The sequence below is a fragment of the Raoultibacter timonensis genome, assembly GCF_900240215.1.
Lineage (GTDB): Bacteria > Actinomycetota > Coriobacteriia > Coriobacteriales > Eggerthellaceae > Raoultibacter > Raoultibacter timonensis.
Genome location: NZ_LT964679.1, coordinates 2,114,268 through 2,171,938, shown reverse-complemented (window position 1 = coordinate 2,171,938; position 57,671 = coordinate 2,114,268). Strand labels below are relative to the sequence as shown.

Below are 57,671 nucleotides of genomic sequence, written 5' to 3'. Positions count from 1 at the left end.
CGTCGTGGATGCGCACGATGCCGGTTTTCTGATCCTTGTCGATGGCGCCCGAAGGGCATGCGCCCATGCAGGCGGGCATGTCGCAGTGGTTGCAGGCGAGCGACACGTGGTAGGCGTAGGCGTCGGTGGTGTACGATCCGTCGTCGGCCGCAGTCCACGTTCCGCCCTCGTAGTCGTACACCTTGCGAAACGCGACCGTCTGGGAGAGGTCTTTGTAATCCTTGCAGGCCATCTCGCAGGTCTTGCATCCGGTGCAGCGCGAGCTGTCGAAGTAGAATCCGTATTGAGTCATCGTGATACCCCCTTACGCCTTCGCCACTTGGACGATGATGGAATGAACGCCGTTGCCTTTGGCAAGCGGGGATGGCCGATACGTTGTCAGCGTGTTGATGCAGCCCCCGTTGTCGATGCGGTCTCCCGTCATGTCAGCGTCATGCCATGCGCCTTGCGGAATGCCTACGGTGCCAGGAATGATGCGTGGGGTCACGCGTGCTTCGATGCGAATCGTTCCTGCGGGGCTCGTAACGGCGCACATGTCTCCGTTCTCGATATTGCGAGATTCGGCGTCGGCGGGATTGATCCACATTTGCTGGCGGCAGACTTGCTTCAACTCGTCGACTCCACCGTAAGACGAATGGGTCCTGCCTTTGAAATGGAAGCTCGAACAGTAGAGCGGATACTCGTCGGTCACGCTTCCGTATCCCTGAAATCCTGGATCAAATACAGGAATAGGTGTTACGATCTCGTCTTCTTCGAGCTCCATTTGCATTGCTGCTTCAGCAAGGCTTTCGGAGTAGATCTCTAGTTTCCCTGATGGTGTTTCAAGGGGGTTGCTCTCGGGATCATCGCGAAAATCCTTAAGGCCTATTACGGGGTTCAATTCTCTTTTGAAAATGCCCTGCTCTTGCATTTCCTCCCAAGAAGGCATGTTTCCGTCGGCGTCCGCTGCTTTCTTATAGAGTTCCTCGATCCATTCTTCCTGGGTTTTACCTTCGGTGAATTCATCTTTCTTTCCAAGCTTTTCTGCTAAGTTGGATACGATGTCGTATTCGCGCATTGCTTCGCCCGGTGCTTCCTGAGCTTGAGCGCCGAGAATAACGCCGTCATAGTATTCGGCATATCCGTTTCCCGCCATGTGGGGCTGTTCGGCGCGCATGGCGTCGGGGAGAAGAATATCTGCATAGCGGGCCGAGTCGGTAAGTACGGTGTCGATAACTACGATGAATTCGCATTTGGTCTCGTCTTGCAGAATCTCGTGAACCTTGTTTATGTCGCCGTGCTGGTTCGTGATGGTATTGCCCGCATAATTCCAGATGAACTTGATCCCTGTCTTGAGCTTGTCGGTGCCGCGAACCCCGTCTTTCGCAGCGGTCATTTTCTCGCCGTGGTCTACCGCGTTCAGCCATTGGTAGCAGTTGATGGATGTTTTTACGGGATTGTCACCCTTCGGCATGCCTCCTACGATACCGTCCGGATTGGCTTCTCGAGAGCCCGTATTTGTTCCAGGGAGGCCAATTTGCCCGATGAGCATGGGGATCATGCATATGGCACGTGAGGTGTTCTCTCCGTTGCTGTGCCTTTGAGGACCCCATCCTTGTGCGATGAATGGCGCTTTCGCGTTCGCGATATCGGATGCGAGGCTGCGGATGCGATCCGCTGGGATTTGTGTGATGGGCGCAGCCCACTCAGGGGTTTTCTCGGTCATGTCGTAGCCGGTACCCATGATATAGTCTTTGTACGATTTATTCTGCCCTTTGGCTGACTCGGGCATCGTGTCTTCGTCGTATCCGATGCAGTAGGTATCGAGAAACTCTTTATCTACCTGATCGTTGACAATGAACTCATGGGCGATGGCGTTGACGAGAGCCGCGTCGGTACCCGGCCTAATCGGAACCCACTCATCGACTTGCCCCGACGAGGATTCGTTAAGCCGGTAGTCTACGCTGATGATTCGTGGCCCCGACTCCCTCACCTGGGTGTAGTCGTATACGATGTTCGCTCCGCCCATTCTCGTTTCCGCTGGGCTGTTGCCGAACAATACGATAAGATCGGAGTTCTTGGCTTCCGACATCGAAGATGAGAATTTGCTTCCTCCGTCGGTCCAATCCTCCCCAAATGTATAGGGCATTCCCGCTTGCATCATGTTGGTGGAGTAGTCGTAATAGTATTTGAGATATCCGCCCATCAGATTCATCAGTCGGGGAAACACCCTGCTGGTTACAGAACCGACGCCGCTGCCGTAGTTTATGTAGACGGCTTCGTTACCGTATTTCTCAATGGTTTCGGTAAGTTTGCTTGCGATTTCATCAAGCGCTTCATCCCAAGAAATCTGTTCGAACATGCCTTCGCCTCGTTTGCCGGAGCGTTTCATGGGATGCATGAGCCGATCGGGGGAATTGACCCATCGCCGTAACGATCTGCCTCGTAAACAGGCACGCACCTGGAGTTTTTCGGCATCTCCAGTGTTGTCGGTCTCGGCGTACAGGAGCTTTCCGTCTTTGGTGTGCCATCTGAGCGCGCAAGCGCCGCCGCAGTTAACAACGCATTGGCTCCACACGATCTGATCGGCTTCTTCGGCCGGTGCGCCTTCGCCGCTCTGCTCTTTCTCTTCAGCGGGAGTGCAGCCGTAGAGCGCCGCCGATCCCGCTGCTCCTGCAAGCGCGAGGCCTGCCAGCGAACCTTTGACGAAGGTTCGGCGTGATAGGGTTGTCTCGTCTTTGAAATCCATAGTCCCTCCTTCTTTGCGGATTGCTCGTCATGCTCAACCCTAATGGAACGAGCTGGTGGATTAATCACATGGCGCATGTGATTTAAGCATCATGTGATTAATCCACCTGCGGCTTTAACCGATCATTCGGTATAGTGAGCATATCGCATAGCGGGGCGCGTGCAAAGCTTGAGGGAGGAGGCCGCCGCATGGCTTTCAAGCCGCATGTATCGAGTTGGGGCTATGCCTTTTTCCTTACCGTAAATGCTACGTCCACGTGGGCGGGCATCTTTCCGTTTCTTCCCCTTGAATTTCAAACCGCCGAAGTCACCCTGACTTTTTTCCTTGCTCAATCGCTCGCGTTTTGGGGAGCGTTTCTTGCAAGCGTGTTCGGATCGTATTGGTTTCCGCACGAAGCGCGCCGCATGCTCGTATCGCTTTCGGCCATCATGGTGTTCACCGGGTCGGCGTGCCTCATCGGCGCGATGTACCTGGCTGATTTTACGCTTGTGCTCGTAGGCGGGGGAGGCGTCCTGCTCGGTGTCGGCTGCGCTGGGCTGTTCATGCTCTGGCAGCGCTACTTCGCCTCGTTGCCATCGGAGGAAGGCAACTTGCGGCTGATGGTCGGAACTGCGCTTGCGCCGTTTATATATTTCGCGCTCTACCTCGTCCCCATTGCACTCACCGCATTTCTCATTCCGCTCGTATTCGTACCGCTATGCGGATTGTGCGTAGCGCTGAGCGTACGAGAAATGAAAGTCGATCAGCCGATGTTCGAGGATGTGCCGCGCCAGCATCCGCGTGTGTATCGACAGGTTATGAGCGACTTTTGGCGAAGTGCCCTCTGTGTGGGCGCGCTTGCGTTCGCAAGCGGTGTAATCCGCGGCATCGCGCTGCTTCATCAGGAGGTCAGCACCGTTGTCAACGTAGCCTCGATGCTCGGCTCGTTCATTTCGGCTGCGGTGCTGTTGGTGCTGTGGTATCGGGCGAGTTTTCGGTTTGGCCTCACCACGGTGTTTCGCGTCGTGTATCCGCTCATCATCACGGGGTTTCTGCTCCTGCCGTTTCTCGGCGCATTCTACCTGAACCTGTTTGCCGCGCTTACGTACATGGTGTTTTCTCTGGTGCTTATGCTTATGATGATGCAGTGCGCGCAGGTTTCGCGCGATCGCGGCATCAACCCCGTGTTCATCTACGCGTTTTTCGGCAGTGTGGTCTACCTCATGCAGAGCCTCGGCTTTCTCCTTGGATGGCTCTCCGATTCGGTATCGTCGATGGGGTCTGAATGGTTGTTCGTGGTGGCAATGATTTCCAGCTACGTGCTCGGGCTCACGCTTTTGGCGGCAAGCGGTACCCTGTTCAAGAACCTAACGGGGAGGGCTGCCGTCCAGGCCGATCCTATCGAATTTCTGCCCCTTCGACGCGAGCCCGTGCGGATTTCGCAGGATTCTCCGGGCGATCAAGATGCGAGTGGAATAAGGGCCGAGGACGCCGATAGCCTCCGAGGGGATAAGCCGGGGAAGAAGCGTCGCTCCGATACCGCGAAACGTCGCTCCGTGGAGAAAAAGCGGCGTAATCGGCCGTCTCCCTCCGAGGACTTCGGCACGATTCGCGACCGCCTCTCGAAGCAGTGCTTCGACCTCAAGGACGCATACGGTCTTTCTTCGCGGGAAACCGAGGTCATGGAGCTCATCGCGCGCGGTCACAGCGTTGCGGTCATCGCCGAAAAGCTCGTCATTTCCGAGAACACGGTGCGTACGCACAGCAAGCATATCTACACGAAGCTCGATATCCACAGCCGCCAAGAACTGCTCGAGTTGCTGGAAACGCTGAACGGATAAACGCAACGCTCGTCGTCTTCGGGCATCGCCTATGCTCGGTTCGCCTGTGCGGGAGACCGAGCTGCACCCATCGACCGGCAAGAAGGTTGGCGGATGGGTTTGCGCGCGACTGCAGACGATGCTGCAAGCGCGATATCGGCCCTGCGACCTGGGCTGTGGCACGAATTTTGAGGCCTGTCAAAAGGTAATGCAGTAATAAACTATGATCGAAGCAAAGCCATCTCGTTGATCAGGCGCTATGCCGAACCCCAAGCTGGTAAGAAGATAAATTTATTGATAATAATTGCCACAGGTCCAATTTCGTGCCCGATTCCGACATCTCGGGAACGTGCTGGGAATTCGATAGCGCATCGAAAGTCGCTGATGCGTTCTCCTCGTTCCGCGTACCCAAACACCGTTTGAGGGCGGACGAAATCTTCATGCAGTCGAACCGAACGCTGCCGTGTTCATATTCGGTGCGCTATACTAAGACCGAGCTGAGAGAAAGGCATTTTTCGTGAGCGAGCAACGCAGCGATTATTCGAGCATGTATTCCCAGAAGAACGCTAAAAGGCCGATCGACTTTGCGCGCGATGTCATATCGCCTTCGGGTAAGCTCGCCTTCGACCCCGAGAAGCTGGCGACCATCCCGGCCCGTGACCGCAGGTGGGCGTGGGTCGAAATCGATCTTGCCGCAATCAGGCACAACGTCGGCGTAGCTCGGCAGTGCATCGGGCGCGGCAAGAAGCTTATGGCCGTCGTAAAAGCGGACGCATACGGGCACGGAGCGGTCAAGGTTGCGAAGACCGCGCTCAACTCGGGTGCCGAGTACCTTGGGGTGGCAACGGTCGACGAGGCCATCGAACTTCGTGAAGCGCTCATCAACGCGCCTGTTCTTGTGTTGGCCGAGCCTCCGATAACGTCGATCCCGCTTTTGCTCGCCTACAAAGTGATGCCGACGATCTACACGCCCGAATTCGCCATCCAGTACGGCGAGGCGGCCGATGCCTTCGGCGTGAGGGCTCCGTACCACCTGAAGATAAACACCGGCATGAACCGCATCGGCATACGCCACGACGAGGTCGTCGAGTTCATGACGCAGGTCAGCTTTCATCGAGCGCTCGATCTGGTGGGCACGTTCACACATTTTGCGACGGCTGATTGCGCCGAAACCCTCGACTTCCAAATACAGGCCAAACGGTTCCTCGAGGCCATCAACGCCATGCGCGCGGCGGGAATCAACCCCGGTATCGTGCATACCGCCAATTCGGCGGCCATCATCCGCTATCCCGATGTGCACTTCGACATGGCGCGTCTCGGCATATCCCTCTACGGGTTCCATCCCTGCCAGGAAACACGTCGCATGGTCGAGCTTCGCCCTGCGATGAGCGTGCATGCGCGCATCACCGAAGTGAAGCTCGTGCCCATGAGCGAGGGCGTCAGCTACGGGATGCAGTACCGCAGCCCTGGCAGCGTGAAGATATGCACCCTGCCACTCGGCTATGCCGACGGGTTTCGCCGTGAGCTTTCGGGCAGAACCGATGTGATCCTCGACGGGCAGCGCTGCCGCCAGGTGGGCAACATCTGTATGGATCAGTGCATGTTCGAGGTCGATATGCGCGTGTACGGCAACCGCCGCAGGCTTGACCCGCAGATCGGCGACGAGGTGATCGTCGTGGGCCGTCAGGGCGATTCGGTGGTGACGGTGGACGATATGGCGAACATGCTCGGCACGGTGCAGCACGAAATAGTCATCGGCTTCTCGCATCGTATGCCGCGCGTATACGTATGAGCGGCGAAGCGAACATGCGCCGCGTCGAAGCTCATCGGCGCGTGGCGGCAACGGGTGGCGTCAGTGTTCGGCAAGGCGGCGAGGCAGGAACGGAACGGACAGCTATGAAGAAACCGCATATCCCTTTGGGGCAGATCAGATCGGAAGTCGAGGCGTGCAAGAAATGCGCGCTGTGCGAGGGCCGCACGCAGATCGTATTCGGGGTGGGAAACCCTCATGCTCGCGTTATGATCGTCGGCGAAGCGCCGGGCAAGAACGAAGACCTTCAAGGAGAGCCGTTCGTCGGTGCGGCGGGGCAATATCTCAACGAGCTCCTCGCGTTTGCGGGACTCGTGCGCGAAGACATTTACATAGCGAACGTGCTCAAGTGCCGGCCTCCCGGAAACCGCGACCCTCAACCCGATGAGATCACGCTGTGCACGCCGTACCTGCGCGAACAGACGCGCACGATCGATCCGGAGTTCATCGTAACGCTCGGCAACTTCTCGACGAAGTTCATCCTGAAAACCGACGTGGGGATAACGAGGTTACACGGGAAGTTGCAGCAGGCGGGTAAGTTCAAGGTGTTCCCGATCTTCCATCCCGCCGCAGCCATCTACGACCGCAGCAAGCGCGACATCATGGAAGCCGATTTCCGTACGCTCGGCGCGCTGCTGGCCGAATCCCCCGATCCGAAATTCGTGAGATCCGAGGCCGACGATGCCCCCGCCGATCCTGCGAAAGCTGCGTCGCCGGCGCAAGACGCATCTTTCGCCGGCGCCTCCGAAGATCCCCAGAAGGCCGAGCCGGTTGTGCCGGGCGACCTCCTGACGGCAGATGCGAGCGCCCCTGCGGCCGAACGGCTTCCCTTGGGCGGTGATCCGCGTTAGAGCCACTTCTTCTTCTTGAAGAAGCCGAGCTCCACGACGATAAGCGCAACGCATACGACGATGATGATCGGATACGCGTAGGGCGAAGCGAGCTCGGGCATGTTCTGGAAATTCATGCCGTACCAGCTTGTAATCAACGTCAGCGGTACGAAGATGGTGGTGATCACGGTGAACCAACGCATGATCTCGTTCTGCTGCGTATCGATCTGCATCTGGTAGAGCTCGCGCAGCTGCAGGCTGTAATCCTTGAGGGATTGCGCGCGCTGCATGAGCCGATCGGCTTGCTGCGAGAACAGATGGAACAGGCGCCGCTCCTCTTTGGCGAGCATGTGGTGCTCGTCTTCGCTCATGATGCTGCTCATATCGGATAGCTGCTGGTAGTAATTGTCGAGCTTGAGGATCTTTCTCCTGACCTGCAGCATATGATGGTTCGTTACGTGTCGTTTTCTGTCGAGGATGTTCTCCTCGGTGTCGCCGAGCTTGTCTTCGACGTCTGCGAGAAACAGCGTATCGTCTTTGACGGTGAACTTGAGGAACTCGTACAGTACGCGGGCGACAGTGAGGTTGCACGCAGGGCGGGCTTTGGCGATGCTGTTGAGAATCGATTCGCAGATGTTTCCGTCGTCGACGAATATCAGGCGCATCTGATCGAGGTAGAAGCCGAAGCACGAGGGTTCGTCGAGCAAGTCGTTCTTGTTGGGAATCGAAAGCGATCCGATCATGCAGTCGGGGAAGGCATCGACGTAGGAGCTCTGCGACGAGGCGAGGCTGCGCAGCGATTCGAGCGCGTCGATATCCCCGATGCCGATCGAATCGAGCTCATCGGTTCGCAGCACTTCGATGACGGGCTGCGCGGGGTCGGTCCCTTGCTCTGGGTCGAGGGCTTCGAGGCGGTCGGTTAGGCGATAAAGCGCTGGCATGGCGATACTCCTTCAAGCTGTCGCACGACCGCTTCCCGGCTGCTCTGCTTCAATGCGGCGTCTTCATGCGATGCCCCCGATTATACGGAAGAACGAGCTGCGTCGCGGTTGTCGTGTGCGCTCGGTTATCGATCTGTTGCCCGTGCCGCCCGGTTCGCTATTCGCCTTCTTCGTCTGAGGGGATAACCTGCGCGATGGTTTGCGCGGTGCTTGTTGCCGAAGCGTGATTGTTGTGCGCGGCCGCGAGGTTGCAGAACGCCGCAAAAGCGGGGGAGCTTTTCCTTGCTGGGCCGATAATGTACAGGGGAACGTAGAGGCCCTCATCGGGATGGAACGATACGGGCGTGGTTTGCAGGATGTCCACGTCGAGCGCTGCAATGCGCGGGAGCAGAACGGCGCTGCCGACTGCGTACAGTTTGATGAGGCTTCTGATCGATCGATCGGCCGGATGCGGAGTGAACGGCGCGTTCTTCTCGATGAGCAGCCGTTGGATGGTGTCGTTGAAAAAATCGTAGTTAGGCCAGAGCGCGACTCTCGTATCGGCGAGATCGGCAAGCCTGATGTAGGGCTGTTGCGAAAGGGGGCTGCGCTTGGTTATCTGCACGCCACAAGGAAGCTTGCCGACCGGCAGACATTCGTATCCGGGCACTTCGGCCTCGCCGATGGCGATTACCGCATCGGCATCTCCGCTGTCGAGCGCGGCAAGGCATTCGCTTTTCGAACCGAACGAAACCTCCGCTTCGACACCGAGGTTCGCCCTGACGAACTTGGCAACGTTGACGCTGACCTTCTCCTTCGAGCCGAATGCGGGAATGCAGATGTAGACGTTGAACACCTGCGATCCCTCGGCGCGGTGCTTGTAGCCGCGCGCGAACGATTCGAGGTCTTCGTAGCAGCTCATAACCAGCTTGGCGCGTTCGTAGAACTCGAAGCCGAAATCGGTGGGAGAGACGCCGCGGTTCTTTCGGGTCAGCAGCTGGGCGCCGACTTCGGCTTCGAGATCGGCGATCGCCTTCGACATGCCCTGTGCCGTGATGAACTGCTCGGAAGCAGCCGATGAGAAGCTGCCGCATTCAACGACCGAGATGAAGTATTTGACTTGGTTGATATTCAAAGCGTTCCCTTGCGAAGCGAGTGCGGTTTTGCCTTTGGAAAACGCATGGAGCAAAAAGGCGGCACCGCTTATTATGGGTGCCCTCGGACGGGTGTCAACAAAGTGCAACGATAAGTTGAAGCGCGACGATTATAGCAGATAAATAATGTATTACCTAGTATTTGAAACGTGCTGGACTTGGGTGAGGATTTCGGAAGCCTGCGATTCGGAAATGAATCGTTTTGCCGCCTTGAAGAAGCGCTTCAGTGCGATGACTTTCGGCGCGGGATTCAGCGATCTGTTGGAGAGGCACAGCGGCGTGGCTATTCCCTCGCTTCGATCGAAGGGGATGGAGACGGATTGGATTCCTCCCTCGTCGATGGCGGAGATGTAGGGTACGACCAAAGCTCCCCCCGATCCGAGAAACTCGGTGAAGTCCCGAACGTCCGCTTCGATCGGGGCGGGACCGATGGCTGCCCCCTTTTGATCCAAGCGCTTCAGGGCGGCGGCGTTGAAAAAATCGTGATCGGGCCACAATGCGATGCTCAGATTGTCGAGATCGGCTACGCGGATGCTTTTCATCGCGGCGAACGGGTGGCTTTTCGCTATCAAGATGCCGCAGGGGATCATCCCGATGGGGTCGCAGTCGATGCCGGGAACCGTGATTTCGCCAAGCGATATTGCAGCATCGGCGGACCCGCTCTTCAGGGCTGTTAGGCATTGGCTAGGCGACCCGTACGAAACGGTGGTGTTGATGCCGAGGTTCTTGCGTACGAAAGCCGCAACGTTGGTGCTCACTCTGCCCATCCCGATGAAACTCGGGGCGCAGATCAGCAAATCGAGGGTCGGGGTTCCGTCGGGGGCTTCGACGTAATTGCGTGCGAACTGTTCGAGGCTGTCGAAGCTGAGCTCCGTCACTCTCGCCTGCTTGTAGAACTCCTTGCCGAATGCGGTCGGTTCGACGCCGCGGTTTTTCCGCACGAGCAACTGCAAACCGAATTCGTGCTCGAGATCGGCGATCGCCTTCGACACGCCCTGTGCGGTGATGTAGTGCTCCGCTGCCGCGGCGGAAAAGCTCCCGCAATCGACGGCGGAGATATAGTATTTCACTTGATTTATGTTCACGGGCTGTTCCTGTGCGTTCGGGCGGTGATCGTCTGCGCTTTCGACATATGCCCTCATGATATGGATACGTAAAAAGGCATGTCAACAAACGCAACGAGAAGTTGAACCGACGAAAAACAAGACCCGGTTTTTCTGCGCGGTGCTACCCTAGGAACGGTCTTGCCGCAGATGCGGCTGCGCCTTGTCGGGGCAGTGCGCAAGCGCGATGCGCGCTGTGCGGCGAATCGTAAGGCTGGGATGAAAGGAAAACGAATGTCAGGTTCTCAGAAAGCGTTGAAGGTTGTATCCATCATCGTGATCATCTACGCGATCCTCATGATTCTGCTCGGCGCGTTTCTGTGCTTCGGGGCATCGCTTCCCGGCATCGCCGGCCAGGCGATCGACGTGGACGGGTCGGCGTTGGACGCGGCGGCGGTCTCGGTGATTTTGGGCGTGGGCTCCCTCGTTTCGGGCGTCGTCTATCTGATCCTCGGATTGCTCGGCAAGCGCGGCGCGAAGAACCCCCAGAAGATCGGACCGTTTTTCGTGCTGTCGATCATCGGCGTCATCCTGTCCATCGCGAGCGCAGTGCTCGGCATTATGCAGGGGTCGTTCCCCCTGTCCCAGTTCGTCGGTCTGCTCATCGTCATCCTGTGCGCGGTTTTGGCGTTCAACATCAAGAAGCAGCAGGCGTAAACACCGCTTCGGAGGTTCGTCGGGCGCAGATGCTTTTAGGCATCTGCGCCCGTTTTTACGCAAGGCGGCATGCGGGCGGGCATCGGCGTCCGCTCGCATGCAGTATGCGGTGTTTAGGCTCCTTTAACCGTTTAGAAACATTTCCCGTGTAGGGAAGTTGCTATAATCGTTCGTCGACACCGATTAGTTAAGCGGCACCGTGCCCGTACAAGCGCGGTGCTGTTTTGCATCTAAGACGAGAAGGACGAGACCGCCGTGTATCCCATCAAAGAAGTCGAAGCACTCAACGACGAAGTTACGCGCATGGTTATCGAGGCGCCCGCAATCGCCAAGAAGATCAAGCCCGGGCAGTTCATCATGCTCCGTATAGACGAGAGCGGCGAGCGCATTCCGCTCACGATGAACGATTGCGATCCTCAAGCCGGAACCGTGACCATCATCTTCCAGGCCGTGGGCGCCACCACCGGCAAGCTCGCAACGCTGAAGGCGGGAGAAGCGCTTCTGGATTTCGCCGGGCCGCTCGGTAACCCCACCGAACTCGAAGGCGCCAAACGGGCGTGCGTCATCGGCGGCGGCTTGGGAACGGCGATCGCGTTTCCCCAGGCGAAGTGGCTTCACGAGCACGGCGTTGAGGTAGACGTGATCACCGGGTTCAGGAACAAGGATCTCATACTGCTCGAAAAGGAGATCGACGAGAACTCCACCCGTCAGATCATCATGACCGACGATGGCTCCAACGGCAACAAAGGCCTCGTTACCCAAGCTCTGCAACAGCGCATCGACGAGGGTGCCGACTACGATTTGGTGCTGGCCGTCGGCCCCGTCATCATGATGAAGTTCGTGGCCGCCACCACGAAGCCCTACGGTATCAAAACGCTTGTGTCCATGAACCCGCTCATGATCGACGGTACGGGCATGTGCGGCGGCTGCCGTGTGAAGGTGGGCGACGAGTACCTTCACGCCTGCGTCGACGGCCCCGATTTCGACGGTCATCTCGTCGATTTTGACGACGCGATGCGCCGCGGCGTCATGTACCGCTCGTTCGAAGGCGCGGCTCGCGAGGCGCACGAGGGTCGAGATTGCATGAACGGGAAAGGGGAGTAGCCATGGCCGAAGAGAAGAAGCTTCAGGTGAACAGGCAAAAGGAAAAGACTCCCATGCCCGAGCTCGATCCGACGATTCGCTCGCAGACGTTCGACGAGGTCGCGCAGGGCTACAGCGCCGAAGACGCCGTCAACGAGGCGCTCCGCTGCATCCATTGTCCGAACAAACCGTGCGTGAGCGGTTGTCCGGTCGGCGTGCCGATTCCCGATTTCATCCGCGAGGTGGGCGAGGGCAACTTCGGCCGTGCGTACGCGGTCGTGAAGGATACCAACACGCTGCCGGCGATCTGCGGGCGCGTGTGCCCCCAGGAGAACCAGTGCGAGGGCGTGTGCACCCGCGGCAAGAACGGCGAGCCGGTGGGCATCGGCCGCCTTGAGCGGTTCGTAGCCGATTGGGCGTTCGCCCATCCCGAAGAGGCGGCTGCGGCGCTTGCGGAATACCGCAGCGGTTCCGCCTGCGCGACGGGCCACGATCTTGCCGGCAAGCGCGTGGCGGTTGTGGGATCGGGTCCCGCATCGCTCACCTGCGCGGGCGAGCTCGCGAAGTGCGGCGCCGATGTGACCGTGTTCGAAGCGCTCCACAAGGTGGGCGGCGTGCTCACCTACGGCATCCCCGAGTTCCGTCTCCCGAAGGACCTCGTGGCCAAAGAGGTGTCGGCCATCGCCGATCTGGGCGTATCGTTCGAAGTGAACGCGCTTGTGGGCAAGCTCTACGACATCGACGAGCTCATGGGCGACATGGGTTTCGACGCGGTGTTCGTGGGAACGGGCGCGGGCCTTCCGTCGTATCTGGGCATCGAGGGCGAAGGCCTCAACGGATCGATGGTGGCAAGCGAGCTTCTGACCCGCGTGAACCTCATGAAGGCGTACAAGTTCCCCGAGTACGCCACGCCGGTGTACGCGGGCAAGAGATGCGTGGTCGTCGGCGGCGGAAACGTTGCGATGGACGCCGCTCGCACCGCCCGCCGTCTCGGTGCCGAAGTGACGATCGTGTACCGTCGCGGTAAGGAAGAAATGCCCGCCCGCAACGAGGAGATACACCATGCGGAGCAGGAGGGCATCGAGTTTCAGATGCTTACGAACCCTGTTCGCGTGCTCGGAACCGATGAAGGTTGGGTGAGCGGTCTCGAATGCGTGAAGATGGAGCTCGGCGAGCCCGATGCGAGCGGGCGTCGTCGTCCGATCGAGGTCGAGGGCAGCAACTTCGTGATCGATATCGATATGCTCGTCATCGCCGTGGGCTCGAAGACCAACCCCCTTATCGCCGATACGACGCCCGGCTTGGAAACCACTCCGCGCCACCTCATCGTAGCCGACGAGGAAACGTGTGCAACCTCGGTTCCTGGCGTGTTCGCGGGCGGCGATGCGGTTATCGGTGCAGCGACGGTCATTCTCGCCATGGGCGCGGGTAAGCGTGCAGCCAAGGGCATCGCGAATTACCTGAGCGCAGTATAATGGGGTGACTGACCGCGCGTTAGCAAGGAGTGCCGCTATGGATCTCATATCCGGAGAGCACCGGGCATCCGAGGCGGCTTCGGCATACGTTGTTCTGGCGGGGCATGGAGCCGTGCTCGTCTCGGCCCCGCATCGGGTCGAGCACGCTCGCAACGGCGCGGTGAAGTGCGCCGAGCCCGATGCGGGCCGGCTCGCCCTGCTGCTTCACGATCGCATGGGCTGCCCGGCCATCTACCGGTGCGGGGCGTCCCTGGAGGATCCGAACTACGACGAAGCGAGCGACTATCGCGACGAGATCGTGCGTCTCGTGCGCGACGGAGGCGTGCGGGCGGTGCTCGACCTGCACGAGATGGGCGATCGCCATCAGTCGATGGTGGAGATCGGTACGGGACACGGGCGTAACGTCGACGGGCGGTTCGAGCTGACGGACGAGATCGTGCGGGCCTTCGAGTCTCGCGGGATCGAGCCGGTGACGGTGGATGCGATTTTCCCTGCTGCAGGCCCCCGAACCGTATCCGCCGACGTCGCCCGAAGATCGCCTGCGCTCTGCTTTCAGATCGAAATGAACGTGAGACTGTTTCTCGAAGAGGGGGAGCGCTCGGATTTTTCGGTCGTGTGCGATGCCCTCGAAGAAGCGGTGGGGCGATTGAACGAGGTGCTGCGATGAGGGGCTGGCTCGTTGTCAACGGGTTTTTGCGAAGCGATCGTTTCAGGGCAACCTATGCCCATCTCGTCGACGCCGCCCGCGAAGCGGCTATCGGCCTTTCCGTGAAAACGAACGTCGAGTTGGCTCCCGTCGACTTTTCGACCGTACCGCCCGACGAACGACCCGATTTCGTTTTGTTTTGGGACAAGGACGTCAATCTGGCAAAGCGCCTCGAGATGGGCGGTTTTCGCGTATGCAACAGCGCGCATGCCATCGAGGTGTGCGACAGCAAGGCTCTGACCTATCTTGCGCTTGCGGCCCGCGGCATCGAGATGCCCGATACCATCGTGGTTCCCCTCTCCTTCCAGCCTCCTTCGTGGGGCAGGGAGGACTTTCCCGATCAGGCGATCGAGCGGCTCGGTTTGCCGTTGGTGGCGAAGGAGAGCAGCGGCTCGTTCGGCGAACAGGTGCATCTGGTGCACGCGCGCGAAGAACTCGTTGCCGTCCTCGATTCGTTCGGAACCCGTCCTGCCGTCTTGCAGCGCTTCGTCGCATCGAGCGTCGGGCGCGATGCGCGGCTGCAGGTGGTTGGCAATCGCGTGGTTGCGGGCATGCTCAGATCGTCGGGTGGTAAAGATTTTCGTGCGAATATCGTGCGCGGGGCGTCGGCCGAGGCGTTCGATGCTCCGGAATCGTTTAAGGCTATGGCTCTTGCGGTTTGCCGCACGGTAGGGCTCGATTTCGCCGGCGTCGACATTCTGTTCGGCGAAGGAGGTCGGCCGGTTTTCTGCGAGGTCAATTCGAACGCCCAGTTCGAAGGGATACGGGCATGCTGCGGCGTGAACGTGGCAGAGGAGATCATCGCGCATATCGCTTCGATAGCGGGAGGTGGAAGCGATGGCGGGCGCTGATGCGGAGCGCGCGGTTGCCACGGGCGTCGGCGAGGCGTCGGCATCGGTTGTCATAGCGGGTAAAGCCGATTCCTTCGTGCCCTCCAACAGGATTGATGTGAGCGCCGCGTGGGCGCGCGAGCACGGGTTTATCAATCGCGAGCTCGTGCGCGTTGCGCGAAAGGGTGATTCCCGATCGGCCGAATGCTGTCTTGTCATCGCAGCTTCGGACGAGGACGACGATTTCGCTTCCGATGCTGGCTGCAATACGGCGAAAACGACGCTGCGGGTTATGGAAGTCCTCGGCATAGACGCGCAGGACCGCGTATGCGTATCGGTGCGCAAGCACACGAGCACCTTATTGGTGGAACACGTGGCCGTCCAGCGGATCGACAAGGTGAGGGAGGGCTGCATCGCCCTGTCCGAAGACCTCTATCGGGAGTTGGGGGCCATCGAGGACGGCCTTTCCTCGAAGCGTCGGCATTACTACCGGTTGAACCATCTGGCGACGGGCGCCCTGTGCTACATTCCGTTTGACAAGATTGAGGTCGACGAAAGCCTTGCCCCGAAAACCATGCGGTTGAGCCGGTACCAGCGAACGCTGCTCAATCTGAGCGTGCCCCCATGCACGCTCGATGAGGTGATGCGCAGGTTGGTTGACGAAGCGGGTGTCGATGCCGAAACGAAGCAGCGCATAATCGCCTGTTACGAGCGCGCACCCCAGTTCGTCCCCGAGTCCTACGAAGAACAGAAGACGATCAGGCGGGATCTGCGGCAATGCGGTTACGACGCCGTGCAGATAACCGCTTCGGCGTTCGACGAATCAGCGCACTTCCTCTCGGGGGTGCCGAAGGCGATTTCGGGTTTCGTGGTGGGGAACAGTTCGATTCTTCTCAAAAGCTGCCGTCCGTACGACAACGACGAGGGGCGCGATGTTGTAAGGCTGCCCCGTTCGGCGATGGTCCACCTCGGTATAGACGAGTCCGACAAAGTGATCTTGCGGCACGGAAAGGCCAAGGCGAAGGCGAGGGCTCTTCCCATCGATTCGCTCGAAAGGATTCGGGAAACGAATACGATCGCCCGCGAGGCGGACATTGACCCGATCGTCGGCATCCCCGCTTTCATGCGGCGCGATCTTGGCGTCTGCGATCTCGACGAAGCGGTTCTCGTCGAGCGTGACACGGGCTATCTTTTTGCAAAAAACCTCAACGCGCAGTTCATGCCGGTGCTGCTGTTCTTTCTTGCCGTCATCCAGACGGGCTTTCTGTTCGGAAGCGTCGTGCTGGGCTACGCGCTTTTAGTATCGATCATTGGGTTGCCGCTCATCGCGTTCATCGTGTTTTCCGAGCAGCGTGCGAAAGTGAAATGAGGATGACTATGTCGTTCGACCCAGTAGCGTATCTCGAAAACCCCGCATGGCGTGCGAGCAAGTTGGGGCTTGGCCGTATCGCCGAGCTCGTCGAACGGCTCGACCATCCCGAGCGAGCGTACGGCATCGTGCACGTTTCGGGTACGAACGGCAAGGGCTCGGTGTCCGCGTTTGCCGCAAGCGTGCTGCAGGCTGCCGGACTGCGCGTCGGCATGTTTACGAGTCCGACGATCGGGGCGTACGAGAACAGCATCACCGTCGACGGCGCACGTATTTCGCCCGATGACTTTCTTGCAGCTACGGTTGCGGTGCGCGATCAGGCGGAAGCCATGGACGATCATCCAACCGAATTCGAGCTTGCCTGTGCCGTCGCATTCGTGCACTTTGCGCGGGTAGGCTGCGATATCGCGGTTGTGGAAGTGGGTCTGGGCGGACGGCTCGACTCGACGAATGTGATCGAGTCGCCCGAGGCGTGCGTGATCGCGCGCATCGCACTCGACCATACGGGCATTCTCGGCACTACGCTCGCAGAGATTGCAGGCGAGAAGGCGGGCATCGTCAAGCAAGGCGTACCCGTGGTGTCGTGGCCGCAGGAACCCGATGCCATGAGCGTGATCGAGGCGACGGCCCTCAAGTTCGATGCGCCCTTGGCTGTGCCCGATTTCGCCGAGCTGTCGAACGGGGGCATGGTCGTGGAAGGCGAAGCCGTTTGCGTCGACGCGGGTGCTCGCGGTTCGGCGAGCGATGTTTCACGTGAAACAAATGTTCGTATTTTTTCGTATAAACAGTATAGAGATCTCGAAATCGGCCTGATCGGCAGTTATCAGCCGTACAACGCGGCACTCGCCATCGAGACGATCGAGGCCCTGCGCAAGCGCGGTTGGGCGGTGTCCGATGAGGCGCTCCGCATCGGATTGGCGCAAGCCGTGTGGCCCGGGCGCTTCGAGATCGTGGCGAAGCACCCGACGTTCGTCGTCGACGGCGGGCATAATCCCCAGGGAGCCCGCGCGCTCGCCGATTCGCTCAGACAGGCGTTTCCCGGTCGCAAGGCGGTGTTCGTCATCGGCGTGCTCGAAGATAAGGAGTATCCCGAGATGCTCGAGGAGCTTTTGCCGCTCGGGAGCGCCTTCGTCGCCATCGAGCCGCCGAATCCGCGGGCGCTGCCCGCCGCAAAACTCGCCCGTGCCATCCGCTGGACTGGCCAAGATCTGCTCGGATGTTCGGCCTGCACGGCCCCCTATGTCGCGAAGGACATTCCCGATGCGGTCGCAAAAGCCCGTGAGCTGGCAGGGGATGAGGGCCTTGTGTGCGCAGCAGGCAGCCTCTATTCGATCGCCGAGATCAAGCGGGCGCTGTAGCACGCACGCTTGCAGCGGACGCGATCGGACTACCGCTCGGCATCCTTTTGCAGCAAATCGATCAACTCCTCCTTCGAGTGAATGTCGAGCTTGCGGTAGATATGGCGTATGTGGGTCGACACCGTGTTCTTGGACAGGAAGAGCGTATCGCGGATGTAGGGCTGGCTGCGCCCCTGGGCCAGCAGCCTGAACACGTCGATCTCCCGCTTGGAAAGGGCGTACTGTTCGGCGATTTCGTCGCAGATCGAGACGAATGATCGCTGAGGATCGCTCGGTGCCTCCTCGAGAGCAGGCTTTGCAGGCGGCATGCCCGACCACGCCGGATCGTTGCGGGGCACCAGCAGCATCGCGAAAGCGAACACGCCGATGAGAACGAGGCAGTACAGCTCGACGCTCGCCGTCTGCCGGGTGGCGAGCGCCGCCCACTCGGCACCGAGAAGGTAGCCGATGAGCAATCCCGAATACGTTGCGCATGCGCCGATTCCGATGAACAGGGATACGGGGCGGTGCACCTTGCGAGCGAGGCGGATGAAATACAGGATCATGATGATCTCGAGGCTCGTGAACATCGCATTCGCCAGGATCGACGCGACGGTTATGGCTAGCGGGTCGGAGAAGGCCGTGAGCACGACCGAGAGGATAAGCGGCGTCGACATCCACCGAAAGTACGCGTCGAGGTCGATGCGCGAGGAGAACAGCACGATGGCCAGCGAAACGGCGATGGCGAAGAGGATTCCGATGATGTTGGCGGCGACGGGCGGCACGACCAGTTCAATGTCTTGCTGCAACGAGGGTATGGTGCAGCTGATCGCGTAGGCCACGAGGATCAAAAGGAAGATCCTCGCAATGCTCGACAGGGGATAGGGCTTCGCATCCTCGTCCGTTTCCGCTGCCTCCCGGAAATCCGCCGTGCCGGTTTCGATGCCGTGCTTCGACATGAGCAGAAGCACAGCCGATACCAAGGGGAGCAGGACGGCGACCGCGACCGCGGCAACCGCCGGAAGATAGGGAATGACGAGCATGCATACGATGATCACGAAGAACGATGCGGGTACCACCGTCTCGACGGTATCGGTGTCGAGCTTCGCGTAGAGCCCCACCCAGAGCACCACGATGATGGCGGGGCCGATGCCCGTCCCTATTCCCGCTGCAATCCCTAAGATCGGCTGGAACGTTTCGCCGGACAGGGGGTACAGGGCAATGCAGAGTGTCCCGATCGTGGCAAGCAAAGGGCTTGCGACGATGAGCGAGGGGCGGTCGATCAACTCCCGCTTTCGCCCTGCGAGGGCGCAGGCGATGCAGGCGACAGGCGTGAGAAAGGCGGAAAGAAGCCAGATGTCGAACAGATACCCGGTCGGTTCGCTTGCGCGCACAGGCGAGAAGATCGACAGCTCCCAAATGCACGAGCTCCATACGTAGACGAGCCCGAACCCGAGCAGGCGCACGGGAAAGCGCGGCTCGATCAACGTAGCGAAGCGCGCGAGCATCGCTTCTGTTTTCCGGGGTTCGTTCATGACGGCTCCGTTCTGCCAAGCTTGCGTTTCGAGCGCTTCCCTCGTTTCCCCTACCACCATCCTACCGCAGCGTGCGTGAGGAAGCATCACCTCAGAAACGTGATTTTCACGAGGTATACCCAGATCATTCCCTTGCTGCACCAAACGCATCTTTGAGGTGATGGCGCAGGCCGTCCGTTTCCGTACGATTGCGCCATTGCAACGTAACAGGGAAGGAATCAACCATGGATGCAAAACTTGATCGACGGGCGTTTCTCGGTTTGGTCGGAGCGGGTGCGCTGACGGCCGGCTTGGGGCTTGCGGGATGCTCGCCTGAGCAGAACGGCGGAAACCAGGCGGCCAGTGCAGAACCCGCTGACGCTCCCGCGCAGGCCCCGGCGGGAATAGCGCGCAAGGAGGGAAGCGAAACGAAAGCATGCGATGTTGCGATCGTCGGGGCGGGCGCTGCGGGACTTCTGGCTGCGCTTAAGCTCACCGAAGGCGGTAAGAGCGTCGTTGTGATCGAAAAGGCCCCCTCTGCCGCGATGTCGAACTTCTCGATGTGCGGAGGACCCACCGCGTGCGAAACCAAGCTGCAGGAGCAGGAGAACGCAACCGTTACGCTCGACACCATGTTCACCTACATGAACGAGTTTTCGCGCACAAGCGTGAACGGTGCGCTTCTGCGCAACACGCTCAGCCACACCGGCGATGCCATCAACACGATGCTCGATCTCGGTATACCGATGACGCTCATCCCCGATTCGTACGGCGTGGGCTTCCGCGGCCGCCATATGTTCGATACCGGCGGGGAGGAGCGCGTGGCCCCGCTCGTGCAGGCGATAGAAGCTGCGGGCGGCGAGTTCCTGTTCAGTACAGCGGCCGAGAAGGTCATCATGGAAGACGGTGTCGCCAAAGGCGTGCAGACCGATAAGGGCATCGACGTGATGGCTGATTCGGTTGTGGTGTGCGCAGGTGGGTTCCTCGGAAGCGAAGACATGCAGATGGATCGCTTCAACACGAAGGTCTATGCGCTCGGCAACACGCTCTCCGACGGCACGGGCATCGCCATGGTGCTCGACGCCGGCGGCGCATGGGATCGGAACTTCGCCGTGCTCGGCAACGAATGCGGCGCCGTTTCGGCTGCGACCGAGGGAAGCCCCTTCAACCCCGACTGGACCAACGTAAACGAGCACTACGGATACTGGCTCTTCGGAGGCCTGTACACCGATACGGCGGGCGAGCGGTTCATCAACGAGGGCAAGATCGCCCAATTCCCTCTGGCTATCGGCGGCGAGGCGCTGCTGCGCGCGGGCAAGGCGTACGTGATCATGGATTCGGACTACTACGAGGCCGTGAAGGGCGATGGTATCTTCGCGTATCTCGGCCAGCCTGAAAGCTGGGTGCCCGGCCCCATGGCCGACTACTATAAGACGACTCCCGAGAACGCCGAAGCGCATCTTGCGCAGGCCATCGATGAGGGCTGGGCGCTCAAGGCGGACTCGCTTTCCGAGATTGCGGAGAAGTTCTCACTCGATTCGCTCGAGGCCACCGTTGAGAAGTACAACGGATTCTGCGATGCGGGTGCCGACGGCGATTTCGGGAAAGATCCGACGTTCTTGAAGGCGGTCAAGACAGCACCGTTCTATGCGTTCGAGTACGTGCCGAGCGCGTGGGGCACGAACGGCGGCGTGAAAGTCGACAGCCATCTGCGCGCCATGGACGAGAAGAACAACCCGATCCCCGGTCTCTATGTTGCAGGCGTCGACCAAGGCAGCGTGTACAGCGTGCCGTACTACACCAACGAAGGCGCGTCGGTGGGTCTCGCACTCGGCTCGGGTGTGTACGTGGCCGAGGAGATCATGAAGTCGTAACGAGGCGGACCGTCCTTGTTCGTGCGGGCCGGGTTGCGAGAATCCGGCCCGCACGTTAGGGGCGCCAGGGGTCGAAGCGTGCGGGTTTAGGTGTTGGTTGACTGCGGGCGCGATTGTCGCCGAAGCGCTACTCCGCCGCATCCTGCTGCGTGAGATCGCATCTTGCTTCGCGATCTTACAGCGTTCCGCACGTTTCTATGAGTTCTTGTTTGCTGTGTACATCGAGTTTCTTGTAAATGTGCTGGATGTGGGTCTTCGCGGTGGAATTGGAGATGTAGAGTGTACCTTCGATGCTGGCTATGGTTCGGTCGTCGAGCAGCATGGCGAGGATCTCCTCCTCCCGTCTGGTGAGCCCTTTGATCCGGGCGATGTAAGCTGCCCGTTCAATTGTGCTCGAGCGGTCTTCCTGATCTTGGAATGCCGTTTTCTTGCTGGACAGTGTCATACCCCATGTGCTGGTGAAGTCCTTGTCGCTCATGAATACGACGAACAGGATGATGATCACGGTAGCGATGATGCAGACGCACAGGGTGTAAAACGTTGCATTCTGCAGATGAATGTCGAACGAGGCGTGAACCGATTGCGCAATGATCTGCGCGAGGGCGAGGGCGCTTTGCGTGAATCCGAACGTCCAAAGCGGGTTTACGCCGTACCGAAACGATATGTTGCATAAGACGGCAGTGATGAAGATGCTGAACAGCGTATACGCCCCGTTGGTCAGAAGCGAACCGGCAAGTGCGGCATTCGGCAGGTCGATGAGCGAGCAGAGCGCACCAGCCACCGCCATAGGCAGCGAGATCAGATACAGCGAGCGAATGCTGAACTGCTTGAACAGCAGCAAGATGACAACGAGCACGATTGCCGAGACGATCAGGACGCCGAAAAGGGCGTATCCTCGTCCCGCACCCGACAAGAAGCCCCGTAAGAAGTTGTTGCAGAAGGTAAAGCCTGCGAACAGCACAACGGGTTTGAGGGGAAACGACCAGCCCGACGAAACCGCTTCACCCTGCGCGAAGGAAACATGTTCGATCCTGCGCGAGCTGACGATGAGCAGCACCGTCGAAACGAGCGGAAAGGCGACGATGACCGCCGAGACGAATGCAGCCGAACTCACGAGCGTGAGCGCGAATGAGAGAAACGACGAGAGCGCATGCGTTGCCGTATAGTAGGCAAGGACGTGGCGCATGTCCATGTTCGCGTACAGCTCCATCCATGCAAGGTATAGGGGGACGGTTCCGATGCTGATGACGATCGATCCGCAGGCGTTTAGCCAGAGCGCCGTTGAGCCGATCGACGAGCGGGATGCAATGGTGAGGACGGCGCCAATCGAAAGAACGATAGCTGCTGCGATAAGCAGACGGTGCTTTTTGTGCAACGGAGTGAGCCTCGTTGAAAGAAAAGCCGCTGCTGCGAACAAGATCATTTTCGTAAGCGGTCCGAAGGGGAATTGGCTTTGCGAGGCGAGAGAATCGTCGATCGCGTAGTTGCTGAGTGAAAGCGACGTGCTGAACGAGACCATGAGAAAGAAGCCGAGGAAGCAGAAGCTCGGAATCGATTGGCCCTGTTTCGCTCTGAGCGTATGCGCTTGTTCTGTATCCATGTTCCTCCCTTTCGCTATTCTACTATCGGCGCGCCCCATCGTGCTCGAGAATGCGGTTCCCTATGTTTGCCTCTCGTATCCACCCTGATCAAGCAGTGGGGTATGAGAAAAATCATCCCGCTTCCTCATCCCTTCCTCGCCTTCACCCTTGCGGTTTCCCGTCGCATAGTGCGTCTATCGCCTGGGCTTTCATCGGTTAGGCGATGCACGGGTACATCGAAACCAAGGAGGAATCGACATGAAAGAGATTTCAAGAAGGAACTTCATCGGGGGAGCGGCGGCGTTCGGTCTCGGTCTCGGAGCAATGGGGCTTGCGGGTTGCGCGGCGGGGGAACCTGCTTCAGCGGATGCCGATGCCGGGTCGACGGGGAAAGCGGGCGGGCAGGATACGACCGGTGTTCCTTCGTTTTTGCAGGCACCCGACCCGATCACAGACGATCAAATTGCGCAAACCATTGAAACCGAGCTTGTTGTAGTGGGCCTCGGCGTTGCCGGAGTATCGGCTGTGCGTTCTGCGGCAGAGGGGGGTGTGAAGGTCGTTGCGATCGAAAAATGCTCCGAACCCAATTGCCGCTCGTCTCAGTTCTCGGCATTCAACACCGAAAACGCCCGTTCGATGGGCATCGAGGATATCGAGACGACCGATCTTGTCAATGAACTCATGATCCAGATGAGCCATCGCAGCGATTTCAGGATTCTCAAAAACTGGGCAGACCACTGCGGCGAGGCGTTCGACTGGTACGCTTCGGCCTACGACGGTCTTGTCTGGGTGCATCCTGGCGACGAGACGCCAAGCGAAGACACGGTGTACGTGAGCAACAAGAACTCGTATCCTCCCTATGAATACGGGCGCGACCACGAAGTCGTCTTCAGCGGCACGCTCTCGTTCACGGCACCCGACAAGGGAGGCCAAAAGCCGGTATTCCTCGCGAACTTCGAGAAGGCCCAGGAAACTGGTAACGTCGATGCGCATTTCGACTGCCCGGCTCGTCAGCTTGTGAAGGAGGGCGATAAGGTTGTCGGCGTGATCTTCCAGAACCTCAACGACCAAACCTATACCAAGGTGCTGGCTTCGAAGGGCGTTGTGCTGGCAACGGGCGATTACGTGCGCAACGACGAGATGGTTGCACATTATCTGCCCTGGATTTACGACCAGAAGGAAAAGTTCACGTTCACCTATATGCATCAGGATATCGAAGGGAACTTCGCCGATATGGGCGACGGTCACCGCATGGGCTACTGGGTCGGTGGAAACATCGAGGCGGGTCCGCATGCTGCGATGGCCCACGGCGATTTGGGCAAGCTCGGCGTCGATGCCTTTTTGCAGCTGAACGGCAAAGGTGAGCGCTACATCAACGAAGATTTAACGAACGATCATTTTGGCTCGGCGCTGATCCGTCAGCCCGGCAACGTGATCTACCAGATTTTCGACTCGAAGTTTCCCGAGCAGCTTTCTTCGATGCAGGCAGGTCTCGGCACGAAAAGCAAGATCTCGCAAGAGGATATCGATGCAATCGATGATTGGACGAGCGCCAAGGGCGATACCGTCGAAGATCTGGTGGCCAACCTAGGGGTCGAAGCCGATGTCGCCGATACCATGAAAGCGCAGATCGCACGTTACAACGAGCTATGCGCCGCCGGCAAGGACGAGGATTTCGGAAAAGCCTCCGAGCGTATGTTCGCTCTGGAAACCCCGCCGTTTTACGCAATTCGCTACGCAGTGGGCGAGCCTGGCTTGAGCGGGGCTTCGCAGGATGCTCTTCGCTGCCTCGTAACCATGAGCGGCCTTTCGACAACGAAGGACGCCGAGGTGTGCGATGCCGATCTCAATGTCATCCCCGGCCTGTATGCCATCGGCAACGTTCAGGGTGGTCGCTTCTTGGCGGACTATCCTGCGACCATTGCCGGCGCGAGCCATAGCATCGCGATGACGTACGGCTATCTGACCGGCAAGCATATCGCCGAAAGCGCCTAGCGCGAAAGCCGTTTACCGACTCCCGTAAAGCCTGCGCTCCGCATGTTTCCCGCACGCTGAGCGCAGGCCCGGTGCGAAAGAGGATTGCGATGAGGTGCCGATCGCTTCACCGTTTTTACTGCCGTAAGGGGATCGAGTAAGGGAAGTTCTGTGCTGCGAGTCGAAAGCGGTTGCTACTCCGCCGCATCCTGCTGCGTGAGATCGATCCTGTCGTCCTTGATTTCGCGAACCCTCGCTTCCACCATCTCGTCAAGCTCTTTGCGGGAGTGGATACCGCACTTCTGATAGATATGGCGGATGTGGGTCTTTACCGTCTCCTCTGAGAGGACGAGGTCGACACCGATATCGGCTCTGCTTTTTCCTTGGGCGATACGCCGAAGAACGTCACGTTCCCGTTCGGACAATCGGTACAGGGTTCCGATCTGATCGCAAGACGAATCCAGTATCTCGGAATCGCCGGGGGCTTCCCCGGGTTTCGCCATGCCCCATGCTTCGAGCAGGTTATTGTGACTGACGAGCGATAGGGCGGTGAGCAAGAGCAGGAACAAAACGGTGGCTATGAGCAACGATACGTCAGTCGAAGCAGGCAGGGGGTGGAGGATGGTGAACATCTCGAATCCGAAAAACCTTCCGAAGAGCAGCGTGCCGATAACGAGTCCGCCCAGCCAAACCGGCGAAACGCTTCTGTGTCGGATGAGGTAGGCGCATAGGCACCAGATAAGCATGTCGAGGCATCGGTACCCAATGCAGTACACGCCGTATCCCCACGCTGAAATCTCTGTGCCGAACAAGCACAAGAATGCACCTGTAGCCATGATGACGAACGAGATTCGGTAGATCATGTAGTTGAAGTTCATTCTGAGGCCGAGGGTGATCAACGCAAACAGCACCGACGCTACAAGAAAGCCGACAACGCCGAACGTATACCAGGCCGTTGTTCCGAACGATCCCGAGAACGACAGGCTTTGAAACGTGCCGAAGGAGAAACCCGCTACCGCCGCCGTTACGAGCAGCTTCCAAGGCGCCCGGGTCTTTTCTGGGAAGATGCCGCTTGATCGGGTTTCTTCGCCGTTATCGCCATCGGATCGCTTTGCCATGAGGAAGGCGCAGAGCGCACCGCAGGCGCCAACGGCCGCCGGCATAAGCTCGCGCAGCGTCTGCGGAATGAAATTGAGCGAGAATATGAGCGCAGTACCGAGTACGGAACCGCATACGACGAAGGCGATGGTCTTTTTCGGCCCCGTCCGGCCGAACGCCTTCATCCACTCGAGGAACAGGAGCGTCTGCCCGATGCCTGCGAAGGCGGGCCAGATATAGGAGATGGTGGCGTATCCCGGATCGAGATAGTCGGGGGGTAGCTTGCTGAGTAAAACGAACAGCGCCGAAGCGGCAACATAGCATACGCCCGCGATGGCGGCGACGGCGGCGTTTGGAAGCCGCGCTGCCGATTTTCTGAATCCGAGGCCGAGTGCTATGCCGCATATGCCGATGATGAGGTAGGTGAGGTTCGATCCAAGCCAAACAGGTGATCCGACGGTTCCTGCATTTGTGTACACGAGCGTTGCGGATGTGCAGCTCCACGGCCAGGCGCACACGCAGGCGAAGCCGATCCAGACGGCGGGCTGGGATGCTGCGGCCTGGGAAAACGTTTGCAGCGATTGTTTCATTGCGCGCATGTCGCGTCGAGCGTTGGAATTCGGCATCCGAGCATCTACCCCCTTGCGGCGAGTATAGCACAGGGGTGCTCCCCGCTTTGGCGGGGAGCACGGGCGACGGGCGATTAAGCGGTTGCGTTAGCTGCTGCCGCGGCGCCGGCATAGCGTCCGAAGCAGAAGCACATGCACAAAGACGTTCCCGATTGCGGGTAGAAGTATCCGATCAGGTGGCCGTTTGCCGATTCTCCGACCGCGTAAAGGTTCGGAATGAGCGAACCGTCGACGGCGATAACCTGCCCGTCGGTATTGGTGCGCATTCCGCCGGTTGTGCCGGAGAGGGCGGTTGTCTGTACGGTCATGTCGATGGCGTAGAACGGAGCGGTTGCCAGCGGATTGAGCAAGGTGAATTCCTTGTCGATGACGTCGAGATCGTACTCTTTCGGGTCGTCGGGATCGAACACGCGGCCCATGCGCGTGGCGGGTTTGCCGAACTCGGGGTCGTTTTTCGCTTCGCAGTACCCGTTGTAGTCCTCGACGGTCTTCGTAAGCGCTGCAGTGTTGACGTTCATCTTCTTGGCGAGCTCTTCGATGGTGTCGGCCTTGACGATCGTTCCCGATTCGAGGCCCTTCTCTCCGGTTTGGCCGGCGACCTGCTCGTAGAGGGCGGAGTCGTACAGGGCCCAATACTCGGTGATGCCCTGCTTGTAAGCGATGCCGGCGCGATCGAGGAAATACAGGTTCTCGTTGACCCATCGCTTGCCCTCGCGGTTGACGAAGAGTCCCTGGCCTGCGTTGTCGCTGTATCCTCCATCGACATTCACGAAGTACGCCATCGTACCGCCCGGCGCTACCACGTCGGCTCCGACCGTTTTTGCTTGCAGGAGCGCGAACCCCTTCGACTCGCCATCGAAGGTCGAGCAGTTGGGGGTATGGGGAGCGTAAAGGCGCAGCAGGTCAGATGAGCCGCCGAATCCGCCTGCCGCCACGATAAGCGATTTGACGTTGAACAGCGTTCCCTTATCTCCCGAAACCGTTTCGAGTCCGGTTACCGCGCCCGAAGCATCGGCAACGATCTTCGTCGCTTCGGTCGAGAAGCGGAATTCGACGCCGAGCTCTTCGGCTTTGGCTTTGAGCGGCTCGAGGTAGGCTTTCACTCCATCGCGATCGGCGCTGGTCACGAAGGTGCGCGCGGGTACTTGGAACGGGTTGGTGGGCGGAACGGTCACGCCGACGATGTCCACGCCATGCTCGATGAGCCAATCGATCGATTCGGCCGAGTGCTCGGCGGCGAAGAGCTGGGCGTCGGTGTCCATGAACGAATCGCTGTCGGGGTATTGGTTCCAGAATGCGACGAGTTCCTCGGGTGTCCAGTCCTCCCCAAGCTCTTTTTGAAAAGACGTGCCGACCGCCGTAATGCTGTGGGCGTATACCTTTTTCAGGCCATCGAGTTTTTCGAGCACGATGACCTTTGCGCCTCCTTCGGCAGCGGAAATGGCTGCGGTCAGCCCTGAAACTCCCGTGCCGATCACAACGACGTCGGTATCGACGGTTTCGGTCATTTCGACAGTCGTGTTGGTTGAAGCGGCTGGGGCGGAGCCTTCTTCGGCTGCGCTCGCTTTCGGCTTCTCCTCGTTTGCCGGGGAGCAGCCGAACATGCCTGCTGCAGCGATGCCGAGCGCGCCGACTCCCGCCCCGGCAAGAAACGATCGCCTGGTTACTCCGGACTTCTCGGAATGACCTGTATTGATACTCATGGTTCCCTCCTTCGTATCGGTTCGGCGCCTGTGCGCCGCAATAAACGATAGGCCGCTGCAGCACGAAGCGGTATCCCCCGAGCGGGAGTGACTTGCCCAGGCTGTCGTTCACCCGCCGCGGGGGACGGATTCATCAGCGGAAACGGCTTTTTTGTTTTTGAAGGCCTCGCATTGTCTCGTGAGCATAAATCAAGTATACTTGCAAATATACTTGAAAGGAGGCTATTGTGGCCCAACTCTCCCTCTATCTCGAAGAGGAGACCATGGACATGCTGAAGAAGAAAGCGGTGCTTGCGAACGTCTCTCTTTCTAAATACGTTGCCGAGCTCATTCGAAACGATGCAGCGAGCGGTTGGCCGACGGGCTACTGGGATCTCTACGGTTCTATCGATGACGAAACTTTCCGCAAACCTGCGGAGCTGTCGTTCGAGCTCGACGGCAAAAGGGGCGCTTGGTGATGCTGCTTCTCGACACGTGCGTGTGTATTGAGTTTCTGCGTGGCTCGATGCCGGGGGTTCTGAAGGCGCTTCGATCTCACGATCCTCGGGAGATTATGGTGCCTGCCGTTGTCGAAGCGGAGTTGCGGCTAGGGGCTCTGAAAAGCGCAAAGCCTCAGGAGAACCTCCTGAAGACGGAACTCTTCCTCGATCCGTTCGAGCGCACAACTTTTGATTCTCGGTGCGCCGAAGAGTACGCATCCATTAGAGCTGAGTTTGAAACGCACGGAAAGACTATCGGGCCAAACGACCTGATGATAGCTGCGACCGCGAAAGCCCACGGTGCAACCTTGGTGACGAACAACGTGCGCGAATTCGAGCGCGTGCCCGGACTGAAGGTCGAGTCGTGGGCGCTTGCGGATCGGGTTTAGTCGGGCAGCCGATCGGGAGACGAAGCGAAACGAAGCGGGGTTTTCCGAAAGTCTCGTTTCGGCTGGATGAGGCGGGCTTGTAACGCAAAATGCCAATTTGGTATTTCGGGGACGGATTCGGACTCCACCGCTTGCCGATGTCCTTCACGTGAGCCAAGCAGAAGATGCGCTTTCCTCGGTGCCGCGAGGTCGCACCGCAGCCGATGGGCCGTTTCGTCGCCCGCCCGCGCTTTCCCAAACGATGGTAGAATGCTGGCACTGCTATGGGAGCGCGATGCGATCGCGTAAGGAGGCGCGTGCGGCGATGCCGCCGCGTGGATACGATGAGCTGAGGAATTCGATTGTCCTTCTCGAAGGCAAAGGCGATAGCTAAAACTCTGCGTTGGCATCATGTCGGCTTTGCGTTTCTGTGGGCGACCACGTTTTCGGCTCTTCTCTATCCTTCAACCGCAACGGCCGAGGAGATGCTCGCGTTCAAAACGCTCAACCTGCTCTGCACCATCGGTGCGGTCCTCGCTTTGGTGGCGATCGTTCGCGCGAGGGGAAGGGAGCAGTTCGGTCCGCGCGTCGCTTTCGCTGCGGGCCTCCTGCTCGCTGTGGGTGCCTCTCTGTTCTATACGGGGTTTTACCTCGATGTCCCGAGGCTCCCTTTCGTGCTTTCATCCGGAGCGTTTATCGGTTTGGCGAGTGGCATGTTTTTTGGGTTGTGGCAGGCGTTCTTCACCTCGGAAGGCGCTTCGCGCACCGCGATCTACATTCCGCTTTCGGCGGTTGCCTCGGCGATACTATGCTTTATCATGCAGCCGCTTCCGCTTGGCGGAACGATCGTGTGCTCCATCGCCGTTTTTCCGGTTCTGGCTTCGGTTACCCTGTACAAAGCGATTGCGGAAATCGAGCCGAGTTCATCCGAAGGCTCGTCCTGCACGGATATGCGCGGCACCGTCCGAGATCTCTGGAAGCCCGTGTTCTGCGTGTGCTCGATCGGGTTCGTATGGAAGCTCGCTTCGAGTATTCTGAGCGATGCGAGCTCTTCGACGCTTATTTTCGTTCTTGCCGGATTCGGTGCCGCAGCGCTCGTCATCGCGCTTATCGAACTGTTCTCGGTAAAGGGGTTCGAGGTACTCAGATCCTATCAGGTTCTGTTCCCGCTCATCACGGGGGCATTCCTTCTCCCGACGATATTCGGAATGGAATACGCGCCGATGCTTTCGGCTACGCTCATGTTCGGGTTCGAGATCGTCAACCTTCTGCTTATCGTTACCTGCGCCGTCTATGCGAACGAACGCTCGATGCCGTCGATCTACGTGTACGCGCTCGGCCTGTGCCCGGTGTATGCGGCGATGGTGATAGGAGATCTGCTCGGTGCGCATTTGAGTTCCGCGTTCGCCCATGATCTTTCGTTTGTAGTGAGCGTCTTGTTCATGTGCGTATACGTGCTTTCGCTCACGATGTTCCTTGTTTCGTGGACGAGGCAGCGTAAGCGAGGCCGCGGCGACGAGGCCTCAGACGACGATGCGGCGCATAGGGTCGGGCCTGCAACGGATCGCGAGAGGAAGCCTCAAGCGGATACCTCGGGATTGAGCGCCGCCGATCTCGAAGAAGCGTGGATCGCATCGCTTGCGAGCCGGTTCGGGGATATGGACCTCGTTGATCCGCTGAGCCAGCGCGAGCGGGAGGTTGCCGCCCTCATCGTGCGCGGCAACAGCGTCGCCGGCATCGCCAAGAAGTTGTTGATATCGGAGAATACGGTTCGAGGCCATGCCAAGAACATATACCGAAAGTTCGGTGTTCACTCGAAGCAGCAGCTCATCGACTTGATGAACGGCGAGTGAAACCTCGTTCACCCATTCCTGCGATTCCCCTGACATGGTTTTAGACCCGTCTTCGCTGTGCGTTGAAAAGACAACGGAAAAGCACTTGACGAGGCACAACGCAAAAACAACCTGTTTTATGGGGTGCGGTTTCATCTCCCTTTTCCTACTATCGGGTCACGGTTCCAAGGTCGCCGGGCATGAGCTCGGGATCACGTAGCAGGAGCCGGGCAAACCTATTCTTTAGGAGGGAATCACATGAGCGAAACGAAATCAGGCATCTCGCGGCGCGATCTGCTCAAGGGAGCGGCGCTCTCTGCGGCGGGCGTTGCGGCACTCGGCGTCGTGGGATGCAGCCCCGCAGCGTCGGGAGAAGGCAACGCTTCGAGCTCGGGCAGCGATGCGTCGGGAGATGCGGCTTCGGCGAAGCATACCTGGGAGATCAAACCCGAACCCATCACCGATATCGCCGAGACCGTCGATACCGAAGTGTTGGTGATCGGCGGCGGCTACTCCGGTACCTGTTGCGCGCTTAACGCGGCCGAGAACGGTACCAAGGTTGTTCTCGTCGAGAAGGACACCGTGCTCAACGGCCACGGCGTCGGCGGCACGGGTGCGGTCGGCTCACGCGAGCTCGACAAGCTCGGCATCACCATCGACAAGCCGATCGAGATGGAGCGCTGGGTTTCCACCTGCGGCAACCGTTGCCGCGAATCGCTCGTGGCCAAGTGGTTCCGCGAGTCCGAGCGCTGCATGAACTGGCTGCTCGATGTGGCGGAGTCCGACGGCTGCAGCTGCATGGTGACCGTGGGATCGCGCAGCGCCGTGCACCCCGAAATCGATTGCTACCACATGATCTACGGCGGCGAGACCACGTCCGACATCATCAACATCGCCAACTACATCGAGTACCTGTTCATGAAGAAGGCCGAGGAGACCGGCAATGCGGAGTTCGTGTTCGAGATGCCGGCCGTTCAGCTCGTGCAGGACGAGTCGGGCGCGGTCAAAGGCGCCATCTGCGAGAACTCCGAAGGGAAGTACGTGCAGTACAACGCCTCGAAGGGCGTCGTGCTCGCTACGGGCGACATCAGCTACAACGACGAGTACCTCGAGGCGTTCGCTCCCATTGGCTTGAAGGTCATGACGCGTCTGTGCTCCGACCGCGGCAACGTGGGCGACGGCCACAACATGGCGGCGTGGGCAGGCGGTGCGTTCCAGGACGGCCCGTGGCCGACGATGATGCATCCGCAGGCTGCAGCCACCTACCACGGTCCCTTCCTCTTCGTCAATCCCGATGGCAACCGCTTCATGAACGAGGCTACGTGGGTGCAGGGCAAGTGCGTCGGCGTCATGGTCAACGGCGGCTACGACCATGCCTGGTCGATCTTCGATGCCAACTTCGAGGCCGACAACACCGACAGCCTCCAGTACGGCGGCGGCATGTTCTGGGATAGCTTCCGTCCCGTGGGCTCCACCTACGAGGACGCTTCGAAATCGCATGCCGAGGGTGTCGAGAAGGGCGTGACCGACAATCCCGACAACTACAAGAAAGCCGATACCATCGAGGAGCTCGTCGCGCAGCTCGACGTTCCCGCCGACGTTGCCCTTGCAACCATCGAGCGCTACAATGCGCTGTGCGAAGCGGGCGAGGATACCGATTTCTACAAGGAATCCCACTACCTCTACCCGATCAAGCAGGGCCCCTTCTACGCCTGCAAAGTCGGCCCCGGCCTGCTCGGCGTGTGCGGCGGCATCCACATCTCAGATAATTTCGAGGTGCTCACCGCCGACAACCAACCCGTCTCCGGGCTCTACGCTATCGGCAACTGCGCGGGCGACATCTACGCCTACGACTATCCGATCAACGTGCAGGGCAACAGCCACGGCAGGTGCCTGGTCGAGGGCAAGTGCCTCGGCGAGCAGCTTGCGGGCGTGTACGAGGAAATCTAGGTCGTACGGACGAAGCGAGGAGGTGCTTGTGACTACCGGAACCGTCAGTACTCCCGATGCGCATGCGCGCGAGCGCTCGATCGACGAGATGTTCGAGCACCTCGAGGCGCTCTGCGACGCGCTGCCTCGCATGGAAGAGCTCGGCGCACGGGTGGCGAAGGCAACGTGCGCCCGCGAGGCGGTTGAAGCCGATCGCCGCTACCGCATCGTTCGCACAGAGCTCGACGAACTCGAAGCGCATGCAGCTGAAGCTCTTGCGCTGGCAGAGCAGGCCCGCGCTGCGGGCAAGCCCGAAGAAGAGGTCGAGCTCTATGAACGCGACCGATTGTACTTTGCCGCCATGCGCGGCTTCAAAGTGGGGCCTGCGCAAAACGAGCGGGCCGCTTCGGACGAGGCGCTGAAGGCAGGTGGCTTCTCCTCGATCGACGAGGCGGCGAAAGCCGTACTGCCGACCGACGAGCTCTCGAGGCTCGAAAGGGAACTCGAAGCGTATCGTGCCGATTACACCGAAACGCTTGCGGCATGCCAGGAAGCCGAAGGGTAGCGCTCGGCGCGAGCAACCGACGCAGCGGAAGTTTCGAGGCGAGGGGCGAGGTCGATGCGGCCTCGCCCCTTCCTGCATTTAAGCGGCTTGTGGCTTCTTCCCCCCGACCTTCTGCGCAACCGTCGTTGCAAGCGGAAGCGCGAGGATGGTTGCCACGTACGCTATCCCCCAAATCGAGGCGATGGGAGCCAGCCAGCGTATCAGGAACGTCGATCCGTCGGGCATCGTGCCGAAGCCTGTTGCGAATGCCGTCATGCCGAACGAGACGCAGAACGTCATCACTGTGGCAATGACCACCGATTGCAACAGACCCCACGCAAGCCCTGAGCGCTCCGCACCGAAGAATTCGGCGAATTTCTCGCCCAAGCGCGCAATCGGCAAGACGAGCATGACAACCAAGCCGATCACGGTAGCAACAAGCATCTGCGTAAGAACAAGGATCGGCTCGAGCGGCTGTCCGTTGTTAAGAGCCATCGCGAACGTCATGACGGTGCCGACGGCGAACGACATGAGCAAACTCAAAGTGAAGACAAACCCGAAACTCGGTTTCATTTCCCTTCCTTTCGTAGTCGGTTATACGTGCAGGTTCCAGTGGCCGGGACCTTCCATGACGGCAAGCAGTGCATCCTTTTTCCCCACGTAAAGGCACTTGGTGGGGCAGACACTTACGCACAGCGGACGATGGTTCTTCTCGGTGCATGCCGCGCATTTGTCGAGTTGCGGAGCTCCTACGTGGTAATTACGCAGCTCTCCCGCCACTTTCTGGGGTTTTCTGCGGATCATCTCCATCCACAGCTCGTCGTATCCGAACCCGTTTTCCTCTCGGCAGGCAACTTGGCAAGCTTGGCAACCGAGACATGCGTCAACGCGCACGAGCATCCCTATGTTTTCAGTATTCATCTAAGCCTCCATTTTCTTGATGGCGCACAAAGTCGAGCGCATCGGCGCGGTTGCGAAGCTCGGATCGGTCGTATCGCCTCCGCCGGGTATGAGGTTGTTGATGCAGACGTCTTTCCAGTCGTATCCGGGAAGGTTGAGCTCGTCGCAAGAGCTGCGCCATCCGGGGCGGGGAAGCGCTACGACGCCCGGTGCGACCTCAAGCGATACCTGCGCCTTCGCCTTGATGGCGCCGCGCGGCGAACTGATTTCGGTCCAGTCGCCCTCGACGATGCCCGCCTGCGCCGCATCTTCGGGATTGATGACTACGAAAGGATACGGATAGAGTTCGCGCTGGCCGGGCACGTTGGTCCATGCGGAGTGGAAGAAGCTGTACAGGCGGAATCCGGTCGTGAGGATGAGCGGGAAGTCCTTTGCGGTTTCGGGCTGGCTGTACGGGCTTTCCTTCGGCTCGTGGTACACGGGCAACGGTTCGTAGCCGAACGCGGTCATCGTGGTGCTGTAGAATTCGATTCGGCCGCTCGGGGTCATGAATCCGGGTTGCCCATCGGGGCGAAGCATGCCTTTCTCGTACTTCTTGAACTCCCTGCCTGAAAGCGATGCGGGCGTGTCGATGTACTCCTTGTCAACGTATTCGTCCCAGGTGAGGTCAAGGCCATGGTAGGTCTTGATGCGCCAGAGCACCATGTCCTTCTCGTCGTCCCACGGCCACAGCTCGGGGTCGAGCCGCTTGCCCCATTCCAGGTAGAACTTCCAGTCGTCCCAGCATTCGCCCGGGGGGTCGACGGCGCGCGGCGAGGAGATCAGCCGTCCTTTGAACGTTTCCTCGTCGATGGTGTCGCGCTCGGACCAGTCGCACGAGGGCAGCACAAGGTCGGCGAGCTGTGCGGTCGGCGTCAGGTAGAAATCTTTGACTGCGATGAACTCGAGGTTGGGCGAGGTGAGCGCCTCAGCGACCTTCTGCGGAGCTTCGTAGCAGTTCAACGCGTCGTTGGCAACGAATACCATCATCTTGATGGGCCACGGTTCTTCGGTTACGACCGCATCGAACGTATCGTAGGGCACGTTCGAATTGCCGAACGCGGCGAAAGCGGGATACTTCTGGCTGCCGATGAGCTTTGCTTCGGGCGCGTTGAAATTCCAATCGGCCGGAATAAGCGTGAGCTCGGGGTTCGATATCGGACCGGGTGCGAACATGAATCCCCCTGCTACATCGACCGGGCCGCAGAGGCCGACGAGGCAGGTGAGCGCGCGGCCGCTCTGCACGGCGTTCGAATGCATGCATCCAGGGCCGAGCATGGGGTAGAACGTCGTGGGCTTTTCTCCGCCCATCATACGGGCTGCTTCAACGATCTTTTCGGCCGGGACCCAGGTCACCTCTTCCGTTTTCTCGGGCGTCCACTCTTCGACCATCTGTGCCAGCTCGTCGAAGCCATACGTCCAGTTGGCGATGAACTCCTTATCGTAGAGGCATTCTTCGATGATCACGTGCATAAGGCCGAGTGCAAGGGCGCCGTCGGTTCCCGGTCGCACCTGTAAGAACAGATCCGCCTCCATGGCGAGGTCGTTGAAGCGAGGGTCGATGGCGATGATCTTGGCTCCGTTTTCGTCGCGGTTGCGCAGCATCTCTTTTACTTCGGACAGCATGACGATCGGGCTGATACCCCACAGGACGATCGTCTTGGCATGGGCGACATCCGCCCCTTGCATTTGCCCCGCGCCGAGCGTGAGCGCATGGGGCATGATGTTGGGGATAAGGCATACGTGCAGAGGCGAAAGGCTCCAACCCTTGTTTCCAATCGTGCTCTTGAGGCGCTGGCCCCAATCGTTGGACGTGCGGCTCGTCCCCTGCGATACGATGATTGATTCCGGGCCGTATGCTTCTCGGATGCGTTTCACGTTTGATGCGAGCATATCGAGCGCTTCGTCCCAGGAAATCTGCTCCCATTTGCCCTCGCCGCGTTTCCCTATGCGCTTGAGCGGGTGCGTGACCCTGTTCTTGTCCTCGTGGATGAACCGCTGCGTGACGCCGCTGCCGCAGAACGCGCCCTTCGAAACGGGATTATTCGGATCGCCCTCGATCCTGACGATCCTGTTTTCCTCCGAATACACGATGGCGCCGCATCGTTGGTGGCACCCCGTACAGACGGTGCGGGTTCGTTTCGTCTCCATATGAACCTCCTTCTCGTCATGGTTGGCAAAGTGCTTCGCCGTAGGTTCATTGTTGGCCGAATAGGGGAAAAGCGACTCAACCGAGCAAGGGGGAATCGGGGGAACTTGTCTCAGCCTTGTGGTGTGATCTTTGCGTTTCCCCAGCTTCGGGGCATGCAATGTCGCGGGTCATTCGCGCGTGCGGAGGCGGATGATGCTACACTGGTTTCAAACGGCCGGGGGTGTGAGAATATCGTTATGGTCCATGAATCCGCCAAAAATCTTGTTTCGGAGATCCGCGCATCGCTTCCTGTCGCGGCAGGCACGGGCTTGGCGCTCGGAGCATGCGTTGTTGCGCTGTTCGACGCCATCGGCGGTTTGGATCCGGCTGTGGCTATCGCGCTGGTTTTTGCGGTTGCGGCTTCCGTGGCATGGCTTTCGGTACTCCGCGCGCATACGGTTGCCTACCTCGATCAAACGGCTCCTGTCGGCGCTATTGTCGCTGGGATGGCGAGCGTCGTCGGATTGACGGTGCCGGTCTCTGCGCGGCTTTGGGTATGCATCGCGTATGTGGCGCTGAGTGTCGGCTTATGCGCGGCTTCGCAGTTTCGGCTTGCGCGTGGGCGAAGCGGAGGCGGGTGCGAAGGCGATGGCGAGCAGCAGGCTGAGCAGGGATATCCTCCCGGCATTCTGGCTAAGCCGTTGGCGTATCTCATTGCGTATGCGGCTGTATACGGCGTTGCGCTCGGACTGCTCTACGCTGCGCATGCGCCGTGGCTCGCATCGGTGCTCGGGGGCTGGGGGTTCGGCTGCGGCCTGGCCATTGCCGGAGTGGCCGTGTGGGGCATCCGCTTGTTCGGCACCGCCGCACGAGGCCTCGATGTCATCACACGCTTTTCGCTCGTCGCCGTCGTCGCCGGCTTTCTCTTTTTGCTGCAGCCGGGCATGCCCGAAGCATCGCTCGGTGTGCTCGCGTTCGGAGCCGGATTGTTCTCCTATGCGCTCATCCGCATGGCTCTCGATCTGTCCGAAGCGTTCGCCCTTCCCCGGTGGACGGCGCAGGGGGTCGCGCTTCTGTTCGCGCTTCTGTTTGCAGCAGGTGCAGGCGTGGGCTGGCTGCTCGTGCAAGCCGGCTTGGTCGGATCGGATTTGAACGGCCTCACGATCGGGGCCGTTCTTGCCATCGTGATCGTGACGGTGTACGGCTTGAGCTCCGACCGGCGCTGGACGGCTCACGAGCTGAAGGGCATCGACGGTTCGGAAGGGGAGCTTCACGGTAGGGGAGGCACGTGGCGCAGCGCGTGCGACGCTGTAGCCGAGCAGTACGGCTTAACGCGGCGCGAGCGGGAGGTGTTCGAACTTCTCGCCAAGGGGCGCAATGCCGCATCGATCGAGAAGACGCTTGTCATATCGAATCACACGGTGAAAAGCCACATGCTCAACATATATCGCAAGCTCGGCATTCACTCGCATCAGGAGCTCATCGACGCTATCGAGGAAAAGCGGGCGCAACAGAGCGGTACCGAAGGCCCATTGCGGTGATGCGGAGCCCGTCGCTTCGAGTATTCGCACACTTTACAGCACTAGAGGTTTCGGGATGAGGTTATCCGATTGCGGCTATAATGGATCGATCGAGTACGGGCGCCCGGTAAAGCGGGCAGGCGAAGAAAGCCGATTGATGCAGTGAGCAGTGGCAACCGACAAGAGCAGGGCATCGCGCGCATGGTTGCGCGCTTCACGCCGCTTCGGCGGTTCGGCTGGTCTTTCTTGCTCGCCTGGGTGTTCTGCGTGTTCTACACCGAGGTGGTCGAGGGGTATACGGGCAAGCTCGGCGTGTGGCTCGGGGCGTACGGGTCGTTCGAGCTCTTGTTCTTCACCGGGTTTCCCGTGTTCATGTCGGTTGTCATGCTCGTCGCCATCGTGCTCGGCGAAAAGCGGTTCGGGTCTCCGACCGAGCATCCATCCCTCTTCTTCGTCGCGCCTGTTGCGACGGCGCTTTCGACCCCGCTTCTGTTCGGTATTACGGGAGATGTCGCGCTTACGGTTGCTCTGTTCGTTTTCGGTGCTGTACTCACCGGGTTCGGCAGCGGGTTCATGTGGGTGATGTGGGGCGAGTACTACGCTCGCGTTTCCCAGGAGGACGGCGAGTTCCTCGCTCCTGCGTCGGCGATCTTCTCGGCCCTGCTCGTGCTGCTCGTATCGGCGATGGACGGCTGGATCGCGCTTGCGTTCGTGACCTCGCTGCCGCTTCTTTCGGGGCTGTGCTTCTATCTCTCCTGGAAAGATGTGGGCGGAGCGGCCACTGCGGAGCATTCGGGAGCTTCGGAGCAAAAGGCGTACGACGATGCGCGCAACCTCGCCAAGCAGAGCCTTGTGAGCGTGCTCGCTTCGATGGGCAGGGCAGGGCTCGGCATACTGGTGGCGTGTCTGTTCGTGTGTTTGCTCGGAACGTTCTGGCCGGCTCCCGACAAGCATGCCCCCGAATTCCAGGCGGTGCTGCTCGCGAGCATCGCGTTCATGGCCGTCGTCTCGTTCGCTTCGACGGTGGGTCCCCGACGCATCTCGATCGCGTTTCTCTACCGATGGATGTGCCCTGCGCTCGTGATGGGGTTCGTGGCGTTGATCCTGTTCGGTACGGGCTTTGGAGGATACTGGGCGTTTCTGGTATCCATTGCTGCGCGCTTCGCATTCTGCGTGATAACCCAGCTGTACTTCGCGCGGTATGCGGTGGCGGGAAAGGCGACGGCGGTGCAGTCGTACGGTCTCGGCTGGATCTTCGTCCACCTCGGCGATTTTCTCGGCGTTCTGCTGTATGCGGGGCTGACCGAACCTCTCGGCGACGGCAGCCTTTCTGTGGTGCAGGTGGCAGCGGTGTCGATTGCGGTGCTCGTGGTGGTTACCATGTTCGTGCTGAACGACACCAAAAGCTTTGCGTTTGATCAGGGGGGCTCGCGTGACGGTTCCGCGGACGCCCCGGCGGCCCGATCCGACGAGGTGGACGGTCGGGAGCATTCGGGCGCGGAACTCGCCGACCGAATCCGCGAACTAGCGGTGCACTTCGAGCTGACGCCTCGCGAAACCGAGGTGTTCGAGCTGCTCGCGCGTGGAAGGTCCATACCCTATGTGCGCGATGCGCTCGTCATATCGAAGGAGACGGCGGCGACCCATGCGAAGCACATCTACGCGAAGCTCGGGGTCCATTCGCGACAAGAGCTGATCGATCTGGTCCACTGAGGCGGTTGCGGGGCGGCGCTCGAAGGCGTACCGGCTTGCGCACCGTGCGCGGTTGACGCCGGCGCACCGGCTTCCCGCAACCGCTCTGCTCGAAAAGAAAGGGCTCCGACGGGAGCCCTTTCGGTGTGCAGCGCGTTGCTTCGATTTCTACGATGCGCCGAGCGCATGCTTGGCTGCGATGCGGGCGAACGTGGCCACGCGTCCGGCGTTGATGCCGGTGAAGTTGCTCGGGTAGTTGTGGGGATAGAATCCGCCTTGGTCGTTGCCGCAGACGTAGAGATTCTCGATCACGGTGCCGTCCTCGCGCAGCGGCTGGCTGTTCGTGTCGGTCACGACGCCATGGGTGGTGACGAGCAGCTCGCCGGCGATGCGCGCTGCGTAATAGGGAGGCTCGTCGACCGCGCTCATGCGGAACGGCTCCTTGCCGAAGTCCTCGTCTTTTCCGGCTGCAACCAGCTCGTTGTAGCGTTCGACTGATGCGACGAATGCGGCGGTCTTGTCGGCGTCGAAGCCCATAGCGCTTGCGAGCTCCTCGAGCGTGTCGGCCTTCTTGATGGCGCCGCTCTCAAGGTTGGGAGCGAACCAGAAGCTGTCGAGGTGCTCTTTGCTCATGGCTTCGCAGTCGTACACGTCGGCGTTGAACGCGGTGCCCGAAGGCGCGGGGGCAAGACGCGAGCAGCCGCAGGTGTCGAACTGCACGATGTCGTCCCAGTAGCTCGCGTCCCAGATTTCCCACGAGAAGTGGCCGGGCTGGTTGAGGCCGCCCGAATAGCTCATCGGGTAGCACTGGTCCTCGTTCATGAAGCGCTCGCCGTTGGCATTGACGTGGAGGAACGGCTGGCTTCCCGGCAAAAAGATCTGCCCTTGCCACGGGCGCCCGAACCCGGTGTCGTCGTTCATGAGGCCGCGGTTCCAGATCATGCACGAGCCGCCCTGCTCAAGATAGGCTCCTGCCCAAAGCGCCATCCGGATGCCGTCGCCCTCTTCGGTTACGCTGTCGCCGAGTACGCAGTACTCCGATACGACAGGGCAGAGGTCCTTGAGCATTTCCTCGTTGGCCCCGTAGCCGCCGGTGCAGATGATGACGCCCTTGTTCGCGTTCACCTGGATGTTGCCCCGATCCTTCGAAGTGGCGATGACGCCGGTGACTTTGCCCGCATCGTCCTGGACGAGCTGCTGGGCGGGCGAGGTGAACAGGATCTCGCCGCCGAGCTCCATGAACACCTCGCGCATCATCTCGAGGTGCATGTAAGCGCCGTAGTTGGGGCCGTCGGGGTTGTACTCGTCGAGGCAGGGGTTGTAGCACATGGCCGGGTAGTACGCCTCGGGGGCGACATCGGGCGAAGGGCAGTGCCACTCGAACGGGAAGAGCATTCCCTTGGGTTCGAGCGTCTCTTTCATCCACTCGATCATCTCGCCGGATTTTTCCGCCCAGGTCTTGTACATGAGCATGTTCGCATCGCCGGACTGCGTCATGTTGGCATGGTTCATGAGCTTGGCGGGGTCTTCGTAGTGATCGGGTTCGAGGTTCGAGTTGAGTGCACCGATGGCCTCGCGCGCCATCGCGATATCGCCGCCCTTCTCGATTACGATGACCTTCGCGCCTTCTTGCGCGGCGGTGGTTGCGGCGACGAGCCCGCCGTTGCCGGCGCCGACGACGACGATGTCGGCCTCAAGCGTTTCTGCAATGTCGGTGATAGGTTCGGGCTTGTCGCGCCACGATGCGGATGCGCCGGCGTCGGTCTTTCCCGTTGAGCCCGTCTCGCCCGAAGCGCTCGGGGCGCATCCTGCGAGTGCACCGGTTGCGGCAAGGGCTCCCGTTGCGGTGAGTCCTGCCANCGGTTACGCTGTCGCCGAGTACGCAGTACTCCGATACGACAGGGCAGAGGTCCTTGAGCATTTCCTCGTTGGCCCCGTAGCCGCCGGTGCAGATGATGACGCCCTTGTTCGCGTTCACCTGGATGTTGCCCCGATCCTTCGAAGTGGCGATGACGCCGGTGACTTTGCCCGCATCGTCCTGGACGAGCTGCTGGGCGGGCGAGGTGAACAGGATCTCGCCGCCGAGCTCCATGAACACCTCGCGCATCATCTCGAGGTGCATGTAAGCGCCGTAGTTGGGGCCGTCGGGGTTGTACTCGTCGAGGCAGGGGTTGTAGCACATGGCCGGGTAGTACGCCTCGGGGGCGACATCGGGCGAAGGGCAGTGCCACTCGAACGGGAAGAGCATTCCCTTGGGTTCGAGCGTCTCTTTCATCCACTCGATCATCTCGCCGGATTTTTCCGCCCAGGTCTTGTACATGAGCATGTTCGCATCGCCGGACTGCGTCATGTTGGCATGGTTCATGAGCTTGGCGGGGTCTTCGTAGTGATCGGGTTCGAGGTTCGAGTTGAGTGCACCGATGGCCTCGCGCGCCATCGCGATATCGCCGCCCTTCTCGATTACGATGACCTTCGCGCCTTCTTGCGCGGCGGTGGTTGCGGCGACGAGCCCGCCGTTGCCGGCGCCGACGACGACGATGTCGGCCTCAAGCGTTTCTGCAATGTCGGTGATAGGTTCGGGCTTGTCGCGCCACGATGCGGATGCGCCGGCGTCGGTCTTTCCCGTTGAGCCCGTCTCGCCCGAAGCGCTCGGGGCGCATCCTGCGAGTGCACCGGTTGCGGCAAGGGCTCCCGTTGCGGTGAGTCCTGCCAGAAAGCTGCGGCGGCTGATGGTTTTCTCTCCCATGATTTCCTCCCAAAGTAATCGTTGGTTCTACCGTGTTCGTCGACCGAGCTTTCTTCGAGCGCTTGGTTCGCGCCGAAGGCTCGGCTGGCGGATGGACGGTTCTCACTATAGGAGGCGAAAACGTGCCTGCCATCGCGCGATTGCGGGTATTGTCGGGCTTGAAACGCCGGAAGGAACTATACCCGAAAAGGGGTGAGGGAACCTGTTTTACCTGATAGATATGCCGATAGAGAAACCTGAAAGGGCCCGCGCTCGATTTTGAACGCAGGCCCTTTCGTGGGAGGGAGACAGGTATGCGCTAGACGCCCTTCGCGGCGTTTTCTCCGGCTACCTTGCCGTAGTACATGGCCATGGAGTGGCTCGTGCCGGAGAGCTTGAAGGGGTACTTGACGGCGAAGCGATCGCCTTGGGCATTGCCGGAAACGTAGAGGCCCGGAATGATGTCGCGCTCGGTCGAGATCACGTGGGCGTTTTCGTCGGAGGAAAGTCCGCCCATCGTGCACAGGCACAGGCCCACGCCCATGCGTTGAGCGTAAAAGGGACCGTCCTGCACGGGAAGGAGGTACTTCTCCTTCTTGCCGAAGTCCTCGTCGTATCCCGCAGCGCACAGCTCGTTGTAGCGCTCGACCGATTTCACCGCCTCTTCGGCATCCATCCCTTCGATCGAGGCGAACAGCTCCTCAAGCGTCTCGCCCTTGAAGATGGTTCCGTCGCCCACGCGTGCATCGAATTCTTCCAGGGGCGAAGCGAACGTATTGATGAAGAGGGGAAGCTGCTCGTCGAGGTGGGAATCGAAGACGAGGAACGCCTTGCGTTTGGGCTGCATGTCGAACGCGAATTCGCATTCGGTGGCGGCCACGTCTTCGTTCTGGAAGCGCTTGCCGTGGTAGTTGAGGCGCAGAAGCGGCGCGGTCAAGCCCATCGAGGCATCCTGGGCATCCGTGTCGCCCGGACCGCCCATCACGTGCACCATCGGCGCCTGGTACTGCGAGAAAGCAGCGCCCGCCCAAAAACCCATCTTGTAGACATCGCCCGTGTTGGTGCGATTTCCCTCGACGTCCATATTCGGCCAGGGGTTGCCGTTGCCGTTCTCAACGACGGCGGGGAAGAAGTAAGCCATCATGTCGGGGTTGGAACCGCAATCGCCGCACGAGAGGATGACGCCTTTGGCGGCGTTCACCTTCTTATACAGACCCGTGTCGGCGTTGCGCACGTACACGCCCGTGCAGGTTCCGTCTTCCATGATGAGCTTTTCGGCGAAGTGACCGAAATACGCCGTGCCGCCCTTGTCTATGCCTTTCTGCAGATTCGCGTTCACCACGTGCGGATGATCGGTGAACGAGAGGTTCTCTGGGTATGCTGCCTGGTTTTCGTTCTTGTAGTCGATCGATGGATCGCTCATCGACGAGACGGCTACCGGATGATCGGGGTCGCCCATCATGCCGATTACCTCGCCGGGTTCGGGGAAGTACAGCTCGTCGTCGCCGGCGCACCACCAATCGAATGCGTCGGCGCAGTTATAGGCCCACTTGCGAATGATGGAATAGTTGGTGATGCTCGAGCAATCGGTGAACTCGTGATTGATCACCTCGTCGAGATCGAAGGTGCCGAGGTTGAACCGCTCGGTCATCGAGCCGTTCAGATAGGCGTACTGGCTCGAGCGCACGCTCGGTTCGGCTCCCTTCTCGAAGCCGGCTACGCTCGCACCTGCTTCGACTGCCGCGCGAAAAGCAGCGACGCCGGAAACGCCGAGGCCCACGATGGCTACGTCGACGTCGATCTCCTCCTCGACATCCGCATCGGCGATCTCGGGCGGGTTGGCCGGCCAGGGATAGTTCGCACCCGTGGGGCTTACGGCAAGCTCTTCGCCCGCGCCCCCGGTGGCTGCATTGGCGGCCGAGCCGGAGTTCGCTGCCGGCTGGGCGGCGCATCCTCCGAGCATGGCCAAGGCGCTTGTGCCGACAGCGGTAGCGGCGGCTCCTGATAGGAATGCGCGGCGCGATAGTCCTTCTCTGCGCTCGGGCGCGATGTTCTCGTCCGAATCGAATCGAGTCATGATCTCCTCCTTGATGATCGGTTGCACAACGTATCCGAGCCTACGTTGGTTGTGCGCTGCGGTCGATCATCGCGTTGCGTGAGAGGCATCACCGTTTTGCAGTATATTGTCTTCGGAGCCATCAAAATCGTTTCTCTGGAGGCTTCGTGCGGTACAATTTGCGCGGGAGGAGAATATGAACGACAGCCATGCATTTTTGCGGTACCTCAACGCTCGATCCAAGCTTGTGCTTCGGCCGTCGTTGCTTCTGCTCGGTCCCTTTTTGGCATCGATGCCGTTCTTTATTCCGAATGCGCGCATTATCCGTGATCTGTCCGGCAATGCTGCGGGAGTCGATAGCCTCGTGCTCGCCATGGCTGCGGCATGCTTGGTGCTGTCGGTGGTTCTCGGACTCTATGCGGTAAAGAAGCCCCGATGGGCGGGATTCGGCGGAGCCGCTCTCTGCGCTGCAGCCGTGGTGTACGTGTTGTCGCAAGCCGCCCTCTGGGTCCTGCTGCTCGCGGAACGGGACTTTGGCGCTGCGATTGTCTGCTTGGGCGTTGTGCTCGGGGTGAGTTCGATGCCACTCGTCATGGCGTGGATGGGACGGTACGCGATGGATGTGCGCAACGTGATGCTGTACGGGGCGCTTTCCTGCATCAGCGCATCGCTGCTGGCTTGGGGCTTGTCGCTGCTGCCCGCGGTTCCCGCTGCGATCCTTTTCGTCCTCTGTGCAGTGGCTGGTGGGCTCGCTCCTCATGTAACAGGCGATAGACGATCGACTGGGCAAGGGCGCGAAGCGCGCGGTCTTGAGGCGGCGGCACTATCCGACGCTCCGTCGGGCGCGGGCGTCGTCGGGTTCGGAGATTCTCTTCGCAATCTGCTTTCGGTCATCTGGCTGCCGTTGCTCGGCTTTCTCGTATGCATCTTCGTTTCGGCCTCTTGTGAGTTCAGCTTGGATGGTGCGACATTGCGCAGCGAGTTCATCGGCGGTGCGATAGCGGCGGTTATCGCGATCGCAGTGTGTCTCATGCCGCATAAAACGCCGTTCGTCCTGCTGGTGGAAAAGCTCGTGATCCCCGCATTCGTAGCGGTATCGATAATCCTCGGCGGGTTTCCTGCGGGAAGTTCGCCTTTCTATCTGGGCGCATCGGTCATCTTCTCGCCCATGATGTTCCTTTCGCTTTTCGCCCTCGCGTCGCTTGTCGCTATTGCGGCGGCGGGCGAGTTCTCGCTGCCGTTCGTGTTCGGCGCGGCGTTCTTTTCGGGTAACTTGGTAACGCTGCTCGGTTTGGCGGCGGGGGGAGGTATTGCCTCGTCGGATGCGATGGGCCCGGTGGTTTGGGTAATGATATGCGGTTACTTTGCCGTGGTGATAATCAATCTAGGGTACTCCTCGTGGCGTCAGCTTTTCCGGTTAGGCGACGAAGAGGACGCTGCCTCGTCGGTCGAGGTTGATCCGGAGCTGCTCGAGGCATACCGCCATCAGCAAATCGATGCATTGGCGGTCGAGCGCGGCTTAACGAATCGCGAACGCGAGCTGCTCGAATACCTGAGTCGGGGATACGGGTCGTCCTTCATTGCGAAAACCCTGTTCATATCCGACAACACCGCGCGTACGCACATTCGCAACATCTATCGCAAGCTCGGAGTGTCGTCGCGCGAAGAACTCCTTTCGATCTTCAACGATGGTTCCCGTGCGGACGAGGGCCTTTTGAGCCGATAGCGCGAAGCGGTTTATCGGCGCTTGGCCAAAGGGTTCACGGGGTTCGACGCGATGCTATGCGGCTGCAGGTTGATCCGCTTCACGTTCGTCGGGCGAAACGACGGCAGGGGTGGTTTCGCCCTGATTCGCCGTGGTGCCCGCTTCGGCGAGTGCAGCGCCTTTGCCGAGCGAGAACCCGATGAGGATTCCCGCCATGATGATGCAGATGCCCACCATGATGCACAGGACGATCGCATTGCGCCGCGTTTGACCCTGCTTTCTGAATATCGCCCGCTCTCCGCCCGAATAGATGGAGCTCGACGAGCGCATGTAGGGATTCTCTGCGAGAGGGACGCTGTCGCGTTGAGGGCGGCAGGTGCGGTTTGAAGCGAGCGATGCACCGTGGGGTTGACTGAACGACCCGCTGTTCCGTTTATGTGGCTTGGTGCCGGTGGTGCGCTGCTTTTGCATAAATGCTTACCTACCATACCCGCAAGATGCCCGAATGGCACTAAGTATAGTGGCAAATAATTCGTTTGTACACTACGAATAGTGTGTTTTAACGAAAAATTGTCGATAAATCACCTGATGCCCATTCTAAGGACTGCGGAATGACACGTTTTTTAGCTGTAATACATTGTAATCGTATATAATACTTAAACCTAATATATATTAAATTGCGAGGTATGCCATGTACACAACGGTCAGCGCGCGGCTCGATGCCCGCCTGAAAGAGGAGGCGGAAAGCGTTCTGTCTTCCCTCGGCATATCCCATTCGGCGGCGATAGCGGCGCTTTATTCGCAGATTGTGCTTCAGCAAGGGCTACCGTTCGATCTCAAGTTGCCGCCGAAAAGCACGCGGTTCGGTCTATCGTACTGGGAGCTGCGCGATGCGGTGCGCACTGCGGCAGCGAGATGCGAAGTTGCCAAAGTCTGGCTGCACGGTTCCTATGCTTCCGGAACCGCCGACGGCTCGAGCGCTGTCGAATTGCGGGTCGATGCGATCGACGAAGGATCGGCCTTCGACGTTAATAGGTTCGCCCGCGATTTGGAGGATGCTCTCGGGGTGCCGGTGCATGCGGCGCTGACCTCGAACCTCTCGCGCAAATACCTCGGTTCGATCAAGGAAACCGAAGAGCTTCTCTACGCGCGCTAGCAGACGGTTTTCGCGTTTGCCCGCTTTGTCGTCAAATCAACGAGGTCGATTGCTGGGTTTGGCTCATTGCGATCAGAATTGCACGTATCTGCATGTGATTGTGAAAAGACTTTGCAAGCTGTGGGAGCGCGTGCATATGTCCGCCTACAAAGTCGTCGTGCTTTGTATGGGCGTGTTGTGCGTAACGCAAGAGCCCTTAGCGTCCGATAGTCTCCGGACAAAAAGCCAAAAGCAGCGCCCCGTCTGCCTTGATGTAGCTTCTTACCAAGAGTTGCTTGCACAAGAGGTTCGTACCCGGTATGCCTTTTCCTTGACCTCTCGTTTCATATCTGTCATTCTGCGCGCAGGGGCAAAGGGTCGAAGGGAGCGGGGTTGCTCGATTGAAGAAGCGCAGACTTCATTACCATCTGGCATTGCCGGTTACGGCCATCATCGTGGTGCTGCTGCTGGTGAACATCGCCCTCAGCTCCTCTCTTCAGCGAAAGCAGGCTGAAGACACCATGCGGGATCAGGCCTATATCCTCTCTCAAAACATGAGCGCTATCTGGGATTTCATCTCAGTCAATCAGAGCAGGATCAACTATGACAGGGATGGCGTCTACAACCAGAAGGGACTCTATTGCTCCAAGGCGGGCTTGTCTGTTGGTGCGCTGTTCTCGAAACGTACCGATTACATCATCAGCTATGCTGCGCTGAATCCGAGAAGCGAACAGAATCGCGCTGATGATTTCGAGACGGAGGCGCTCGTTGCCTTTGCGGACGATCCGAGCCTCGAAGAGTACACGGCTTTCGGGAAGGTGAGAGCCGAGGAGGGCTATTTCCGATACGCCGCTCCGTTGCGTATGGATGGCACGTGCGAGAGCTGCCATGGGGGTATCGCCGGAGAAATCGACGAGACGGGATACCCGAAAGAGGGCTTCGTCGACGGTGATCTGGTGGGCATCATCAGCATAGCCACGCCCGTTGGACAGTTCGAGCAGAACTACTTCGAAAATGCGTTGTTGCAGGGCATATTCCTCGTGGTGCTGTCGGCGGGATGCATACTGGCTAGCTACTGGTTCACCCAGAAATACGTATCAAAGCCGCTGGGTAAGCTGGAACGTGCAATCGAACGATCCGGCACCGATCGATCGTACGAGCGGTTGAACGCCGATGCGATCGGAGCAAAAGGGGAGATAAGCAGCCTGGTCTCTTTCTTCAATGATGCCTCGAAGAAGCTCGAGGCCGTTCATCTGGGACTCGAATCGGAGGTCAAGAGGAGAACCCTTGACTTGGAGTCTGCAAATGTGCTTCTGGTCTCGCAGGCCGAGGAGTTGGAAGCTCTGAACGGGCGCCTGAAGGCGGACAACCGATATAAGTCGCATTACTTCACCATGATGAGTCATGAACTCAAGACGCCCCTCACGGCGATTATCGCATATGCGAATATCCTTCGCGAAGCGAGTGGTTCGGCAGGCGACTTGAATGCAGATGCGATAGAGTCCATTGCCAGCAACTCGCGTGACCTTCTGAGGCTTATCGAAAATATCCTGGAATCAGCGAAACTCGAGGCGGGCAGGGCTTCGTTCGAGATGCAGGTGGTCGATACCGATGAGGTGTTCTATCATCTGGAATCATCCCTGACGTCGTTAGCCGCAGAGCGTAATCTCGCTTTATCGTTCTTCAGATCGAAGCACATGCCGCTGTTTCTTGCGGATTCGGTCAAGTTGTCCCATATCTTGGAAAACCTGATCAGCAACGCTATCAAGCATACGCCCAGCAATGGCTACGTCATCATCGAATCGTATCATTGCAAGAAGGACGAAACCGTAAGGTTCCGCGTTATCGATAACGGTACGGGCATACCGGAGGAGGAACAGCGCGCAATCTTCGAGGAATTCGTGCAGGCAAGCGATCATATGGACAAACCTACGAGCGGCAGTGGTCTTGGGCTTGCTCTGGCGAAGGAATACGCGGAGTTGCATGGCGGGTCCATCCAAGTAAAGAGCACGGTCGGGGAAGGCAGCATCTTCACGGTCGTCCTTCCCTATGTTGCGGTGGTATCCGAGGGGGGAGAGGATGATGTCTAACAGGATTCTTGTGGCCGACGATGAGCCCAGCGTGCTCAAGGTAGTCAAATACTATGCGGAGAAGAACGGCTATCGGGTTGATACCGCCTCCGATGGTGAGTCGGCACTGCGGTTATTCCAAGACGCAACTCCCGATCTGGTCGTTTTGGATATCATGATGCCGGGACTCAACGGTTTCGAGGTTTGCGAGGCGATTCGCGAAGTTGATATCAGGGTCCCTGTGATCTTTCTTACAGCGAAGGGTGATCTGGTCGATAAGGGCATGGGATTCAAGCTGGGGGCAGACGATTACGTGACGAAGCCTTTCGAGCCCGAAGAGCTGATCATGAGGATAGGGACCTGCCTACGCCGACGCGATGCATTTCCAGTGGAAAGAAAGAATCCAGGCGTAATCGATTTGGGCGATCTCTCCGTTGACCTAAGCTCGAAAACCGTGGTCGTCCGCGGTGCGGAGGTGTCTCTCACGGCAAAGGAATTCGATCTGCTGGCATTTCTTGCACAGCATCCGACGGAAGCGATCTCTCGCGTGCGTCTTCTGCAGGGTGTATGGGGAGAAGACTATATAGGTGATTCCGGCGTCGTTGCGGTGGTGGTCCGCAAGGTCAGGGAAAAGGTCGAGGAGAATCCGGCTAAACCGCATCATCTGCTAACCGAATGGGGGTATGGCTACCGTCTTGTGTGAACGGCGGCAAGGCCATCTCGGGTGCGGCAAGTCCAATGCTTTGCGCGGTCTTAATAATTCGTAATATTTCTTAATGGGTTCCTTAATATCTGGCATTGGCTGCGTTGGTAACCTGTCTCCGACGAGTGGGCGCTAGGGAGAGCGTTAGTGAGGAGGAGGGTCTTATGAGCGATGTTAGTCTCAATTCTTTCAAGATGGACATGAGCAGAAGGGGTTTTGTCGCTGCGGCAGCCGGAGTTGCCGGTTTGGCGCTTGCCGGCTGCCAACCTGCAGACCAGACTGGGAAGGTCGCAGAAACCGCTGCAGAAGCCACCGTGAAAACGGTGGGCGTTGCCAGCGGGTACAACTGCTCGTATTGCTATCTGCAGGGCAAGATCAAGGACGGCAAGATCATCGGCGTAGAGCCGGGTCCGCTACCCAATCGCCCCGGCAACAGCAACGCTTGCGCGCGCTGCATGGCGTTCGTTGAGAAGGTGCAGGACGAAAACGCACGCATCCTGCATCCCATGAGGCGCACGGGCGAGCGGGGTTCTGGCCAGTTCGAGCAGATCAGCTGGGATGAAGCCATCGAAGAGATTTCCGCGAAGCTGAAAGCCGTCATGGAAAAGAACCCGCAGGCGGCAAGTTTCTGGGGAATGACCGGAAACCTGACGACGCTGGCGAACCAGTCCGTTAACCGTTTCGCATTTAACATCGGCGCCTCTACTTGGGAGCCCGAACACATCATGGGAGACCACGGCGAGTCGATCGGCATGTTCATGACCTGCGGCGACCCGGCTCCCGGTCATGATGGCGAAGACTGGTACAATTCGAAGTTCCTGTTGTTCTTCGGTGCCAACAAAGTAGACACCTACACGCCCGTGGCTCGCCATATCGCCGAGGCGCGGCGCCGGGGCACCAAACTGGTAGTTGTCGATCCGCGCCTGAGCTCAACGGCCGCAATGGCCGACCAATGGGTCCCCATCAATCCCGGCACCGATCCCGCGCTCATTCTGGCGATGATGAACCTCATCTTCCAGAACGACCTGCATGACAAGGCCTATCTCGCCAACTACACGTGCGCCCCACTGCTGGTCAACGATGAGACCGGTGAGTACCTACATCCGTCTGAGGGCACGTACTGCGCTTGGGATACTGCAAGCAATTCCGTGGTCGAGATCGACCCTGCAGATGCCGGAGGCAAGGACGATCAGACTTCTGGTCCCGAAAGCACCCTTGCGCTCACGGGTTCTTTCAACGTTGATGGTGTAAACTGCCATCCCGCTATGGACGATCTGATGGCTGAGGCTGCCAAGTGGCCGATTGATCGCACGGCCGAGGTGACGGGCGTTCCCGCTGAGGTTATTCAGCAGCTTGCCCTAGAATACGCGGAGGCTACGCCAGCGGGTATCCAGGTAACACAGGGCACGAACCGCACCCGCTATACCTATGCCACTTCGCGCGCGGCTGTCACATTGGGTGCCGTCTGCGGCAACATCGGCAAGTCTGGGGGCGGCGTGGGTCGCGAGCATTTAGGCGTTCCCATTGCTACGACGGGCGATGCGGTGAACTTCATCAGCGCCGGTTCCATTTTCAACGATGGCGAATGGTACGACGTAGGTGAGAAATCCGACGCTTTCGGTGCTTTCTACGAAGTACTGCTCGGACCCTACAGCCTCATGGCTGACGAGCTCATCGCGGGCAACGCGTTCAAGTCTTCCGAATTCTACGATGCCGCCCTCACGGGTAATCCGGTGCCGGTGGACTTTCTCTACATTGCCATCTCGAACTTTATCAACCAGAGTCCCGATGCCAACAAGATCATCAACGAGGTGTTCCCGGCCATCGACTTCATCGTGACGGCTGACCCGTTCCGGACCTGGACCACCGAGTACTCCGATATTGTGCTGCCCGTTGCCACCTACTGGGAGTGCTGGGACGTGACCAACGATGGCCCGTTCGTACGTATGAATCAGCCGCAGATCGAACGCATGGGCGAAAGCAAGTCCGACTGCGAAATCTTCTCTCTTCTCGCCAAAGAGCTAGGCGTTGGCGATTATTGGAGCAAGACGGACGAGGAATGGGTGCGTACGTTCCTGGGGGGAAGCGAGCATCCCGGCATGGAGTCTTTCGACATGGACGAGATGCTCAAGACCGGCATCTTCGCTCGCGATGACGGAGTGTACGGACCCTCCTACCCGTTCGGCGACAAGAAGTTCAGCACGCCCACCGGACGTATCGAATTCTACAGAGACGATCTGGTTCCTTTCGGCGAGCAGGTCCCGACATGCCAACGCGTCGACGACAACCCTGAAGACGCCTTCAAGGACACCTACCCCCTGCAGTTCATACAGTGGCACAGCCGCGCCGCTGTGCATACGCAGGGTATGCTGCCTACGGCCATCAAGGCTATCGAGGCCGAGCCGTATCTGGTGATGAACGCCGTTGACGCCGATGCGCGCGGAATCGCTCACGACGACGTGGTCCGTGCGTTCAACGATCGCGGATCCATGAAGCTTCGCGCATTCGTTTCGGATGGCATCATCCCGGGCACTACCGGCATGTCGCAGGGTTGGACGCCCGAGCAGTTTATCGAGGGTCACTACCAGATGCTGACGCATTACACCAAGAACGCGGTTGAGGAGTTCATAAGTGCTACCAGCAGCCCGTTCAACGACGTCCGCATTCAAGTTGAGAAGGCGTAAGGAGGCAACGATGACGTACGGAATGCTTATCGATACGCGCTACTGCTCGGGTTGTCAGACCTGCGTGGTCAGCTGCAAAATGTCCAACCAGGTTAGCGACGATGCGTTTTACAGCCACGTAATCAGCTTGGATGGGGATGTTCTCTACCAGGCGACGGGCACCTTTCCGAATGTTACCATGAAGTTCCGTCCGACGCTTTGCAACCATTGCGAGAGCCCGGTCTGCTTCGCGAATTGCCCGACGGGGGCGATCGCGAAGGATGCCGAAACCGGCATAGTGGCAATCGACAAGGATCTCTGCATCGGATGCGGCGATTGTGCGGTTACCTGTCCGTATGAGATTCCTGTCGTGGTCAAGGACGAGGGGATTGCAGGAAAATGCGACTTTTGTTCTACCCGCGTAGCGGATGGCGAGCTGCCGTACTGCGTGGCGGCGTGTCCGACCCGCACGCGCTACTTCGGCGATATCGATGATCCCGATAGCGAGATTTCGAAGATGATCACCGACTTTGAGGCGGAGGTCTACATGCCGGAAGCCGGTACCAATCCCTCTGTGTTCTACGTCGTGTAGCGGTTGGCGGCTTTTCTCGATTCTGCTACTTCGAAACATGTCGATATGCGCCCGAGGCCTTTTCGGCCTCGGGCGCTTCCCTATTCATGCAATTCTTTCACTGCGGACTCGTCTCCATCGCCCTACGCGGAAGACGGCATATAGATGCAGATTCCTGACTTTCCGCTTGCTGTCGCCCTATCCAGAGCGGCTGAAATCGCTTTTGGAAAGCAGGTAGGCGAACGGAGCACGTGCTTCCTCCTTGTCCATGAAGGGCTCCTTCATAACACTGAACGATGGCGAAGCTTTCCATCGTTCGGCTCAAAGGCCCCTCTGCAATTACTCGTTCGAACCCATGGTTTGCTCTGTTGAGTCACGTTTGGTTGCGAGGCTAAAGACTCGTTCGGACGTTTCGGATCGCATTTAGGAGATTAGGCTGAAACCAGTAGTCCTTTCCCTCATACGAACCTCAGTATGAGGAAGAATCAGACATCTAGTCTGAGGACTCATGGCCGGTATCAAGCAAATCGTGGGATGCGAACCAACGCTTCCTCTGGAAGAATAATGTGCAGTTGCTACGGTTCGGGATTGGTTGCCCGCAACCGCATGGCAGCGAGCGTGCGACAGCCTATGCATGGTTTGTGCGGATATCGACGATTCGAAGACGCGATGCAGATGTTGTGAGCATAATGAAAAAGTAGTTTGTGAGAGAAAGGAAACGATATGTGCTTCAGACCACCCACTATCGAAGCCGGCCCCGTTAAGTGCCCCAAGTGCGGAGCAGAGGTCGATCCTACGGCAGACAAGTGCCCGAACTGCGGAGCGGAGGCTACGCCTGCTCCCGGTATGCCCGGCGTCCCCGGTGCCCCCGGTGCGCCCAAGGCCCCTGGTGCGCCTGGCGTCCCCGGTGCCCCGAAGGCACCCGGCGCTCCCAGTGCGCCGAAGGCTCCCGGCCAATAGGAACAGCACTACCGCAATAGCGTCGGACCCCGCAAGAAGCTGCTTTCTTGCGGGGTCCGACTGGTTTGCGCGTTCGGGAAATCGCTTTTCGGGGTGAGACCGTCCGATTCGCACGCCCGTTAGGTAAACCGTACCTTTCGGCTTACGCTTGCGGCGCTATCGGGTATTGGGTATCCTGTTCCAAGTTTCACCATGCAATCGCAATCAACATCTCTGGGGGAGGTAGGCGATGCGCAACGATTTTCCCCTTCACGACGATGAAGGCACGTCGTTTGGATTCGGTGCTGGGTCGGCGCTTCGGCTGGGCGACGTGAGTTACAACATGCTTTTGGAAGCCATCAAAGGGTTCGAGCTGCTTCATGTGCCGGAAAGCTGCTCGAAGCGGTTTACCTGGTATGCTTCCATCCCGAGTAAAAGGAAGTATTTCGATTGGAGTCATCGCAGGGATGTTCTGTTTCTCTGCCATGACGAGATAGCCGAAAGCCTTCTCGACGATAATCCGAGCAGCTTCTGCGTCGTGCTGACCGACGAGGAGCAGGTTCCTGATTGGGCAACTCTCAAGAGCCGTCGCAATCGCGTTGTGATCGTGAAGCAGAACAAGAGGTTCTACTCGTACGATTCGAAGCTCCAATCGTTGTTCGTGAACGATCTCATTTGGGAAAACGAAATGGATCGGGTCGTATACAACCGCGGACGGCTCGATCGGCTGATCTCTCTCAGCGAGGATATGCTCGGCAACTTCGTGTGCATTACCGATACGGGGTATAACCTGATCGCTTACTCGCGCGGCATCGAGCCTCCCGAAGAGGGGTATCGGTACCTGGTTGACAACAACTGCTACAGCGAGCACGAGGTGAAGGAGATCGAAGAACAGGTATTGGCAAACGTCGGGGAGAAAAGCCGGCTGGTATTCTGCGGGCCGAACGAGAGGCATCGGCACCCTGCATTGCACTACCCGGTTTTTATCGACAACGCCTACCTGTTCCACGTCGTTCTCGTATGCGAGAACGGTTCGATAGAGAGCTTGCGGGATCTTTTCCTGAAGTTCATGAGGCGCGTCATTTCGATATGCAACGATTTTTGGAAAACGACCGTCAACCTCGAATCGCCGTGGCATCGGGTCCTCGCGGGATTGATCGACGAAGAGCCGATGACCGAGGATTACATCGATGCGCAGTTGGCGAAAACAGCCATTCCCGCATCCGAGCAGTTCAGGCTGCTTCGCTTCCAGTTCAGCTCCCGGAAGCCGTTCCAAGAGCGCTCGCACGTGATCGAGGCTGCAAAAAACCTCAACAACGGGTTCGTGTACCCGTTCATGCACGAGGGCGATCTGCTCGTTTTGCTCTACTCCGCCTCGATAAGCGAAGCGGCACTGTCCGGCAGGGGAGTGTACAGCGATGTGGACGAACACATATACAAACCGTTCGGAATCGCCGCAGGCGCCTCCCAGGTGTTCTTCGACGTGCGGGATATCGAGCTCGCTCATCGCCAGGCGTCGATAGCGTATGCGATGCGCGCTCCGTTGAGAAACGAATTCGAGGCGCTGTACGGGTTTGCCGATATTCCCTGCTACGCGTTCGAGCACATACTGAAATACTACATTCTGACCGAGGGTTGCGACTCCGATCTCGTGGAGTTTTCTTTCGACCACAGCATTTTGAAAAGGCTCGCCGAAGAAGACAAAGCCGCCGGTACCGAAATCGCTAAGTTGGTCTGGGTCTATTTGAACAACGGCCGCAACGCGACTGATACGGCGAAGCTCGTACATGTCCATCGGAACACGGTTCTGTACCATATATCGAGATTGGAAAAGCGCTTCGACATCTCGTTTGAGTCCCCGTCGCTCAGAAGCCGCATGATACTCGACTACCATCGATTGCTCCTTGAAGACCACCTGTAGCTTGACCTGCGCTCCTAGCCTCTTTTCCAAATAATGCCCCCTAATTTGTAATCTTCGCCAATGCGCGGTTCTCGCTTCGTTTCATACAATGCAAACAGTGTAGGAAGCGAGTGCGCACCTCCTTGGACGAGGCGGTTTGAACGATGAGGATGCGTACCTCGAGCTGGCCGGCGATTCGTACTGCACACAGCTAATTCAGGGGATCTTCTGGAATAAGGAATACGTATGCAGATAAAGCGCATGAGCGCTCTGGCTGCATGCATCCCACAACAAAGGGGGTTGTGTATGTTCACACTGAAGAACAAGAACGTCCAGGCTGCCATCGTCCTGGCGCTGGTCTGGCTCGGCGTGTTTATCGCGTCGTATGCGCAGAACCAGCTGGCAGGCATGTCTGTGCAGTTCATGGAGCACTACGGCTTCACGCCCGAACAGTATGCATCGATTTATTCCGCCTCGCAGTTCATCGGAATCTTCTTCGCTTTCGTGTCGGGCATCCTTTCCGACAAGATCGGAACCCGAAACATCGTGCTCATCGCAGCCGGCATGGTTCTGATTGCGACCGTTGCGCGTATTTTCGCTTTCTCGTTCGAAGCGCAGTACATTTCCAACATGTTCTGCGGCTTCACGGGCATGTTCATGGCCGTTAACCGCGCCAAGATCCTCGGCGGTTGGTTCCCGCCTGCCACGATCGCTCTGGCCGTCGGCATAGCCACCACGACCACGCCGGTTGCGAATACGCTCGGCGTGGGCCTGACGTCGCTCATGCCCTCCATCGAGTTCGCATTCATCGTGACGGCTGTGGTATCCGCGGTGTTCTTCATCGGTTGGTTCTTGTTCGGCAAAGAGCGCTCCGATGAGATTGCGGCGGCGGAAGACAAAGCCAAGGGCGAAGACAGCGGAAAGGTTCTCAAGAGTCTCGTCGAGATCATCAAGACGCCGTGGATCTGGGTACTGTGCGGCGGCGCGTTTTTCCTCATGGCCGCCCAGGTGCCGCTGATGGCGTTTACGAACGCGTCGCTGGTGAACGCCCGCGGTCTCGATCCGGTTGCCGCCGGCGGTTTCGCAACGGCGATCACCATCGGCATGGGTATCGGTTCGGTCGTGACCCCGCTCATCGTCAAAGCCATCAAGGCCTACCGTCCGGTCATCGTCATCTACGCCGTCATCACCGCTCTCGGCATCTACTTCGGCTGGCAGATGCCGGTCGGCGTCATCATGTACGTCGTGTACTTCATCACCGGTTGGTGCCTCGGTGCGCTGCTCGCGATGATCTTCACGTGGCCCGTCATGATTTACGGGCGCGAGAAGGCGGCTACGGCGGGCGGCTTGGTTCAGACGTTCGTTCTGGCGGGCGCTTCGCTTGCCCTGACGAACATAACCATTCCTTTGGCCGGCGGCGGTTCGAACTTCGAAATGCTCTTCACCATCGCGGCTGTGTATCTGGTCGTCGGAGGCATTCTTATGTTCTTGATTCCCGATCAGGGCAAGAAGCTCGGGGCCAAGAAGAAGGCTGCCGAAGAGCAGTAAGCCGAAACAAGACAAGGAACGTTCTCTCAAAGTTACATCCGAGCGAAAGG

At 59.0% G+C, this 57,671-nt stretch carries 43 protein-coding genes and 1 pseudogene (1 of these 44 only partly in view); 28 read left to right on the top strand and 16 right to left on the bottom strand.

All coding sequences use genetic code 11. The annotated features are described in order from the left end of the window. Positions 1-292: the beginning of a 4Fe-4S dicluster domain-containing protein gene (locus C1722_RS09565; RefSeq protein WP_102379030.1), read on the bottom strand. 347 nt of this gene lie to the left of the window's left edge; the window shows 292 of its 639 coding nt (coding positions 1-292); it begins with the start codon at positions 290-292; its stop codon lies off the left edge, out of view. A gap of 12 nt (positions 293-304) precedes the next feature. Beyond that, a complete protein-coding gene (locus C1722_RS09560; protein ID WP_102379029.1) occupies positions 305-2,728 on the bottom strand; it encodes a DMSO/selenate family reductase complex A subunit in 2,424 nt (807 codons plus the stop codon). Between the two features lie 188 nt (positions 2,729-2,916). Here C1722_RS09560 and C1722_RS09555 point away from each other — a divergent pair, with 188 nt between their 5' ends. The 3 genes from C1722_RS09555 to C1722_RS09540 all read left to right on the top strand — a co-directional run bounded on the left by C1722_RS09555 (position 2,917) and on the right by C1722_RS09540 (position 7,188). Next, complete coding sequence (locus C1722_RS09555; protein WP_102379028.1) at positions 2,917-4,548, top strand: LuxR C-terminal-related transcriptional regulator; 1,632 nt, start codon at positions 2,917-2,919, stop codon at positions 4,546-4,548. Between the two features lie 526 nt (positions 4,549-5,074). Continuing rightward, positions 5,075-6,319, top strand: a complete 1,245-nt coding sequence (gene alr, locus C1722_RS09545; RefSeq protein WP_102379611.1) for an alanine racemase — start codon at positions 5,075-5,077, stop codon at positions 6,317-6,319. Positions 6,320-6,423: 104 nt separating this feature from the next. Further along, positions 6,424-7,188 carry a uracil-DNA glycosylase gene (locus C1722_RS09540; protein ID WP_102379026.1) on the top strand — a complete coding sequence of 255 codons (765 nt, stop codon included), beginning with the start codon at positions 6,424-6,426 and terminating at the stop codon, positions 7,186-7,188. Here C1722_RS09540 and C1722_RS09535 read toward each other — a convergent pair. The 3 genes from C1722_RS09535 to C1722_RS09525 all read right to left on the bottom strand — a co-directional run bounded on the left by C1722_RS09535 (position 7,185) and on the right by C1722_RS09525 (position 10,326). Then, positions 7,185-8,108: a magnesium transporter CorA family protein gene (locus C1722_RS09535; protein WP_102379025.1), complete on the bottom strand. Its 924-nt coding sequence runs from the start codon at positions 8,106-8,108 to the stop codon at positions 7,185-7,187. The genes C1722_RS09540 and C1722_RS09535 overlap by 4 nt on opposite strands. Before the next feature lie 157 nt (positions 8,109-8,265). Next, entirely contained in the window at positions 8,266-9,222 is a 957-nt protein-coding gene (locus C1722_RS09530) for a LysR family transcriptional regulator (RefSeq protein WP_180995119.1), read from the bottom strand. 150 nt (positions 9,223-9,372) lie between these two features. Then, positions 9,373-10,326, bottom strand: a complete 954-nt coding sequence (locus C1722_RS09525; RefSeq protein ID WP_180995118.1) for a LysR family transcriptional regulator — start codon at positions 10,324-10,326, stop codon at positions 9,373-9,375. A 252-nt stretch (positions 10,327-10,578) separates the two neighbouring features. Here C1722_RS09525 and C1722_RS09520 point away from each other — a divergent pair, with 252 nt between their 5' ends. The 7 genes from C1722_RS09520 to C1722_RS09490 all read left to right on the top strand — a co-directional run bounded on the left by C1722_RS09520 (position 10,579) and on the right by C1722_RS09490 (position 17,822). After that, positions 10,579-11,001, top strand: a complete 423-nt coding sequence (locus C1722_RS09520) for a hypothetical protein (protein WP_102379022.1) — start codon at positions 10,579-10,581, stop codon at positions 10,999-11,001. A 255-nt stretch (positions 11,002-11,256) separates the two neighbouring features. Then, positions 11,257-12,105 carry a sulfide/dihydroorotate dehydrogenase-like FAD/NAD-binding protein gene (locus C1722_RS09515; RefSeq protein ID WP_102379021.1) on the top strand — a complete coding sequence of 283 codons (849 nt, stop codon included), beginning with the start codon at positions 11,257-11,259 and terminating at the stop codon, positions 12,103-12,105. A gap of 2 nt (positions 12,106-12,107) precedes the next feature. Further along, positions 12,108-13,559, top strand: coding sequence for an NADPH-dependent glutamate synthase (gene gltA, locus C1722_RS09510; protein ID WP_102379020.1), 1,452 nt, complete (start codon positions 12,108-12,110; stop codon positions 13,557-13,559). Positions 13,560-13,596: 37 nt separating this feature from the next. Next, positions 13,597-14,226 (top strand): hypothetical protein, encoded by a 630-nt coding sequence (locus C1722_RS09505; RefSeq protein ID WP_102379019.1) that lies wholly within the window; start codon positions 13,597-13,599, stop codon positions 14,224-14,226. Beyond that, a complete protein-coding gene (locus C1722_RS09500) occupies positions 14,223-15,116 on the top strand; it encodes an ATP-grasp domain-containing protein (protein WP_102379018.1) in 894 nt (297 codons plus the stop codon). The genes C1722_RS09505 and C1722_RS09500 overlap by 4 nt, the downstream gene beginning before the upstream one ends. Continuing rightward, a complete protein-coding gene (locus tag C1722_RS09495) occupies positions 15,103-16,464 on the top strand; it encodes a hypothetical protein (RefSeq protein ID WP_146040638.1) in 1,362 nt (453 codons plus the stop codon). The genes C1722_RS09500 and C1722_RS09495 overlap by 14 nt, the downstream gene beginning before the upstream one ends. 8 nt (positions 16,465-16,472) lie before the next feature. Beyond that, a complete protein-coding gene (locus C1722_RS09490; protein WP_102379016.1) occupies positions 16,473-17,822 on the top strand; it encodes a bifunctional folylpolyglutamate synthase/dihydrofolate synthase in 1,350 nt (449 codons plus the stop codon). A 29-nt stretch (positions 17,823-17,851) separates the two neighbouring features. Here C1722_RS09490 and C1722_RS09485 read toward each other — a convergent pair whose 3' ends face one another. After that, the gene (locus C1722_RS09485) at positions 17,852-19,336 is read right to left on the bottom strand and encodes a helix-turn-helix transcriptional regulator (protein WP_180995117.1); all 1,485 of its coding nucleotides are present in this window, start codon (positions 19,334-19,336) and stop codon (positions 17,852-17,854) included. 224 nt (positions 19,337-19,560) lie between these two features. Between C1722_RS09485 and C1722_RS09480 the strand changes: the two genes are divergently transcribed. Further along, entirely contained in the window at positions 19,561-21,189 is a 1,629-nt protein-coding gene (locus C1722_RS09480) for an FAD-dependent oxidoreductase (RefSeq protein ID WP_102379014.1), read from the top strand. Between the two features lie 175 nt (positions 21,190-21,364). Here C1722_RS09480 and C1722_RS09475 read toward each other — a convergent pair whose 3' ends face one another. Then, positions 21,365-22,789 carry a response regulator transcription factor gene (locus C1722_RS09475; protein ID WP_180995116.1) on the bottom strand — a complete coding sequence of 475 codons (1,425 nt, stop codon included), beginning with the start codon at positions 22,787-22,789 and terminating at the stop codon, positions 21,365-21,367. A 238-nt stretch (positions 22,790-23,027) separates the two neighbouring features. Between C1722_RS09475 and C1722_RS09470 the strand changes: the two genes are divergently transcribed. Next, entirely contained in the window at positions 23,028-24,764 is a 1,737-nt protein-coding gene (locus C1722_RS09470) for an FAD-dependent oxidoreductase (RefSeq protein WP_102379012.1), read from the top strand. A 173-nt stretch (positions 24,765-24,937) separates the two neighbouring features. Here the strand turns inward: C1722_RS09470 and C1722_RS09465 are convergent, their stop codons facing one another. Both C1722_RS09465 and C1722_RS09460 read right to left on the bottom strand, forming a co-directional pair. Next, complete coding sequence (locus C1722_RS09465) at positions 24,938-26,431, bottom strand: response regulator transcription factor (RefSeq protein ID WP_180995115.1); 1,494 nt, start codon at positions 26,429-26,431, stop codon at positions 24,938-24,940. A 113-nt stretch (positions 26,432-26,544) separates the two neighbouring features. Then, positions 26,545-28,173, bottom strand: coding sequence for an FAD-dependent oxidoreductase (locus C1722_RS09460; protein WP_102379010.1), 1,629 nt, complete (start codon positions 28,171-28,173; stop codon positions 26,545-26,547). A 227-nt stretch (positions 28,174-28,400) separates the two neighbouring features. On the opposite strand from C1722_RS09460, the gene C1722_RS09455 reads away from it, so the two are divergent. The 5 genes from C1722_RS09455 to C1722_RS09435 all read left to right on the top strand — a co-directional run bounded on the left by C1722_RS09455 (position 28,401) and on the right by C1722_RS09435 (position 33,346). Next, positions 28,401-28,631 (top strand): antitoxin, encoded by a 231-nt coding sequence (locus C1722_RS09455; RefSeq protein WP_102379009.1) that lies wholly within the window; start codon positions 28,401-28,403, stop codon positions 28,629-28,631. After that, positions 28,631-29,041 carry a type II toxin-antitoxin system VapC family toxin gene (locus tag C1722_RS09450; RefSeq protein WP_102379008.1) on the top strand — a complete coding sequence of 137 codons (411 nt, stop codon included), beginning with the start codon at positions 28,631-28,633 and terminating at the stop codon, positions 29,039-29,041. The genes C1722_RS09455 and C1722_RS09450 overlap by 1 nt, the downstream gene beginning before the upstream one ends. A 341-nt stretch (positions 29,042-29,382) precedes the next feature. Beyond that, entirely contained in the window at positions 29,383-30,873 is a 1,491-nt protein-coding gene (locus C1722_RS09445; RefSeq protein WP_102379007.1) for a helix-turn-helix transcriptional regulator, read from the top strand. 237 nt (positions 30,874-31,110) lie between these two features. After that, on the top strand, positions 31,111-32,802 hold the full coding sequence (locus C1722_RS09440) for an FAD-dependent oxidoreductase (RefSeq protein ID WP_102379006.1): 1,692 nt from the start codon (positions 31,111-31,113) through the stop codon (positions 32,800-32,802). A 28-nt stretch (positions 32,803-32,830) separates the two neighbouring features. Further along, positions 32,831-33,346 (top strand): hypothetical protein, encoded by a 516-nt coding sequence (locus C1722_RS09435; protein WP_102379005.1) that lies wholly within the window; start codon positions 32,831-32,833, stop codon positions 33,344-33,346. A 78-nt stretch (positions 33,347-33,424) separates the two neighbouring features. Here the strand turns inward: C1722_RS09435 and C1722_RS09430 are convergent, their stop codons facing one another. Genes C1722_RS09430 through C1722_RS09420 form a run of 3 tightly spaced genes read right to left on the bottom strand, consistent with a single transcriptional unit; the run spans position 33,425 to position 36,415 of the window. Further along, the gene (locus tag C1722_RS09430) at positions 33,425-33,898 is read right to left on the bottom strand and encodes a DUF2798 domain-containing protein (RefSeq protein WP_102379004.1); all 474 of its coding nucleotides are present in this window, start codon (positions 33,896-33,898) and stop codon (positions 33,425-33,427) included. Between the two features lie 21 nt (positions 33,899-33,919). Continuing rightward, positions 33,920-34,246, bottom strand: coding sequence for a 4Fe-4S dicluster domain-containing protein (locus C1722_RS09425; RefSeq protein WP_102379003.1), 327 nt, complete (start codon positions 34,244-34,246; stop codon positions 33,920-33,922). Beyond that, complete coding sequence (locus C1722_RS09420) at positions 34,247-36,415, bottom strand: molybdopterin-containing oxidoreductase family protein (protein WP_102379002.1); 2,169 nt, start codon at positions 36,413-36,415, stop codon at positions 34,247-34,249. Positions 36,416-36,652: 237 nt separating this feature from the next. Here C1722_RS09420 and C1722_RS09415 point away from each other — a divergent pair, with 237 nt between their 5' ends. Beyond that, positions 36,653-37,936 carry a helix-turn-helix domain-containing protein gene (locus C1722_RS09415; protein ID WP_180995114.1) on the top strand — a complete coding sequence of 428 codons (1,284 nt, stop codon included), beginning with the start codon at positions 36,653-36,655 and terminating at the stop codon, positions 37,934-37,936. Positions 37,937-38,077: 141 nt separating this feature from the next. Beyond that, entirely contained in the window at positions 38,078-39,628 is a 1,551-nt protein-coding gene (locus C1722_RS09410) for a response regulator transcription factor (protein ID WP_244902515.1), read from the top strand. 147 nt (positions 39,629-39,775) lie between these two features. On the opposite strand, the gene C1722_RS09405 is transcribed toward C1722_RS09410, so the two are convergent. The 3 genes and pseudogenes from C1722_RS09405 to C1722_RS09395 all read right to left on the bottom strand — a co-directional run bounded on the left by C1722_RS09405 (position 39,776) and on the right by C1722_RS09395 (position 44,409). Then, complete coding sequence (locus C1722_RS09405; RefSeq protein WP_219724310.1) at positions 39,776-41,467, bottom strand: FAD-dependent oxidoreductase; 1,692 nt, start codon at positions 41,465-41,467, stop codon at positions 39,776-39,778. Positions 41,468-41,519: 52 nt separating this feature from the next. Further along, positions 41,520-42,353: pseudogene (locus C1722_RS09400) on the bottom strand (FAD-binding protein); the annotation flags it as partial. Positions 42,354-42,651: 298 nt separating this feature from the next. Beyond that, complete coding sequence (locus C1722_RS09395; protein WP_102378999.1) at positions 42,652-44,409, bottom strand: FAD-binding protein; 1,758 nt, start codon at positions 44,407-44,409, stop codon at positions 42,652-42,654. A gap of 175 nt (positions 44,410-44,584) precedes the next feature. Between C1722_RS09395 and C1722_RS09390 the strand changes: the two genes are divergently transcribed. Next, positions 44,585-46,114: a helix-turn-helix transcriptional regulator gene (locus tag C1722_RS09390; RefSeq protein ID WP_102378998.1), complete on the top strand. Its 1,530-nt coding sequence runs from the start codon at positions 44,585-44,587 to the stop codon at positions 46,112-46,114. Between the two features lie 54 nt (positions 46,115-46,168). Here the strand turns inward: C1722_RS09390 and C1722_RS09385 are convergent, their stop codons facing one another. Then, positions 46,169-46,423, bottom strand: a complete 255-nt coding sequence (locus tag C1722_RS09385) for a hypothetical protein (protein WP_102378997.1) — start codon at positions 46,421-46,423, stop codon at positions 46,169-46,171. Between the two features lie 361 nt (positions 46,424-46,784). Here C1722_RS09385 and C1722_RS09380 point away from each other — a divergent pair, with 361 nt between their 5' ends. The 8 genes from C1722_RS09380 (at position 46,785) to C1722_RS09345 (ending at position 57,621) form a co-directional block, all read left to right on the top strand. Then, positions 46,785-47,249 carry a type II toxin-antitoxin system RelB/DinJ family antitoxin gene (locus C1722_RS09380; protein WP_102378996.1) on the top strand — a complete coding sequence of 155 codons (465 nt, stop codon included), beginning with the start codon at positions 46,785-46,787 and terminating at the stop codon, positions 47,247-47,249. A 380-nt stretch (positions 47,250-47,629) separates the two neighbouring features. Beyond that, complete coding sequence (locus C1722_RS09375; RefSeq protein WP_102378995.1) at positions 47,630-49,318, top strand: ATP-binding protein; 1,689 nt, start codon at positions 47,630-47,632, stop codon at positions 49,316-49,318. A gap of 10 nt (positions 49,319-49,328) precedes the next feature. After that, positions 49,329-50,000 (top strand): response regulator transcription factor, encoded by a 672-nt coding sequence (locus tag C1722_RS09370; protein ID WP_219724291.1) that lies wholly within the window; start codon positions 49,329-49,331, stop codon positions 49,998-50,000. A 164-nt stretch (positions 50,001-50,164) separates the two neighbouring features. Continuing rightward, positions 50,165-52,684, top strand: coding sequence for a molybdopterin-containing oxidoreductase family protein (locus C1722_RS09365; RefSeq protein WP_102378993.1), 2,520 nt, complete (start codon positions 50,165-50,167; stop codon positions 52,682-52,684). Between the two features lie 10 nt (positions 52,685-52,694). Further along, complete coding sequence (locus tag C1722_RS09360) at positions 52,695-53,255, top strand: 4Fe-4S dicluster domain-containing protein (RefSeq protein WP_102378992.1); 561 nt, start codon at positions 52,695-52,697, stop codon at positions 53,253-53,255. 702 nt (positions 53,256-53,957) lie between these two features. Beyond that, positions 53,958-54,194, top strand: coding sequence for a zinc-ribbon domain-containing protein (locus C1722_RS09355; protein ID WP_102378991.1), 237 nt, complete (start codon positions 53,958-53,960; stop codon positions 54,192-54,194). Between the two features lie 229 nt (positions 54,195-54,423). Then, entirely contained in the window at positions 54,424-56,094 is a 1,671-nt protein-coding gene (locus tag C1722_RS09350) for a PucR family transcriptional regulator (RefSeq protein ID WP_102378990.1), read from the top strand. Positions 56,095-56,379: 285 nt separating this feature from the next. Further along, on the top strand, positions 56,380-57,621 hold the full coding sequence (locus C1722_RS09345; protein WP_180995113.1) for an MFS transporter: 1,242 nt from the start codon (positions 56,380-56,382) through the stop codon (positions 57,619-57,621). Positions 57,622-57,671 lie beyond the last annotated feature (50 nt).

Coding starts and splice junctions, on each gene's coding strand:
- C1722_RS09505 (WP_102379019.1), top strand. CDS start 13,597: ATGGATCTCATATCCGGAGAGCACCGGGCATCCGAGGCGGCTTCGGCA.
- C1722_RS09355 (WP_102378991.1), top strand. CDS start 53,958: ATGTGCTTCAGACCACCCACTATCGAAGCCGGCCCCGTTAAGTGCCCC.
- C1722_RS09390 (WP_102378998.1), top strand. CDS start 44,585: ATGAACGACAGCCATGCATTTTTGCGGTACCTCAACGCTCGATCCAAG.
- C1722_RS09440 (WP_102379006.1), top strand. CDS start 31,111: ATGAGCGAAACGAAATCAGGCATCTCGCGGCGCGATCTGCTCAAGGGA.
- C1722_RS09415 (WP_180995114.1), top strand. CDS start 36,653: ATGGTCCATGAATCCGCCAAAAATCTTGTTTCGGAGATCCGCGCATCG.
- C1722_RS09485 (WP_180995117.1), bottom strand. CDS start 19,336: ATGAACGAACCCCGGAAAACAGAAGCGATGCTCGCGCGCTTCGCTACG.
- C1722_RS09555 (WP_102379028.1), top strand. CDS start 2,917: ATGGCTTTCAAGCCGCATGTATCGAGTTGGGGCTATGCCTTTTTCCTT.
- C1722_RS09385 (WP_102378997.1), bottom strand. CDS start 46,423: ATGCGCTCGTCGAGCTCCATCTATTCGGGCGGAGAGCGGGCGATATTC.
- C1722_RS09360 (WP_102378992.1), top strand. CDS start 52,695: ATGACGTACGGAATGCTTATCGATACGCGCTACTGCTCGGGTTGTCAG.
- alr (WP_102379611.1), top strand. CDS start 5,075: ATGTATTCCCAGAAGAACGCTAAAAGGCCGATCGACTTTGCGCGCGAT.
- C1722_RS09520 (WP_102379022.1), top strand. CDS start 10,579: ATGTCAGGTTCTCAGAAAGCGTTGAAGGTTGTATCCATCATCGTGATC.
- C1722_RS09535 (WP_102379025.1), bottom strand. CDS start 8,108: ATGCCAGCGCTTTATCGCCTAACCGACCGCCTCGAAGCCCTCGACCCA.
- C1722_RS09345 (WP_180995113.1), top strand. CDS start 56,380: ATGTTCACACTGAAGAACAAGAACGTCCAGGCTGCCATCGTCCTGGCG.
- C1722_RS09365 (WP_102378993.1), top strand. CDS start 50,165: ATGAGCGATGTTAGTCTCAATTCTTTCAAGATGGACATGAGCAGAAGG.
- C1722_RS09460 (WP_102379010.1), bottom strand. CDS start 28,173: ATGAGTATCAATACAGGTCATTCCGAGAAGTCCGGAGTAACCAGGCGA.
- C1722_RS09475 (WP_180995116.1), bottom strand. CDS start 22,789: ATGGATACAGAACAAGCGCATACGCTCAGAGCGAAACAGGGCCAATCG.
- C1722_RS09560 (WP_102379029.1), bottom strand. CDS start 2,728: ATGGATTTCAAAGACGAGACAACCCTATCACGCCGAACCTTCGTCAAA.
- C1722_RS09450 (WP_102379008.1), top strand. CDS start 28,631: ATGCTGCTTCTCGACACGTGCGTGTGTATTGAGTTTCTGCGTGGCTCG.
- C1722_RS09470 (WP_102379012.1), top strand. CDS start 23,028: ATGAAAGAGATTTCAAGAAGGAACTTCATCGGGGGAGCGGCGGCGTTC.
- C1722_RS09430 (WP_102379004.1), bottom strand. CDS start 33,898: ATGAAACCGAGTTTCGGGTTTGTCTTCACTTTGAGTTTGCTCATGTCG.
- C1722_RS09350 (WP_102378990.1), top strand. CDS start 54,424: ATGCGCAACGATTTTCCCCTTCACGACGATGAAGGCACGTCGTTTGGA.
- C1722_RS09465 (WP_180995115.1), bottom strand. CDS start 26,431: ATGAAACAATCGCTGCAAACGTTTTCCCAGGCCGCAGCATCCCAGCCC.
- C1722_RS09395 (WP_102378999.1), bottom strand. CDS start 44,409: ATGACTCGATTCGATTCGGACGAGAACATCGCGCCCGAGCGCAGAGAA.
- C1722_RS09495 (WP_146040638.1), top strand. CDS start 15,103: ATGGCGGGCGCTGATGCGGAGCGCGCGGTTGCCACGGGCGTCGGCGAG.
- C1722_RS09380 (WP_102378996.1), top strand. CDS start 46,785: ATGTACACAACGGTCAGCGCGCGGCTCGATGCCCGCCTGAAAGAGGAG.
- gltA (WP_102379020.1), top strand. CDS start 12,108: ATGGCCGAAGAGAAGAAGCTTCAGGTGAACAGGCAAAAGGAAAAGACT.
- C1722_RS09425 (WP_102379003.1), bottom strand. CDS start 34,246: ATGAATACTGAAAACATAGGGATGCTCGTGCGCGTTGACGCATGTCTC.
- C1722_RS09420 (WP_102379002.1), bottom strand. CDS start 36,415: ATGGAGACGAAACGAACCCGCACCGTCTGTACGGGGTGCCACCAACGA.
- C1722_RS09540 (WP_102379026.1), top strand. CDS start 6,424: ATGAAGAAACCGCATATCCCTTTGGGGCAGATCAGATCGGAAGTCGAG.
- C1722_RS09480 (WP_102379014.1), top strand. CDS start 19,561: ATGGATGCAAAACTTGATCGACGGGCGTTTCTCGGTTTGGTCGGAGCG.
- C1722_RS09490 (WP_102379016.1), top strand. CDS start 16,473: ATGTCGTTCGACCCAGTAGCGTATCTCGAAAACCCCGCATGGCGTGCG.
- C1722_RS09500 (WP_102379018.1), top strand. CDS start 14,223: ATGAGGGGCTGGCTCGTTGTCAACGGGTTTTTGCGAAGCGATCGTTTC.